Source organism: Micromonospora parva (assembly GCF_000718515.1).
Taxonomy (GTDB): Bacteria; Actinomycetota; Actinomycetes; order Mycobacteriales; family Micromonosporaceae; genus Micromonospora; species Micromonospora parva.
Genome location: NZ_JNZS01000020.1, coordinates 115,344 through 169,575, shown reverse-complemented (window position 1 = coordinate 169,575; position 54,232 = coordinate 115,344). Strand labels below are relative to the sequence as shown.

General features: G+C 70.8%; 43 protein-coding genes (1 of these 43 running past the window's edge). 24 read left to right on the top strand and 19 right to left on the bottom strand.

What is annotated here, in order from left to right; translation table 11 throughout:
- From IF22_RS0124970 to mmsB (IF22_RS0124945), 6 genes are all read left to right on the top strand, one after another.
- Window positions 1-1,637, top strand: a 1,637-nt coding sequence (locus IF22_RS0124970) for a family 43 glycosylhydrolase (RefSeq protein ID WP_030336031.1), incomplete at its 5' end; no start/stop codon positions are given.
- A gap of 412 nt (window positions 1,638-2,049) precedes the next feature.
- On the top strand, window positions 2,050-3,033 hold the full coding sequence (locus tag IF22_RS0124965) for a LacI family DNA-binding transcriptional regulator (RefSeq protein WP_209444598.1): 984 nt from the start codon (window positions 2,050-2,052) through the stop codon (window positions 3,031-3,033).
- A gap of 319 nt (window positions 3,034-3,352) precedes the next feature.
- Window positions 3,353-4,999: a glycoside hydrolase family 27 protein gene (locus IF22_RS0124960; protein ID WP_030336028.1), complete on the top strand. Its 1,647-nt coding sequence runs from the start codon at window positions 3,353-3,355 to the stop codon at window positions 4,997-4,999.
- Window positions 5,000-5,311: 312 nt separating this feature from the next.
- Window positions 5,312-6,454 carry a multiple monosaccharide ABC transporter substrate-binding protein gene (gene chvE / locus IF22_RS0124955; RefSeq protein WP_030336027.1) on the top strand — a complete coding sequence of 381 codons (1,143 nt, stop codon included), beginning with the start codon at window positions 5,312-5,314 and terminating at the stop codon, window positions 6,452-6,454.
- 83 nt (window positions 6,455-6,537) lie between these two features.
- Entirely contained in the window at window positions 6,538-8,076 is a 1,539-nt protein-coding gene (mmsA, locus tag IF22_RS0124950) for a multiple monosaccharide ABC transporter ATP-binding protein (protein ID WP_030336025.1), read from the top strand.
- Entirely contained in the window at window positions 8,073-9,323 is a 1,251-nt protein-coding gene (mmsB, locus tag IF22_RS0124945; RefSeq protein ID WP_030336023.1) for a multiple monosaccharide ABC transporter permease, read from the top strand. The genes mmsA (IF22_RS0124950) and mmsB (IF22_RS0124945) overlap by 4 nt, the downstream gene beginning before the upstream one ends.
- A gap of 281 nt (window positions 9,324-9,604) precedes the next feature.
- Here the strand turns inward: mmsB (IF22_RS0124945) and IF22_RS0124940 are convergent, their stop codons facing one another.
- Window positions 9,605-10,984, bottom strand: a complete 1,380-nt coding sequence (locus IF22_RS0124940; protein ID WP_030336020.1) for a CBM96 family carbohydrate-binding protein — start codon at window positions 10,982-10,984, stop codon at window positions 9,605-9,607.
- A 214-nt stretch (window positions 10,985-11,198) separates the two neighbouring features.
- Between IF22_RS0124940 and IF22_RS0124935 the strand changes: the two genes are divergently transcribed.
- Window positions 11,199-12,515 carry an MFS transporter gene (locus tag IF22_RS0124935; protein WP_081883996.1) on the top strand — a complete coding sequence of 439 codons (1,317 nt, stop codon included), beginning with the start codon at window positions 11,199-11,201 and terminating at the stop codon, window positions 12,513-12,515.
- Window positions 12,512-13,495 carry a TolB family protein gene (locus tag IF22_RS0124930; protein ID WP_030336016.1) on the top strand — a complete coding sequence of 328 codons (984 nt, stop codon included), beginning with the start codon at window positions 12,512-12,514 and terminating at the stop codon, window positions 13,493-13,495. Before IF22_RS0124935 ends, IF22_RS0124930 begins: the two co-directional genes overlap by 4 nt.
- Before the next feature lie 57 nt (window positions 13,496-13,552).
- On the opposite strand, the gene IF22_RS0124925 is transcribed toward IF22_RS0124930, so the two are convergent.
- From IF22_RS0124925 to IF22_RS0124915, 3 genes are all read right to left on the bottom strand, one after another.
- Window positions 13,553-14,479: an ABC transporter ATP-binding protein gene (locus IF22_RS0124925; protein WP_051708770.1), complete on the bottom strand. Its 927-nt coding sequence runs from the start codon at window positions 14,477-14,479 to the stop codon at window positions 13,553-13,555.
- Window positions 14,476-17,508: an FtsX-like permease family protein gene (locus IF22_RS0124920; RefSeq protein WP_030336012.1), complete on the bottom strand. Its 3,033-nt coding sequence runs from the start codon at window positions 17,506-17,508 to the stop codon at window positions 14,476-14,478. The genes IF22_RS0124925 and IF22_RS0124920 overlap by 4 nt, the downstream gene beginning before the upstream one ends.
- A gap of 80 nt (window positions 17,509-17,588) precedes the next feature.
- Window positions 17,589-18,236 (bottom strand): ABC transporter ATP-binding protein, encoded by a 648-nt coding sequence (locus IF22_RS0124915; RefSeq protein WP_030336010.1) that lies wholly within the window; start codon window positions 18,234-18,236, stop codon window positions 17,589-17,591.
- 279 nt (window positions 18,237-18,515) lie between these two features.
- Between IF22_RS0124915 and IF22_RS0124910 the strand changes: the two genes are divergently transcribed.
- Window positions 18,516-19,682: a peptidoglycan DD-metalloendopeptidase family protein gene (locus IF22_RS0124910; RefSeq protein ID WP_030336008.1), complete on the top strand. Its 1,167-nt coding sequence runs from the start codon at window positions 18,516-18,518 to the stop codon at window positions 19,680-19,682.
- Window positions 19,683-19,744: 62 nt separating this feature from the next.
- Window positions 19,745-21,109, top strand: a complete 1,365-nt coding sequence (locus tag IF22_RS33385; protein ID WP_051708769.1) for an N-acetylmuramoyl-L-alanine amidase — start codon at window positions 19,745-19,747, stop codon at window positions 21,107-21,109.
- 23 nt (window positions 21,110-21,132) lie between these two features.
- Here the strand turns inward: IF22_RS33385 and IF22_RS0124900 are convergent, their stop codons facing one another.
- The 3 genes from IF22_RS0124900 to IF22_RS0124890 are packed head-to-tail and all read right to left on the bottom strand — an operon-like array spanning window position 21,133 to window position 24,866.
- Window positions 21,133-21,714: a TetR family transcriptional regulator gene (locus tag IF22_RS0124900; protein ID WP_030336004.1), complete on the bottom strand. Its 582-nt coding sequence runs from the start codon at window positions 21,712-21,714 to the stop codon at window positions 21,133-21,135.
- A gap of 52 nt (window positions 21,715-21,766) precedes the next feature.
- Entirely contained in the window at window positions 21,767-22,432 is a 666-nt protein-coding gene (locus IF22_RS0124895) for a hypothetical protein (RefSeq protein ID WP_051708768.1), read from the bottom strand.
- A 28-nt stretch (window positions 22,433-22,460) separates the two neighbouring features.
- Window positions 22,461-24,866, bottom strand: coding sequence for a PEP/pyruvate-binding domain-containing protein (locus IF22_RS0124890; RefSeq protein ID WP_030336000.1), 2,406 nt, complete (start codon window positions 24,864-24,866; stop codon window positions 22,461-22,463).
- Window positions 24,867-25,016: 150 nt separating this feature from the next.
- Between IF22_RS0124890 and IF22_RS0124885 the strand changes: the two genes are divergently transcribed.
- The 3 genes from IF22_RS0124885 (at window position 25,017) to IF22_RS33380 (ending at window position 29,150) form a co-directional block, all read left to right on the top strand.
- Window positions 25,017-25,664 (top strand): M23 family metallopeptidase, encoded by a 648-nt coding sequence (locus IF22_RS0124885; RefSeq protein ID WP_387223150.1) that lies wholly within the window; start codon window positions 25,017-25,019, stop codon window positions 25,662-25,664.
- Window positions 25,665-25,736: 72 nt separating this feature from the next.
- Window positions 25,737-25,967, top strand: coding sequence for a DUF2188 domain-containing protein (locus tag IF22_RS0124880; protein WP_030335996.1), 231 nt, complete (start codon window positions 25,737-25,739; stop codon window positions 25,965-25,967).
- Window positions 25,968-26,141: 174 nt separating this feature from the next.
- Window positions 26,142-29,150: a fibronectin type III domain-containing protein gene (locus IF22_RS33380; RefSeq protein ID WP_030335994.1), complete on the top strand. Its 3,009-nt coding sequence runs from the start codon at window positions 26,142-26,144 to the stop codon at window positions 29,148-29,150.
- Window positions 29,151-29,227: 77 nt separating this feature from the next.
- Here IF22_RS33380 and IF22_RS0124870 read toward each other — a convergent pair whose 3' ends face one another.
- The 4 genes from IF22_RS0124870 to IF22_RS0124855 all read right to left on the bottom strand — a co-directional run bounded on the left by IF22_RS0124870 (window position 29,228) and on the right by IF22_RS0124855 (window position 33,380).
- Window positions 29,228-30,211, bottom strand: a complete 984-nt coding sequence (locus IF22_RS0124870) for a COG1361 family protein (RefSeq protein WP_030335992.1) — start codon at window positions 30,209-30,211, stop codon at window positions 29,228-29,230.
- Window positions 30,212-30,227: 16 nt separating this feature from the next.
- Complete coding sequence (locus tag IF22_RS0124865) at window positions 30,228-30,773, bottom strand: hypothetical protein (protein WP_030335990.1); 546 nt, start codon at window positions 30,771-30,773, stop codon at window positions 30,228-30,230.
- 168 nt (window positions 30,774-30,941) lie between these two features.
- On the bottom strand, window positions 30,942-31,964 hold the full coding sequence (locus tag IF22_RS0124860) for a DUF4331 family protein (protein ID WP_030335988.1): 1,023 nt from the start codon (window positions 31,962-31,964) through the stop codon (window positions 30,942-30,944).
- A 159-nt stretch (window positions 31,965-32,123) separates the two neighbouring features.
- The gene (locus IF22_RS0124855) at window positions 32,124-33,380 is read right to left on the bottom strand and encodes a glycoside hydrolase family 16 protein (protein ID WP_030335985.1); all 1,257 of its coding nucleotides are present in this window, start codon (window positions 33,378-33,380) and stop codon (window positions 32,124-32,126) included.
- A gap of 380 nt (window positions 33,381-33,760) precedes the next feature.
- Between IF22_RS0124855 and IF22_RS0124850 the strand changes: the two genes are divergently transcribed.
- Window positions 33,761-34,159: a hypothetical protein gene (locus IF22_RS0124850; protein ID WP_030335983.1), complete on the top strand. Its 399-nt coding sequence runs from the start codon at window positions 33,761-33,763 to the stop codon at window positions 34,157-34,159.
- A gap of 13 nt (window positions 34,160-34,172) precedes the next feature.
- On the opposite strand, the gene IF22_RS0124845 is transcribed toward IF22_RS0124850, so the two are convergent.
- The 4 genes from IF22_RS0124845 to IF22_RS0124830 all read right to left on the bottom strand — a co-directional run bounded on the left by IF22_RS0124845 (window position 34,173) and on the right by IF22_RS0124830 (window position 38,971).
- The gene (locus IF22_RS0124845) at window positions 34,173-35,630 is read right to left on the bottom strand and encodes an aminotransferase class V-fold PLP-dependent enzyme (protein WP_081883995.1); all 1,458 of its coding nucleotides are present in this window, start codon (window positions 35,628-35,630) and stop codon (window positions 34,173-34,175) included.
- Window positions 35,623-37,377 carry an ABC transporter ATP-binding protein/permease gene (locus tag IF22_RS0124840; RefSeq protein WP_030335980.1) on the bottom strand — a complete coding sequence of 585 codons (1,755 nt, stop codon included), beginning with the start codon at window positions 37,375-37,377 and terminating at the stop codon, window positions 35,623-35,625. Before IF22_RS0124840 ends, IF22_RS0124845 begins: the two co-directional genes overlap by 8 nt.
- Window positions 37,378-37,556: 179 nt before the next feature.
- A complete protein-coding gene (locus IF22_RS0124835; protein ID WP_030335978.1) occupies window positions 37,557-38,390 on the bottom strand; it encodes an alpha/beta fold hydrolase in 834 nt (277 codons plus the stop codon).
- Window positions 38,387-38,971 (bottom strand): TetR/AcrR family transcriptional regulator, encoded by a 585-nt coding sequence (locus IF22_RS0124830; RefSeq protein ID WP_030335976.1) that lies wholly within the window; start codon window positions 38,969-38,971, stop codon window positions 38,387-38,389. The genes IF22_RS0124835 and IF22_RS0124830 overlap by 4 nt, the downstream gene beginning before the upstream one ends.
- Window positions 38,972-39,108: 137 nt before the next feature.
- Between IF22_RS0124830 and IF22_RS0124825 the strand changes: the two genes are divergently transcribed.
- From IF22_RS0124825 to IF22_RS0124790, 8 genes are all read left to right on the top strand, one after another.
- Window positions 39,109-40,287 (top strand): alcohol dehydrogenase catalytic domain-containing protein, encoded by a 1,179-nt coding sequence (locus IF22_RS0124825; RefSeq protein WP_030335975.1) that lies wholly within the window; start codon window positions 39,109-39,111, stop codon window positions 40,285-40,287.
- Between the two features lie 546 nt (window positions 40,288-40,833).
- Complete coding sequence (gene mmsA / locus IF22_RS0124820) at window positions 40,834-42,381, top strand: multiple monosaccharide ABC transporter ATP-binding protein (protein ID WP_030335974.1); 1,548 nt, start codon at window positions 40,834-40,836, stop codon at window positions 42,379-42,381.
- On the top strand, window positions 42,378-43,676 hold the full coding sequence (gene mmsB / locus IF22_RS0124815; RefSeq protein ID WP_030335973.1) for a multiple monosaccharide ABC transporter permease: 1,299 nt from the start codon (window positions 42,378-42,380) through the stop codon (window positions 43,674-43,676). Before mmsA (IF22_RS0124820) ends, mmsB (IF22_RS0124815) begins: the two co-directional genes overlap by 4 nt.
- Before the next feature lie 52 nt (window positions 43,677-43,728).
- On the top strand, window positions 43,729-44,832 hold the full coding sequence (locus IF22_RS0124810) for a substrate-binding domain-containing protein (protein ID WP_030335971.1): 1,104 nt from the start codon (window positions 43,729-43,731) through the stop codon (window positions 44,830-44,832).
- 112 nt (window positions 44,833-44,944) lie between these two features.
- On the top strand, window positions 44,945-46,207 hold the full coding sequence (locus IF22_RS0124805; RefSeq protein WP_081883993.1) for an ROK family transcriptional regulator: 1,263 nt from the start codon (window positions 44,945-44,947) through the stop codon (window positions 46,205-46,207).
- Between the two features lie 141 nt (window positions 46,208-46,348).
- Window positions 46,349-47,317: a daunorubicin resistance protein DrrA family ABC transporter ATP-binding protein gene (locus IF22_RS0124800; protein WP_030335965.1), complete on the top strand. Its 969-nt coding sequence runs from the start codon at window positions 46,349-46,351 to the stop codon at window positions 47,315-47,317.
- Window positions 47,314-48,144, top strand: a complete 831-nt coding sequence (locus IF22_RS0124795) for an ABC transporter permease (RefSeq protein WP_030335964.1) — start codon at window positions 47,314-47,316, stop codon at window positions 48,142-48,144. The genes IF22_RS0124800 and IF22_RS0124795 overlap by 4 nt, the downstream gene beginning before the upstream one ends.
- Before the next feature lie 70 nt (window positions 48,145-48,214).
- The gene (locus IF22_RS0124790; protein WP_030335963.1) at window positions 48,215-49,303 is read left to right on the top strand and encodes a DNA glycosylase AlkZ-like family protein; all 1,089 of its coding nucleotides are present in this window, start codon (window positions 48,215-48,217) and stop codon (window positions 49,301-49,303) included.
- A gap of 49 nt (window positions 49,304-49,352) precedes the next feature.
- On the opposite strand, the gene IF22_RS0124785 is transcribed toward IF22_RS0124790, so the two are convergent.
- From IF22_RS0124785 to IF22_RS0124775, 3 genes are read right to left on the bottom strand one after another with little or no spacing between them, the layout of a single operon-like run.
- Window positions 49,353-50,342, bottom strand: coding sequence for an ABC transporter permease (locus IF22_RS0124785; protein ID WP_030335961.1), 990 nt, complete (start codon window positions 50,340-50,342; stop codon window positions 49,353-49,355).
- Window positions 50,339-51,229, bottom strand: a complete 891-nt coding sequence (locus tag IF22_RS0124780; RefSeq protein WP_030335959.1) for an ABC transporter ATP-binding protein — start codon at window positions 51,227-51,229, stop codon at window positions 50,339-50,341. Before IF22_RS0124780 ends, IF22_RS0124785 begins: the two co-directional genes overlap by 4 nt.
- Window positions 51,230-51,249: 20 nt before the next feature.
- Complete coding sequence (locus tag IF22_RS0124775) at window positions 51,250-51,657, bottom strand: GntR family transcriptional regulator (protein WP_030335957.1); 408 nt, start codon at window positions 51,655-51,657, stop codon at window positions 51,250-51,252.
- A 225-nt stretch (window positions 51,658-51,882) separates the two neighbouring features.
- Between IF22_RS0124775 and IF22_RS0124770 the strand changes: the two genes are divergently transcribed.
- The gene (locus IF22_RS0124770; RefSeq protein ID WP_030335955.1) at window positions 51,883-53,151 is read left to right on the top strand and encodes an Nramp family divalent metal transporter; all 1,269 of its coding nucleotides are present in this window, start codon (window positions 51,883-51,885) and stop codon (window positions 53,149-53,151) included.
- A 152-nt stretch (window positions 53,152-53,303) separates the two neighbouring features.
- Here the strand turns inward: IF22_RS0124770 and IF22_RS0124765 are convergent, their stop codons facing one another.
- Complete coding sequence (locus IF22_RS0124765) at window positions 53,304-53,576, bottom strand: hypothetical protein (protein WP_051708766.1); 273 nt, start codon at window positions 53,574-53,576, stop codon at window positions 53,304-53,306.
- A gap of 300 nt (window positions 53,577-53,876) precedes the next feature.
- On the opposite strand from IF22_RS0124765, the gene IF22_RS0124760 reads away from it, so the two are divergent.
- Window positions 53,877-54,232 carry the start of a ricin-type beta-trefoil lectin domain protein gene (locus tag IF22_RS0124760; RefSeq protein ID WP_030335950.1) on the top strand. Its footprint extends 754 nt past the window's final position, so 356 of the gene's 1,110 nt are visible here — the first part of the coding sequence; its start codon is at window positions 53,877-53,879; the stop codon falls past the right edge of the window.

Below are 54,232 nucleotides of genomic sequence, written 5' to 3'. Positions count from 1 at the left end.
TGATGGAGGTGCAGGGCGCCTCGACCGCCGACGGCGGAAACATCGTGCAGTACGACGACTGGAACGGCACCAACCAGCAGTGGCAGTTCGTCCGCGTCGACGGCGGGACCGACCCCACCACGCCACCCCCGTCGAACGGCACCTTCTCGAACCCGGCGATCTGGCAGGACTTCGCCGACGTCGACATCATCCGGGTCGACAACGCGTACTACCTCACGTCGTCCACCATGCACTACTCGCCGGGCGCGCCGGTGCTGCGCTCCTACGACCTGGTGAACTGGGAGTTCGCCGGGCACGCCGTGCCCCGGCTCGACTTCGGCTCGAAGTACGACATGAGCGGTGGCAACGCGTACGTCGACGGGATCTGGGCGTCGACGCTGAACTACCGGCCGAGCAACCGGACGTACTACTGGGCCGGGTGCATCGACTTCGCGCAGACCCACATCTACACCGCGTCCGCCGTCGACGGCGCGTGGAGCAAGCACGCCACCATCCCCAACTGCTACTACGACGCCGGGTTGCTGGTCGACGACAACGACACCATGTACGTGGCGTACGGCAACAGCACCATCAGCGTGGCCCAGCTCTCCGCCGACGGAAAGTCCCAGGTCCGCGCCCAGCAGGTCTACCAGACGCCGTCGAGCATCGGGACGCTGGAGGGCGCCCGCTTCTACAAGCGCAACGGCGCCTACTACATCTGGCTCACCCGCCCGGCGAACGGCCAGTACGTGCTGAAGTCGACGAACGGTCCGTTCGGCCCGTACGAGCAACGTCAGGTCCTGCTCAACCTGCCCGGTCCGATCTCCGGCGGCGGTGTGCCGCACCAGGGCGGTCTGGTGCAGACCCAGAACGGCGACTGGTACTACATGTCCTTCGTCGACGCGTACCCCGGTGGTCGGATGCCGGCCCTGGCGCCGATCACCTGGACCGGCGACGGTTGGCCGGTGTTGCAGACGGTCAACGGCGCGTGGGGCAGCTCGTACCCGAAGCCGAACCTGCCGGCGCCGCCCCGGGCGGTCAAGCCGCTCACCGGCACCGACACCTTCGCCGGCACCACGCTGGGCCCGCAGTGGGAGTGGAACCACAACCCGGACAACAGCAAGTGGTCGGTCAACAACGGCCTGAACCTGCAGACCGCCACCGTCACCGGCGACCTGTACAAGGCGCGCAACACGCTGACCCACCGCATCCAGGGCCCCACCTCGACCGCGACCATCGAGTTGGACTACTCCACCATGCGCGACGGTGACCGCACCGGCCTGGCGGTGCTGCGCAACTCGTCGGCCTGGATCGGCATCCGACGGGACAACGGGTCCACCCGGCTGGTCATGCAGAACGGCCTGACGATGGACGGCAGCTGGAACACCACCAGCACCGGCAGCGAGGTGGCGAGCACCGCCGTCTCCGGTGGCCGGATCTGGTTGCGCGCCAACGCCGACATCAGACCCGGCTCCGGCCGGCAGGCCCGTTTCTCGTACAGCACCGACGGGGTCAACTTCACCTCGTTCGGCAACGCCCTGACGCTGGCGAACAACTGGCAGTTCTTCATGGGCTACCGGTTCGCCATCTTCAACCACGCAACACAGGCGCTCGGTGGCGCGGTCACCGTGCGGCGATTCGACCTGACGACGCCGTGACACCAGTCACACGACGTCCGGTCTGACCGGTGGCGCCGGCCGCGCACGCCGTACGGCATGTCGAGTCGGCGCCACCGTGTCGGGCCCGCGCCGGCCTGCTCCACGCTCTGTCCAGGAGCGCGGGCGGGCCGGCGTACCACGTCGGGGGCCGCGCGCCGCACCGGCTGGCGCGCACCTCCGGCGGGGACCGGGTGGTACGGCGTGGGCGGGTTGCGCAGACCCGACAGAGCCATGCCGTGTTCAGGACGGTTGCTGGCGTAGACTGTCGGCGATCCAGCGCTGGTCACCTGGGATTCAGCACCGGCGTGGTGACTGAGCGAGGGGGATCGGGCCGGGCCGCTCCAGTCGACGTCGACGGGCCGCGGGCCGGAGATGTAGCGGGGGGAGTGAAATGGCCGTCCACGGTCCCGCGATGACGGACGTTGCTCGTCTCGCCGGTGTCTCCCATCAGACGGTGTCGCGGGTGCTCAACGGGCACCCCAACGTCCGTGAGCAGACCCGGCTTCGGGTGCGCGCGGCGATCGCCGAACTCGGCTACCGCCCCAACGGCGCGGCGCGCGCCCTGGTGACCGGTCGATCACAGGTCATCGGCGTGGTCGCGCAGAACACGACGCTCTACGGTCCGGCGTCGCTGCTGGCCGCGTTGGAGCAGACCGCCGCGGAAGAGGGCTTCGCGGTCAGTGTCGGCAGCGTGCGCAACCTCGACCACCGGTCCATCTCGGCGGCCGTCGAGCGGCACCTGTCGCACCGGGTCGCCGGCATCGTGGTCATCGCCCCGGTCGAGTCGGCCGGTGAGGCCTTGGAGCGCCTGCCCAAGGACGTCCCGCTGGTCACCGTCGACGGCGACCCGAGCCGGCCGGTGCCGCTGGTGACCGTCGACCAGGTGGCGGGCGCCCGGGCGGCCACGCAACATCTCCTCGACGCCGGGCACCGCACCGTCTGGCACGTCTCCGGGCCGACCGACTGGTTCGACAGCGTCGGCCGGATCGACGGCTGGCGGCAGGCGCTGCTGGCCGCCGGGTTGGATCCGCCGCCGCCGATGCCGGGGGACTGGTCGGCCGCGTCGGGCTACCGGTGCGGGCAGATGTTGGCGCGGATGCCGGAGGTCACCGCCGTCTTCACCGCCAACGACCATCTCGCGTTGGGCGTGCTGCGGGCGCTGCACGAGTTCGGCCGGCGGGTGCCGGACGAGATCAGTGTGGTCGGCTTCGACGACGTGCCGGAGGCGGCGTACTTCATTCCGCCGCTGACCACCGTCCGACCCGACTTCGACGCGGTGGCGCGGGCGAGCCTGCAGATGTTGCTGTCGCAGATCGAGTCGGGCACCGGCGGGGCGCTGCGGCAGACCGTCGCCCCGGCCCTGGTCGCCCGCCAGAGTGTCGCCCCACCGCGCTGACCATCAGAGGTGCCCCCGCGGCGGGCATCGGTCCCGCCGCGGCTGCCCGCTGAGCGGGTGCGGGTGCGGCCGGGGGTGCGGGCCGACGTCGGCGTGCGGCAATTTCCGGCTTCGTCACCGATAAGACGTGACTCGATGCGTTGCGCAGTGTAGTCAATCGACCTCGGGCGATACGACCTCGTGAAGGTATTGAACCTCGTGAAATGTCGCCGTAACATGATGGGCGTCTCTGTTAACGCTAACAAAAATAGGCGCACAACTATCGGCGCACCAACCGGAGATCGTAGTCACGGCCGGGCGCCACCGACAAGGAGGCTCGATGAACCGCACTACCCGAGGTCGTCGCTGGGGGAGCGTACTGGCCGCCGGAATACTGCTCGCCGGCACACTGGTCGGCCTTCGCGCTCCGACGGCGCAGGCACTGGACAACGGCGTGGCGCGCACTCCCCCCATGGGGTGGAATTCGTGGAACTCGTTCGGCTGCAACATCAACGAGGCGCTGATCCGGCAGACGGCGGACGCGATCGTCAGCAGCGGTATGCGGGACCTGGGCTACAACTACGTCGTCGTCGACGACTGTTGGTTCAATCCCAACCGGGACTCCTCCGGCAACATCCAGGGCGACCCCGGCCGGTTCCCCAGCGGCATGAAGGCGCTCGGCGACTACCTGCACGCCCGGAACCTGAAGTTCGGCCTCTACCAGGTACCGGTCGACAAGACCTGCGCGCAGTACTTCGGCTCCTACCCGGGCGCGACCGGCAGCCGTGGTCACGAGGTGCAGGACGCGCGCCAGTTCGCCGCCTGGGGCGTCGACTTCCTCAAGTACGACTGGTGCTCGCCGGAGGGCAGCATCAACGACCAGGTGGCCACCTTCGCCAAGATGCGTGACGCGCTGGCCGCCACCGGCCGGCCGATCGTCTACAGCATCAACCCCAACAGCATCCACGCCAAGACCGGCCCGCAGCGCAACTGGGGCGACGTGGCCAACATGTGGCGAACCACCGAGGACATCACCAACGCGTGGGACACCGGCCAGACCAACGGCTACCCGATGGGCATCCAGAACATCATCAACGTGACAGTTCCGCTGGCGTCGTACGCGAGGCCGGGTGGGTTCAACGACCCGGACATGATGGAGGTCGGCCGCGGTGGCATGAACGACACGGAGATGCGCAGCCACTTCGCGATGTGGGCGATCATGGCGTCTCCGCTGATCGCCGGCAACGACGTGCGGAACATGAACGCCGCGACGCAGACCATCCTCAAGAACGCCAACCTGATCGCCATCAACCAGGACTCGCTCGGGTTGCAGGGGACGCAGGTGTCGTTCGACGGTACGCGTCGGGTGCTGGCCAAGCGGCTCGCCAACGGTGACGTCGCCGTCGCCCTGTTCAACCAGGGTGGCTCGACGACGACGATCTCGACCACCGCCGCGGCCATCGGCAAGTCCGGCTCGTCGTTCACGCTGGTGGACGCGTGGACCGGCGGCACCAGCTCCAGCAGCGGGACCATCAGCGCCAGCGTCCCGGCGCACGGCACCGTGGTGTACCGGGTCAGCGGTGGCGGCACGACGACGCCGCCGCCGACCACGTCGAGCGCGTATGCCAGCGCCGCCTCCGGGCGCTGCCTCGACGTGCCGAACAGCAACACGACCAACGGCACCCAGCCGGTCATCTGGGACTGCAACGGCGCCGCCAACCAGCGCTGGACCCGCAGCGGTCAGACCCTGCAGGCCCTCGGCAAGTGCCTGGACGCGCCCCTCAACGCCACGGCCGGCGTCAAGGTGCAGATCTGGGACTGCAACGGCGGGACCAACCAGCAGTGGGCGGTCAACGCCAACGGCACGATCAGCGCCGTGCAGTCGGGGCTCTGCCTGGACGTCAACAACAACGGCACCGCCAACGGCACCACGGTGATCCTCTGGACCTGCACCGGTGCGGCGAACCAGCGGTGGTCGCAGCGGTAGCCGATCGGGTTCGCCGGCCGACGAGGCCCCGGCGACCCATCTGACCCGACGGTAGTGCTGGTGCCCGCGGACGACAGACGTCGTCCGCGGGCACCGGTCTGTCGGTGCCGTGGACGACCACGCTGAGTTGTCGCGTCCTGCCCTTCCGGCTGATCGGTCGTATCGCTACGCTCGCCTGGATGCTCCGTTACGAGACCGTGACACCGGTATTTCGGATCAGGTGTTGACGCAATGTTTGTGAGCGCTAACACTACCCGAAAGATGACAGTTGGCCCCGGGCAGTCGGCGGGGGAGTCCTGAGAGGAGAAGCCGGTGGGCAGGAAATTCCTGGTTGCTCTCGGCGGCGCGGCACTCGCGCTGAGCTTGGCGGCATGCAGCGGCGGGGGTGCGGGCAGCGGTGACAAGACCGGTGACGAGAAGCCCAGCGATCTGACCATCGGTGTGTCGATGCCGACCCAGACCTCGGAGCGGTGGATCGCCGACGGCAACGCGGTGAAGTCGAAGCTCGAGGCCAAGGGCTACAAGGTCGACCTCCAGTACGCCGGCGACGACATCCCCACGCAGTCGCAGCAGGTCGACCAGATGATCACCCAGGGCGCGGATGTCCTCATCCTCGCGGCGATCGACGGCACGGCGCTCAGCAGCCAGCTGCAGGCCGCCGCGGCCGCGAAGATCCCGGTCATCTCCTACGACCGGCTGATCCGCGGCAGCAAGGACGTCGACTTCTACGTCAGCTTCGACAACTACAAGGTCGGCGTCGCCCAGGGCACCGCGCTGCTGGTCGGTCTCGGCCTGCTGAACAAGGACGGCACGAAGGGCACGGCCAAGGGGCCGCTGAACGTCGAGCTCTTCGCCGGGTCGCTGGATGACAACAACACCCAGTACTTCTTCGGCGGCGCGATGGACACCCTGAAGCCGTTCATCGAGGACGGCACGCTGGTCGTCAAGTCCAAGCAGACCACCCCCGAGCAGGTCGCCATCCTGCGGTGGCAGCAGGAGACCGCGCAGAAGCGGATGGAGAACCTGCTCACCTCCAGCTACAACGACGGCTCGAAGGTCGACGGGGTGCTGTCGCCGTACGACGGCATCTCCCGGGGCATCATCACCGCCCTGCAGAACGCCGGCTACGGCAAGGGCGCGAAGAAGCTCCCGGTCGTGACCGGCCAGGACGCGGAGATCGCCTCGATCAAGCTGATCAACGACGGCGTGCAGAGCTCCACGGTCTTCAAGGACACCCGACTGCTGGCCGAGCAGGCCGTGAACGCGGCCGAGGCGTTCCTGCAGAAGAAGCAGCCGCAGGCCAACGACACCGAGACGTACAACAACGGCGTCAAGGTCGTCCCGGCGTACCTGCTGCCGATCGCGACCGTCTACAAGGACGACATCAAGGCGACGCTGATCGACTCCGGCTACTGGACGGCGGAAGAGGTCGCCGCCGGTCAGGCCAAGAAGTAAGCCACTCGTCGGGCCCGGCGGTCATCCGCCGGGCCCGACGCCTGGGCGTGTACCGCGTCCAGACCTGACGGAGGACAGTGACCATGGACGACACCATCCTCGAGATGCGTCGCATCACCAAGACCTTCCCCGGCGTGACCGCGCTGGAGGACGTCACCCTCGCAGTGCGCCGCGGCGAGATCCACGCCATCTGCGGTGAGAACGGCGCCGGCAAGTCCACCCTGATGAAGGTGCTGTCCGGCGTCTACCCGTCCGGCTCGTACGACGGCGAGATTCTCTTCGACGGCAAGCCGATGCAGTTCCGCGGCATCCGCGACAGCGAGGCCAACGGCATCGTCATCATCCACCAGGAGCTCGCCCTGGTGCCGTACCTGTCGATCGCGGAGAACATCTTCCTCGGCAACGAGCGGCGTGGCCGCAGCGGGCTCATCGACTGGAACTTCGCCAACGCCGAAGCGGCGAAGCTGCTGGCATCCGTCGGGCTGCACGAGAACCCGGTCACCCCGGTCATCCAGCTCGGCGTCGGCAAGCAGCAGCTGGTGGAGATCGCCAAGGCGCTGTCGAAGAAGGTGCGCCTGCTCATCCTGGACGAGCCGACGGCCGCGCTCAACGACATCGACTCGGCGCACCTGCTCGACCTGCTGCGGGCCCTCAAGGAGCAGGGCATCACCTGCATCATGATCTCGCACAAGCTCAACGAGATCACCGCCATCGCCGACTCCACCACGGTGATCCGCGACGGGCGCGCGGTGGAGACCCTCGACATGACGGCCGACGACGTGAACCAGCAGCGGATCATCCGGGGCATGGTCGGGCGCGACCTGGACAGCTTCTACCCCGACCGCGAGTCGTCCCCCGGTGACGAGGTCCTGCGCATCGAGGACTGGACGGTGCGGCACCCGGTCCAGGACCGGATGGTCGTCGAGGGCGTCGGCCTGTCCGTACGCGCCGGTGAGGTCGTCGGCATCGCGGGCCTCATGGGAGCCGGTCGCACCGAGCTGGCGATGAGCGTGTTCGGTCGGTCCTACGGGCGCGACATCCGGGGCCGGCTCTTCGTCCACGGGCGGGAGGTACAGGCCCGCACGGTCGCCGAGGCGATCGACAACGGCATCGCCTACGTCACCGAGGACCGCAAGCGCTACGGGCTCAACCTCATCGACGACGTGCGGCGCAACGTGTCCGCCGCCGCGTTGGACCGGCTGTCCCGCCTGGGCTGGGTGAACGGCAACGAGGAGATCAAGGTTGCCGAGACGAGCCGCAAGGAGATGAACATCCGTACGCCGAGCGTCATGGCGGTGGTCGGCAAGCTCTCCGGCGGCAACCAGCAGAAGGTGGTGCTGTCGAAGTGGCTGTTCACCGACCCGGACGTGTTGATCCTCGACGAACCGACCCGCGGTATCGACGTCGGCGCCAAGTACGAGATCTACACGATCATCAACCGGCTGGTGGCGGCCGGTAAGGCGGTGATCGTCATCTCCTCCGAGCTTCCGGAGCTGCTCGGAATGTGCGACCGCATCTACACCCTCGCCGCCGGCCGGATCACCGGCGAGATGCCGGTGGCCGAGGCGACTCAGGAGAGCCTCATGGAGCTGATGACCAAGGACAAGGAGCTCGTCGGATGACCAGCATCAAGACCCCTTCGACGGAGCGCCCCACGCCGCCGGACAGCACACCCACCGCCGCCCTGCACAGCGGGACGAACGACCTGCGCGCGCTGGTGTTGAACAACCTGCGGCAGAGCGGCATCTACGTCGCCCTGGTCGTCATCGTCGCGCTCTTCGCGGTCCTGACCGACGGGGTGTTGCTGAGCCCCGGCAACATCACCAACATCGTTCTCCAGTACTCGTACATCCTGGTCCTCGCGATCGGCATGGTCATCCTGATCATCGGCGGGCACATCGACCTGTCGGTCGGATCGGTCGTCGCGCTCACCGGAGCGGTCTCCGCCGTCCTGGTGATCCAGCAGGGCCATCCCTGGTGGATCGGCGTCGTCGCGGCGCTTGTCGTCGGCGTCGCGGTAGGCGCCTGGCACGGGTTCTGGGTGGCGTACGCCGGCATTCCGGCCTTCATCGTGACCCTGGCCGGCATGCTGCTGTTCCGGGGTCTCACCCTGCGGGTGCTCGACAACATCTCGCTGTCGCCGTTCCCCTCCGAGTACCAGCAGGTCGCGGCGGGCTTCCTCAACGGCCTGCTCGGCGGCGAGGGCTTCGACGCCTTCACGTTGCTGATCGGCGCCATCGCCGTGGCCGGCTACGCGGTCAGCGGCTTCCGCACCCGCGTGGCGCGGATCCGCTACCAGCAGCCGGTCGAGTCGTTCCCGCTGTTCGTCGCCCGGGTCGTGCTGGTCGGCGCGGTCCTCATGTACTTCGCCTGGCAGTTGGCGCACGCCCGAGGGCTGCCGATCGTGCTGATCATCCTGGCGGTCCTGGTGCTGGTTTACGGCCTGCTCACCCGGCGTACCGTCTTCGGCCGCCAGGTCTACGCGATCGGCGGCAACCTGTCGGCGGCGGCGCTGTCCGGGGTGAAGGTCCGCACCGTCAACTTCTGGATGTTCGTCAACATGGGCTTCCTGGCGGCGGTGGCCGGCGTCATCTACTCGTCGCGGTCCAACGGCGCCCAGCCCGCCGCTGGCAACATGTTCGAGCTGGACGCGATCGCCGCGGCCTTCATCGGCGGCGCGGCGGTCACCGGCGGCGTGGGCACCGTGGTGGGTGCGATGGTCGGTGGTCTGATCATGGCGGTGATGAGCAACGGCATGCAGCTCATGGGCATCGACCAGTCGACCCAGTCCGTGGTGAAGGGCCTCGTCCTGCTCGTCGCGGTCGCCTTCGACGTCTACAACAAGCGTCGCGCCGGCACGTCCCGCTGACGCCCTGACGTACGCCCGTGTGCCCCTGCCCGCGTTCCGGGCGGGGGCACACGTCGTTCGGTCGCGTGCCGTCGGGACTTGACCGGGTCGGCCCTGGCAGCCGATCGCGGCGCCGGACCTGGCGATTTTCGTAGATCTTGGACAGTTTCCGTTCCGGGTGAACGGAAACTGTCCAAGATCTCGCCGTGGAACCGCGCGGGTCGCCGCGATCGAGCGGGCTCCGTCGGCCAGGGGGAGCGAGGGTCCCGCTGCGCCGCTGACGGCGCAGCGGGACCGCGCGGTCAGTGGCAGGAGGTGGTGCCGGTGTCCGTGTAGGTCTGGCCGGCCACCGGGACGAACTGCCAGTCGTAGCTGTTGGAGTGCAGGGTGAACTTCAGCAGGCCCCACGCCGAGCTGTTACGTGCCTCGCTGTTGGGCTGGATGGTGCCGAAGCCGTAGTGGCCGGCGCCGCCCATCCCGGCGACGAAGCTACGCAGCCCCCGACTCGAGTCGGCGGCACCGGCCGGGTTCATCGGGGCGAACCGCTCGTACACGTGGTTGTGCCCCCACACCACGACGTCGGCGTTGTAGTCGTAGAGGGCCTGGTACAGCGGACGCGTCGACGTCGACGGCGCGTGGTTGGAGCTGGACGTGAACAGTGGGTGGTGCCAGTACGCGAGCGTGCACGGCTTGCCGCTGGCGGCCAGGTCCGCACGCAACCACTGCTCCTGCGCCGAGCCGGCCGACATGCTGATGTTCGAGTTCAGCGACACGATGTGCCAGTTGCCGAGGTCGTACGAGTAGTAGCCGCGACCGCTCGGGCCGGCGGACGTACCGAAGTAGTTGTAGTAGCCGGTCGCGCCCGACGTGTTGTAGTCGTGGTTGCCCGGCGACGGGCGGGTACGGGACTTGTGCCGACCCCAGGTGGGCTCGTAGTAGCTGTTGAACTGCGACGCCGTCCCACTGTCGTAGACGTTGTCGCCGGTGGTGAAGACAGTTCCCGGGATGGTGTCGAGCAGCGCCGCCGTGGCACTGTCGCCGGAGCCCGAGTCGGCGATGTCGCCGGCGCCGACGAAGACCGGGTCGCCCGACGGGGGCGGCGTGGTGGTCCCGGTGCTGACCACCAGCTGCGGGGCGTCAGCGCCGCTCTCCCGGGTGTCGTAGTAGGCGCCGTCGCCGCTGGCCGAGGTGGCGCCGAAGCTGTACGTGCCGTTGCCGGTGACCGCGGCCGTGACATCGACCTCGTACCAGGTGTTGCCGCTGACCGCGCCGATCGTGCCGAGCGTGGCCCCGTCGATGGCCGGCTGGTTGTTCCAGGTGGTGCCGGTCTCCGACCAGGTGGTGTTGGACATCCGGCGGAACGTGCCGCCGGCGTCGCTGCCGCTGTTACCGCTGATCGTGCGCAGTCGCAGCTTGGCGGCGGTCACCGTGCCGCTGACACCGCTCACGGTGAAGCGCAGGAACGAGCGCCGCACCGGTGAGTTGTCCACCACGACCTGCCCGGACGTGCCGTAGTTGGTGGTGGCCGTGTCGCTCTGGACGTAGGTGTCGGCGACCGGCGTGAAGGTCACGCTCGCCGCCGACGCCGCGCCAGCGCCGGTCACGACGACGGCGGCGGTCGCGGCGACGATCACCGTGACCAGCCCCAGCGTCACCGACGGACGGGGGAATCGAATGTCCATCCAGGACTCCTTACCTCGTGGGAAGAGCGCAAGGAATGTAGGAAGGTCGATGAGCCGGCGGGCGACGGGCGGATGAACACTGCGTCCCGGCAGACGAACACCTCGTTGTTGGAAAGCCGTTCACCCGGCCCTCGCCCGGATGCCACCGACGGTCCGTTGTGTCCACCGCGGCGAGTACGGACGATGGCTGCCCGTCAGCCGTCGATCCGAGGAGATGCGCGTGTACCTGTCGACCGTCTCCCGACCCGTCGCCGACCCGCCCGGACCGGGGCCCCGACGTGGCCGGTTCGCGATGGTCAGCGGCAACGTCATCGCGCTCGGCACGGTCAGCCTGATCACCGACGTGTCGGCCGAGATGGTGGCCGCGGTCCTGCCTCTCTACCTGGTGCTGGGCCTGAACCTCAGCCCGGTGGCCTTCGGCGTGCTGGACGGCGTCCACACCGGCGCCACCGCGCTGTTGCGGGTCGTCGGCGGTTTCGCCGCCGACCGGTTCCGGCGGCGCAAACTGATCGCCGGCCTCGGGTACGCGCTCTCGGCGGTGGCGAAACTCGGACTGCTGCTCGCCGGCCGGTCGATCCCGGCGATCGGTGCCGTCATCGCCGTCGACCGGCTCGGCAAGGGGGTGCGCAGCGCGCCACGCGATGCTCTGATCACCCTCTCCACCCCGCCCGAGGCGCTGGGTCGGGCATTCGGGGTGCACCGGGCGATGGACAGCTTCGGCGCGTTCCTCGGGCCGCTCGCCGCGTTCGCGGTCCTGCTGGTCGTCGGGCAGTCGTACGACGCGGTCTTCGTCACCAGCTTCTGCATCGCGGCACTGGCCGTCGTGGTGCTGGTGCTCTTCGTCCGGGAACGGCCCACCGGCCCGGCAGCCGACGGCCCGGCAGCCGACGGCCCGGCGGCGGACGGGCCGGACGACCCGAAGGTGTCCGTCCGCGAGGCGGTCGGCCTGCTGCGCGGCGGGCCTGCCCGCCGGCTGGTGCTGGCCGCCGCGATGCTCGGCCTGGCCACCATCGGCGACGGCTTCGTCTACCTGCTGCTGCAACGCCGGATGGACCTCGGCCTGCGCTGGTTCCCGCTGCTCGCGGTGGGAACCAGCCTGGCCTACCTGCTGCTCGCCGCCCCGCTCGGCGCGCTCGCCGACCGGATCGGTCGCCTGCCCGTGGTGATCGGCGGCTACACCGCCCTCGGTGCGACGTACCTGCTGCTGGCCGGCCCGGTCGACGGCTGGCCACTGATCGCTCTGGCGCTGACGCTGTACGGCGCCTTCTACGCGGCCACCGACGGTGTGCTCATCGCGCTCGCCGGGCCCGTGCTGCCGGCGCGACTGCGGACCACCGGAATCGCGCTGGTGCAGACCGGGCAGGCCCTGGCGTACCTCGTCTCCTCAGTGCTGTTCGGTCTGGCCTGGCAGGCGTGGGGACCGGAGCACGCGGTCCGCGCGGCGGCGGTGGCCGTCGCCGGCGTCCTGGTCGGCACGCTGCTCCTGCTGACCTCCCCGTCCCGACCCACCACCCGGAAGGTGCTCCGATGACCGCGATGTCGACCCGAGCGAAACTCGGCGTGGTGGTCGCCTCGGCCGTGCTGCTGGGCACGGTGGCGGCCGGCTACGCCGCCACGGCCGCGCAGGCTCCCCGGACACCGCCGCCCGTCGGCGGCGAGCAGGCGGTCAGCCTGGCACCCGGGCCGCGTCTGCTGGCGATCACCGACCGGCACGTCTCCACCGTCGCCGCGACCGACCCCGCCGGGCCGCGCACGGTCGGCGGTCTGGAATGCCTGCGGGTGTACGCCGCGGCCGGCACCGGGGTCTGCCTGAAGCCGGAGACCGCGTGGTCGTACCAGGTTGTCGTGCTCGACGCGGAGCTGCGCCAGACCCGGGCGGTCGGTGTACCCGGTCTGCCGAACCGGGCCCGGGTCTCGGCCTCCGGCCGGATGGTCTCCTGGACCACGTTCGTCGGCGGTGACTCGTACACCTCCAGTGGCTTCTCCACCCGCACCGGGATCCTCGACACCGTCACCGGTGCCACTGTGGCGTCGCTCGAAGACTTCGCGATCACGATGGACGGCCGCCGCCACCGCAACCCGGACGTCAACTACTGGGGCGTCACCTTCACCGCCGACGACAACCGCTTCTACGCGACCATGTCCACCGGGGGTCGGCGGTACCTCGTCCGGGGTGACGTCGCCGCCCGCACCGTCGAGACGCTCAAGGAGAACGTCGAGTGCCCGTCGCTGTCACCGGACGGCACCCGGCTCGCGTTCAAGGAGGCGATCCACGCCGACCCGGCGAAGGGCTGGCGGTTGTCGGTCCTCGACCTGTCGACCATGCGGGTCACCGCGACCGCGGAGACCCGCAGCGTCGATGACCAGGCGGCCTGGCTGGACAGCGGACAGCTTGCCTACACGCTGCGTCGGGACGACGGCCAACCCGACGTGTGGAGCGTCCCGGCGGACGGGTCGGGTACACCGGCGCTGACGATCCCCGGCGCCGAGTCGCCGTCACCGCTCACCTGACCGCGACCGCGGACAACACGGCCCACCGAGCCGAGCGGGGCCGTTCAGACGGCCTGGTCAGGGCGGGTCGCCGACGCTGGTCACCCCGTCGTCTCCGGGGCGGGACGACGGGGTGGTCACGGCGCGCAGGGTGATCGACTGATCGGTGTGCTCGACCTCGAACAACGTCCCGGCGGGGAAGGCCGCCGACGTCTCGGGCGGCAACTGGATCGTGCCGTCACCGGCCACCACGGCGAAGTCCCGGCCGTCACGCCCCTCGGCGCCGACCCGGCCGTCGCGGATGGTGACCGCCCGGCCCAGTCGGGCGCCCACCTCGCCGTCGTGGGTCACCACCACCACTGTGGTGCCCCGCTGGGCGTTGACGGTGGTCAGCGCGGCGAGCACCTCGTCACGACCGGCCACGTCGAGCTGACTGGTCGGCTCGTCGACCAGGAGCAGGCCGGGCCCGGCGGCGAGCCCCTGCGCCAGCGCTGCCCGCTGGCGCTGACCCGGGGTCAGGTCGGCGACCCGCCGCGCGCCGGCACCGCCGAGACCGACCAGTTCGAGGATCGCCTCCGGTGGGTCGAGCCGGCGTCGGGCCGTGCGCGCCACGGCTCGCTGCGCCAACCAGATGTTGCGCGACAGCGACAGGTACGGCAGCAGGTTGCGTTCGGCGCCCTGGAGCACGGTGCCGACAGTGGTGCCGCGCAGGGCGGCCAGGCCCTTGGCGGGGAGCCGGGACAGCTCGTGGTCGCCCACGTGGACCCGCCCGGCGGAGGGCTGCATGAGCCCACCGAGGATCGCCACCAACGTGGACTTGCCGGAGCCGGACGGACCCACCAGCGCCAGCATCTCACCGGCCGCGATGCTCAGGTCCACGCCGGAGAGAGCGGCGACGTCCCCGGTGGCGGTGGGGTAGATGTGGATCAGTCGATGGCAGCTGACGGCCACCCCCTCAGCCGGCCGTGCGGTGGTCACCGGCGCGTCCTGCCGGGCCGCGGTCATCGACCGCTCCGGCGGCGCACCGAGCCGGCGATGATCCGACCGAGCACGACAGCGGTGAGGGCGAACAGGACGACGGCCGGCACCGCGAACAACAGCAGCCGGTCGACGGTCGGCCAGTCGGGTGTCGGGACCGGTGAGCGGCCGTCGCTGAACAGGCGCTGCCCGCCCCGGGTGAGGAGCCAGATCACCAGGGTGACGAGAGCACCCGACCCCACCGCGAACGCGACCGGCCATCCGTAGCCGCCCCGCACGGCGCGTGGCGGCAACCCCTGCCGACGCAGCGCCACCAGCGTGGCCACCCGGGCGCGTTGCTCGGCGGAGGCCGTCGCCACCATGCCGGCCGCCCCGATCAGCACCCCGGCCAGCGCGGCGAAGACGTTGAAGCGCAGCGCCAGGGCCGCTCCCTGTCGATCGAAGTCCGCTCGGACCTGGGTGATCGTCCGGTCGCCCCGTACGACCAGGCCCTGTTCGCGAAGCCGGTCGAGGACATCGGTGGGAGCCGACCGCGCCAACCAGACCTCCTCGCTGCCGTTCTGACTGGCGACGGCGAGTCGGTCCGCGTACTCCAGGTCGGCGATGAGACCGGACGCGCCGAGCCGCGGCAGGCGGTCGACCAGACCTCGAACCGACCCGTTGGTCGGTGTCCCGTCGACACCGTCGTACGGATGAGACCCGCCGAGGCTCGTCCCCTTCGACCGGGTCAGGTAGATGGGCAGCGGGAACGGCGAATCGAGCACACCGACACCGGCCGGCCTCGCGCGCGGGCCTTCCGCGACTTTGAGGACCAACGCGGCTTTCGTTCCGCTCGCTGTGCTGATGGACGTGTCATCCGTATCGAGCAGCCGCCACCGTTGCAGATCGGCGAGCTGTGCGCCGGTCAGCACGACCGACTCGCCCTCGCCGTCGGCGGTGCTCAGCTCCTCGAACTGGACCGTGAGTGGCCGGGACACCACGGGAGCATCGATCTCGATCTTGACGAGTCGGCATTCCTGCGCGCACTCGGGCACCTGGAGGTCGTAATCCTTCCGGCCGGGCGTGATGTCCTCGCGGGCAAGGGCAACCCGGGTGCCGTTCCGTCCGGAGATCGTGATCGCGAGGCGGACCCGATGCCCGCCGAAGATCTCGGCGTCGAAGTCGGCGGAGAGCGCCATGATGAGCTGCTGACCCCGCAGCCGCACCGGTTGCCCGGGTGCGGGCGGGTGGATGTCTCGGGCGATGTCCGCCAGCGAGGCGCCGTAGGACGGATGCGGCGCGGCCACCGTCGCCAGCCTCTCGGAGTCCACTGCCAGCAGCGGTGTGCCGGCCGCGGCGGGCGTACCCGACACCACGGCGGCCATCGCGAATCTGCCCTCGGGGTCGACCGCCCGCACGGCTGTCAACAGATGTGCACGCGACGTCGCGTCGACCTCGACGACGCGGGGCGCGCCGACCTCGACGACCGACCGGTCGAGGTAGGCGGCCGAGGCGACCTCACTCGTCGCGACGGTGAAGGCGAGCATGGCGACGGCCACGGTGAGCAGGGCGATCAGCGGCCGGAACCGGGGTTGGCGAGCCACCTGCACCAGGGCGAGGCCGACCGCTGTGCGGCCACGCGCGAGCAGCGCCGCGCCCACAGCGGCGCCGGCGAGCATCGCGACCCGCGCCAGCAGCACGCCTGCGGCGAGCGCTCCGGCGATCGGTGCCACCAGCGCCAGACCACTGGGCGATCCGCCGGAGCGCAACTGCACCACGGCGCCCACGGCGATGGACACCGCGACGACGTCGCCGATGGTGGCCCGCCACCCTCGTACCCGGGCCGGCACCCTACGCAGCAGGTCGACGACCGGCGCGGACATCATCCGGGCCTGGGCCAACAGCACCGCGGCGAGCGCGCCGAGGGCGGCGACAGCGGCGAAGACGATCGTCGTCGCGTCCACGGCGACGTCGGCGTGGGCCGGGAGGGTGCGCGCGGCGAGCAGGTCGGCGGCGGCCAGACCCGCCAGGCAGCCGAGGGGGATCGCGACCAGGACGGGCACGGCGTGCTCACCGATCGCCAGCACCCACAGCCGTCGACGCTGCACGCCACGGAGCAGGAGCAGGCCCTGCTCCGGTCGGCGTTGGTCGGCCGCCGAACCGACAGCGACGAAGAGGACCAGCCAGCAGAGCAGGACGAGCAGCCCCGCGCCCAGCACCACGCCGTCGGCCAGCTGCCCGCGTTGCAGTGTGACGCGGTCCAACAGACTCGGGAAGCTGCTGCCGGCCCCGTAACCCTCACGCCCCCCGTCGCGCTCCAGCACCGCGATCGTCTGCCGCAGGTCCGGCACGGATCGGCCGTCCAGCAACCGTTCGGTGGCGTAGAGATCGGCTGTCGAGCGGGACAGGATCACGTCGTCGTCGGCGAGGGGTGACGACTCGGCGCTGAAGATGGCGTCCTCGGCGCTACCCGGGATCGACGTGGTGGCCGTGTCCGCGGCGGGCGGCCGGATGAGCTCCTCGCCGAGCCAGTACGGATCCCGCACGTCCAACGGTTGGTAGACGCCGGACACCCGCACCGGCACGGCGCCGAAGGTGAACTGATCCCCGACGCCGACACCGAGCCGCGCCGCGGTGTGCGTACTGACCATGACCTCGGGGACCTGACCTCTCGCTGTGGCCCGGGGGCAGGCGCCGGTCACGGTGACCCGCTCACAGACCCCCGCCCGATAGGTCAGGTTCGAGGTCACCCTGCCGGCGCGACCGGCGGCGACACCGCCGCTCTGGGCGCCCAGGACGACGTCGAACCCGGCCGGCGTCAACTGCCGGACCCTGTCGGCGAACACCGTCCTGGTCGGATCGCCGGGCATCCCCGGATACTCGACGGGCTCGGCGAGTCGCACCCGCCGCTCGTTCGGCTGCGCGGTGGACAGTTCGTAGCGCCACAGGGCCTGCCCGGCCGCGGCGGTGTAACTCGGTGCGGCCGCGGCGGCGGCACTGGCGAGCAACGCGAGCAGGAGCACGGCGGCGGCCTGCGCCCGACGGGCCGCGAGCGCTGCCCAGATGATGGTCAGCATTGACGGCGATGCTATCGGCGGTGCCTTTCGCCCGCCGTCCCGTGCGGATGGACTGAGATCTGCCGGTTATCGCAGGCCCGTCAATCGCGGACGATCTCCGCCCGACCCTCGACGAGATGCAGCTCCGCCTCGCAGGCGGCGGCCACCTCCGGGTCGTGGGTGGCGAACACGACCGCCGCGCCCCGGCGTGCCTCGTCGTGCAGCAGATCCAGCACGCGCTGCCGATTGCCCGCGTCCAGCTCGCTGGTCACCTCGTCGGCCAGCAGCACGCCGCCGCGCAGCGCCAGACCGCGAGCGATGGCCGTCCGCTGCTGCTGGCCGCCGGACAGCTCCTCGACCAACTGGTCGGCCTGGCCGGCGAGACCCAGCCGATCCAGCATCGTTGCGGTCTGCTGGCGTGCCTGCGCCGCTGCCACACCGCCGGCGACCAGCGCCACCTGCAGGTTCTCGGTGGCGGTCAGGATCGGGGCCAGACCGTTGTCCTGCGGGACGAGGACGATCCGGTGCTCGACCGCGTGGTCGCGGTCGCGAAGCGCCTGCCCGTCGACTGTCACCGCGCCGTCTCGCGGGCGCAGCAGCCCGGCCATCGCGTGCAGCAGGGTGGTCTTGCCGGCACCCGACGAACCGGTCAACGCCAGCACCCGACCCGGACGGACCGTCACCGACACGTCCCGGAGCACGGTCGGCGCATGGCCGTAGCCGATCGACACCCGTTGAAGAGTCAACATCCGCGCTCGCCCCCTCCGGTAGCGGCGTTCCGCACAGTGCCGCGCCCTACCGCATGGCGCAATTCTCGTTCAGGGGTGGTGCGGCGCGCAGCCCGGCCGAGGCCGGCTCGGGCGCGAATCCAGGGATGTAGAAAACCTTCGATGGGTTCGTTGACTTTTGACGATTTGCTACACAACAATCGGCGTCAATATCGACGGTTGTCTCTCGGTTGTGATCCGGCGGGAGGCATCCGTGGCGGAACTCGACGGTCCGAGAACCCATCCGAAAGTGAGGCCACGATGAGACACGGTCGACGACTGGTCGGCGGCACAGCCGCCGCCCTGTTGATGGTCACGAGCCTGATCGGGGCGGCGCCCAGCGCCGCCGCCGCGGCCGTCACCCCCGCGCTCACCGCCGCGGTGACCGCCAAGCTGCTCGGTTCTGCCGAACTGTCAGTGGCCGGAGCGCGACCGGAGACCCGGGTCACCGTCAGCCGTACCAGCGGCCGGTGGGCGTTCGGCACCGCCGTCGCCCTCGCGCCCCGGCAGGAGGACGCCCACCCCACCGGGTCGATCTTCATCGCCCGGTCCGAGCCTGCCGGGTGGCGGATCGCCTTCGACGGCGAGGCCGCCTTCGGCGCCCTGGCCGCCGAGTCGCCGCTGACGACCGCGCAGGAGAGGGACGTGCTCACCACCACCCCGAGCCCGATGTACGCGGGCGGCGACTACCGGACCGGGATGGCCCTGCCATTCGGCGTGGGTCAGACGTGGACGCTCACCAGCGGCCCGCACGGCTGGGGTGGAACCGAGTCGCCGTACAGCTCGGTCGACCTGGCCGGCGGCGACCAGGTGGTCCGTGCCGCCCGGGCGGGCGCGGCGTACACGATGTGCCAGGGGTGGATCCGGGTGATCCACGACCGGGGCTACTCGACCGACTACTACCACCTGTGGAACAGCATCTCCGTCAACGGCGCCAGCGTCGGTCAGGGCGCCGTCCTGGGTAACACCGGCACCGACGTCACCTGCGGCGGTGCCGCCTACGGCCGGCACGTCCACTTCGGGCTCCGGCAGAACAGCGCGTACGTGCCGATCGCCGGGCACGACATCGGCAAGTGGGTGCTGGCCAACGGGGCCGCCGCGTACCAGGGCGGTGCACGGCACGGGTCGGCCTGGGCCGGTGCCGGTGGCGGTCTCTACAACTACGGCGCGCTCGGCTTCAACCAGGGGGTGGTCGACGCGAACGGTGGCGGGGCGCTCACCCGACGTGCCGGGCCGGGGACCGGCTACGGCTCACTCGGCTCGGTGGCCGACGGCGCCACTGTCACCATCTCCTGCTCCGCCAACGGCACCTCGCACACCGGCCGGTACGGCACCACGGCGCTCTGGAACCGGTTGAGCGACGGCAGTTGGGTGTCCGACGCCTACCTGTCGACAGGTGTGAACGGTCCGGTCAACGGCTGGTGCTGACGAGCCCGACCCCGAGGTGGGCGGCCCCGCGCCGCCCACCTCCGTCACCGCGAGGAGTGCTGATGTCCGCTCGAACCTCCCACCGAAGCCGCTTCCTGCTCGCCCTGACCACCGCCCTGACCGGGGTCGTCGTGGGTGCCACCCCCGCCGCCGCCGACCCCGGCGGGACACCAGCGACGGCCACCCCGCTGGCCGTCGCGTTCGACACCGCCGCCGCGCGCTACGACGTTCCGCGCGACCTGCTGGTGGCGCTCGGGTACGCCGAGTCGCGGCTGGACATGCACGGCGGCGCGCCGAGCGCGGCCGGCGGGTACGGGCTGATGCACCTGACGAGCAACCCCGAGGTGCGCACACTGGACGAAGCCGCCACGCTCACCCGGCTCAGTCCGGCCGCGCTGCGGACCGACGCGACGGCGAACGTCCTCGGGGCGGCAGCAGTGCTGCGCGCGTACGCCGATCAGGCCGGCCGCACCGCCGCGGACCGCGACGACGTGAACGCCTGGCATGCGGCGCTGGCCCGCTACGGCGGCGCGCACGACCCGTCGGTGGCGCGGCGCTACGCGGACAGCGTCTACGACCTGCTGCGCGCCGGGTTCAGCGAGCGCGGCGAGACGGTGCCGGGTCGACCGGTCGCGCCGCGCCGGGGCGGGCTGGAGCGCGCCGGCGGGGTCGGCACGCTCAGCACCGACTACGGGCCGGCCGTCTGGGCGCCGGCCAGCACCAGCAACTACACGGTGGCCAGTCGACCGGGCAGCCACCCGGTCACCCGCATCGTCATCCACACCGCGCAGGGCTCGTACTCCGGCACCGTCGGCTGGTTCCAGAACCCGGCCGCGCAGGCCAGCGCGCACTACACCTTCCGCTCCTCCGACGGGGCCGTCACCCAGTCGGTGCGGGAGAAGGACATCGCCTGGCACGCCGGCAACTGGACCTACAACACCCAGTCGATCGGCATCGAGCACGAGGGGTACGTCGACAATCCCGCCTGGCTCACCGACGCGATGTACCGCGCGTCCGCCGCACTCACCCGCAGCCTCGCCACCAGGTACGGCATCCCGAAGGACCGGGCGCACATCATCGGGCACAACGAGGTGCCCGGCGCGACGCACACCGACCCGGGCCCGAACTGGAACTGGACCTACTACCTGCAGTTGGTCAACGGCATCACCGGCGTCGGCTCCGGCACGGTGAGCACCAGCGCGAGCACCCTGAACGTCCGCTCCGGCCCCGGTGCCAGTTATCCGGTCGTCGGCTCGGTCGCCGACGGCGCCACCGTCGCCGTCTACTGTCAGGCCGTCGGCAGCACTGTCACCGGCCCGTACGGCACGACGTCCGTCTGGAACCGGATCGGCACCAACCGCTACGTCTCCGACGCCTACCTGCTGACCGGCTACGACGGGTACATCCCGAACGTGCCGCGCTGCTGACGGCCCGGTACGACCACTACCGCTCAGGCGGTCGACGACGCGCCGAAGAGCAGGTCCAGCTGGGCGTCCAGCGCGCCCAGCGCCTGCTCGGCGGTGTACTGCCCGCCGAGCAGGTAGACACCCAGCCCTTCCATCAGCGCCAGCAGACCGGCCGCGGCGGCGGCGTCGTGCCGCTCGGGCAGGAGGCCGGCGATGAACTCGGTGAGCTGCCGGGTGCCCTCCCGCAGGCCGGTCGCGGCGGCCGGACGTACCGCCGTGTAGGCGAGGAACGCCAGCGCCACCCGACCGTCGTCGCGGGTGTGCGCGTCGACCGGCAGCAACGCGGCGAGCAGGGTCCGCAGCAGCAGCCGGGGCGGTGGGTCAGCACCCAGCCGGGCCACCGCCTCGGTGACCCGGATCTGGCTGCGCTCGCGGACCACGCTCAACGCGAACGCCATCATCTCGTCCTTGGTCCGGAAGTAGTGCTGGACCATGCCGGCCGACACGCCGGCTGCGGCGGCCACGTGTCGGAGGCTGACCGCTTCCAGCCCCTGAGCCGCGGCGACCCGCATCAACGCGTCCGCGATGAGGGTGCGTCGCTCCTGGTGGTCGACCTTCTTCGGCATGGCCTCGATCGTTTCACAGTGGTTGGCCCGGGCACCCCGCCAGCGGCGGTGGTTACCGGCTGACGGTGCCGCCCGTGGGGGTGCCCCGGGCGCTGCGCAGCAGGCCGTCGGGGTCGTCGGCGTACAGTCGCAGCTCGTTCGTCGGCGCGGACCCGCCCCTCGGCAGGTCGAAGGTCAGCGGCCGGCGCAGCAGGACGTCGACGCTCGTCTGGCTGCCGACGGCGATGGACACCACCCGGCGGTCGCCCTCCTGCTCGACCTGGACCGACCTGCTCGACGGCAGCGAACGGTACCGCTTGCGCAGTGCCTCGACGTCGGCCCACGGGATGAAGATGTCGATGCCCGCGTTGAGCCGCACCCGCAGGCCACTGTCACCCACGACGTGGGGATGGATGGTCATGCCGGCGTACAGCCCGATCATCCAGAGCAGACCCCAGACGCCGAGGCCGAGCACGATCCAGCGGGCGGGCCGCCAGGGCACCACGTGGGTGACGACGACATCGAAGATCGGGATCTCCAGCGCCGACAGCCCGATGAAGATGCCCAGGATCGGCTTGACCACGCCGAGGTAGCCGAACGGCTCGTCGCCGGGCCGCAGTGGCAGTGCACGCCGCCGCGCCCACACGTAGAGGTTGCGCCACGTCGCGGCCTCGGCCTCGGCCGCGCGACGCAGCAGCGGGCCCACCCGCGCCCTGGTCGTCGCCGTGGTGTCGCTCATCGTCGTCCTTCTCCGTAGGGGTGGACGGTCAGTGGACCGTGACGGTGCCGGCGCCGCCGTCGACAGTGACGAGTTGCCCCGTGGTGATCGTCCGGGTGGCGTCCGGCACGCAGATGACGGCGGGAATGCCGTACTCGCGGGCCACCGTCGGGCCGTGCGCCATGATCGCGCCGGTCTCGGTGACCAGCGCCGCGGCGGTGAGGAACAGCGGGGTCCACCCGGGGTCCGTGGTCGCGGCCACCAGGACGTCGCCGGGCTCGACGTGGGCGGTGCCCGGGTCGTGGACGACCCGGGCGGGGCCGGTCACCCGACCCGCCGACGCGCCCACGCCGGCGAGCGTCCCGTCGCCGGCCGCCGTCGGGGGCAGGACCGCCTCGACGTCGGTGCCGTCGGAGAGCAGCGCCACCGGCACCGTCGCGCGGCGTAGCTCCCGGCGGTGCACGGCCCGCCGGGAGGTGACTGTCGCTCGCGGGTCGACACCCTGGTGTACGGCGGCGTGCACCTCGTCGAGGGTCAGGAACATGATGTCGTCGGGTTGGTCCAGCAACCCGGTGCCGTGCAGGTCGGCGCCGATGAGCAGCAGTTGCCGGCGGGTCTCGCGCAGTGGGTACAACCCGGCGAACTTGCCGGCCTCGCGCAGACCGGCCAACGACCGCGCCCGGCGCAGCAGGAAACCGGCGATGGTGCCGCGCACCGGCCGCCGACGGCGGGCTCGCCCGATCAGCTCCGCCAGCGCTCGCTCGGCGGCGACGGCGGCCTGTCGGAAACGTTCGTCGGGGCCCTGGCGTGGATCGGTGACCCGCAGGTAGTTGGCGACAGCGGCGAAGACCGGCGCGGGGTCCTCCTCCCAGCGCGGCACGCCGAGGTCGACTTCGGCGACGCCCCGGTGGCCGTAGGCCTCCAGGAAGGCGACCATGCCGATGTCGGGCAGGGTTCCGCGCAGGTAGCGCGTGGCCAGCTCGGCCGGCGGGGTGTCGAGCAGGAGTCGGCGGTGCTCGCCCGCGCCCTGGGCCAGCCGCCACAGCGCCAGGTCCATCTCGATGGTGACGTTGTGCGGCATGCCGCCCAGCACGGTGTGGATCTCGTCCGGCCCGGTGAGGCCCTTGAGCAGCGCGACCGGCAGCGCGGCGGCCAGCATTCCCGCGACGATCGGCCACATGATCGCGTCGGCGCTGTCGTCGGCCTCCTGCGCCGTCTGCACGAAGCGCAGCCGGTCGGCGGCGGTGCGCAGGTCGGCGGGGGCCGCAGACCGGGTCCTCAGCCGCTCGACCGCCTCGAACATCCGAATCCGTGCGGTGTCGGGACGGGCCAGCGCCCGCAGGATCCCGACCACCGCACGCCGGGCCGTCCGCAGCGAGGCGGCCCCCGGGGCCCGGCCGCGGCGGGGGCCGCCGTTGGTCGGGGCGAAGCGGGGGTCGTCCAGCAGGTGCTCCATCACCGCCTGGGCGCGCGGCCCGAAGTCGACAGCCATGAGCTTGACCAGCCGTTTGCGCGACGACCGGTCCCGGGCCAGGTCGGTCAGGTCGCCGTAGAGCCGCCCACCGATGTCCACGATCTCCACCCGCACCCCGAGCGCGGCCAGCATGGCGGTGATCTGCGTCCGCAGTGTCGCCATGCCCATCGGGGTGACCGGTCGCAGCATGCCCTGGACGTGACCGAACTCCAGGTAGACCCGGGGGAGGGGCTTGTCGGTGGCCGGCGGCTGCGGAAACATCGTGGTGATCGGCCGGGCCTGCAGCAGCCACTGGACGTCGTGCGCGTCGATCGCCCACTCGATGTCCTGCGGGCAACCGAAGTGGGCCTGCAACCGTTCGCCGGTGGCGCGCAGATCGGCCAGGTGTGCGGAGGTCAGGCAGCCGGTGTCGGCTCGGCTGACGCCGTCGAGGACGTAGTGGTCCACAGTCGCCGCGCCGTCCACCACGGCCGTGCCGAGACCGGGGGCCGCGTCGACGGTCATCTCGTCGCGCCGCCCGCTCAGCGGGTTCGCGGTGAACAGCACCCCGGCCACCGTGGGCGTGATCATGCATTGCACCACGACGGCCATCCGCACCTGCCGGTTGTCGATCTGTCGGGCGTCGCGGTAGGCGGTCGCCCGGTCGCTGTGCAGCGAGGCCCAGCACTTCTCGACGGCGGCGATCAGCTCGGCGTCGCCGACGACGTCGAGCACGGTGTCGTGTTGCCCGGCGAAGCTCGCGTCGGGCAGGTCCTCCGCCGTGGCGCTGGAGCGCACCGCGACCCGGCCCGCGCCGAGCCGTTGGTACGCGGCGACGACCTCGGCGGCCGGTACCACGCCGAGTCGGTGTGCCTCGGTGGTGACGCAGAAGCCCTCGGGGACCCGTTCGCCGCGCCGGATCAGCTCGCCCAACCCGGCGGCCTTGCCGCCGACCAGGTCGAGCAGGTCGGTGGTCGCCTCGGACAACGGGATCACGTGCATGGGGGCCCACTCTCTTTGCAATACAACTGCATTGAATGCGACGGTACCTCGTTGACGATGCGACTGCAATGTCACCGCTCGCGGTGCGACAGGGCTTTGAGGCGCTGACCCGGCGCCGTGGCGTTGCCGGGATCTGCCATGCTCGGGCCGGTGACGACCGGCCGCCCCGCCAGAGCCCGTGCCCACCGCCGCCCCCGACGCCGTGCCATCCGCGTCCTCCTCGCGCTCGTCGCGGTGGCGGCCGTCCTGGGCATCGCGGTGGTGGCGGTGCCGATGCTGCGACCGGCCGGGCCGCGTCCGCTCTTCCAGATGCCGGTGGCCTGTGGGGAGACGTGGCAGCTCAGCACCTATCCCGGCCACGACGACTACGACGTCGACTTCTTTCCCGTCGAGGGCGAGACGTGGGGGCGGCCGGTGCTCGCGTCCTATGCCGGAACTGTCACCGTGGCGGGCGTCAACGGGTCGCTCGGTGGTCGTACCCCGGAGAACCCGGAGGGTCCGCGCGGGCGCGGCGGCGGTTACTGGGTGAAGATCGATCACGGCGGCAAGTGGGAGACGCAGTACCTGCACCTGCTCGAACCACCACTGGTCGAGGTGGGTCAGAAGGTCGCCCAGGGCGAGCAGATCGGGAAACTGGGCAGCACCGGCAACTCCGGCGCGCCGCACCTGCACTACGAGCAGCGCCGAGGCTGGGAGAAGGTCGAGACGCACTTCGACGGCGAGCCGTCGGGCATCACCACCGACGAACGCGAACAGATCCTGCGGCGGGTGAGCAACAACTGCCCGGCCGTCTCCTGAGGACGGCGGTTTGCCCGGTGCTTCTCGGGGCACTGATTCGGGGAACAGTTCGGACCCAGGGAGGAGCCGGCCATGGTCAAGGGTGACGTCGACACGTACCACGAGGACGGTCAGTGGAAGAACAAGCCGGAGGGCAACGAGCGGGCCAGCAGCACGCATGACGTGAAGGCCGACGCGCAGGCCCAGGGCCGCGAGATGGCGGCCGACCGCGGCGTCGAACACGTGGTCAAGAAGCAGGACGGCACGATCGGGGAGAAGAACACCTACCCCCGCAGCCGTGACCCCCGCGACATCGAGGGCTGAGCGCCCTCGTCCCGAATCTCGCACGGACCGACCCCCTCGGCAGGAGTGCCGGCGGGGGTCGGTCCGTTTCCGCTGGCGGTCGTCGGCCTGCCGCGGTTATCCGAGTACCGAAATTATGGGTGTTTTTGGGGGTTATAGTCCGAATCGGTACTGGAGTGAAAGCTGGGAGTGGGCATGTCGTTGTGGAACCGGCGTGGTCCGTCGAGCGCCGGGGCGCTGATCATCGTCGTGCTCGCCGGGATGCTCGTGGTCGAACCGCTCCCGGCGTCGGCGGCCGGCTCCGTCCTGTTCGACCAGCCCTTTCACCAGAACACCGCGAACGGCATCGGCGCGGTGTCGCTGCCAGCAGTGCCCGGCACCGGGACTACCAACGCCGCCTGCCTGAGCGCGGCCGGCAACTCCACCACCGGCCCACTGCTGAGTTGCACCACAGCCACCGACCCGCAGGGCGCGGGCAAACTGCGCCTCACCCCCGCGACCGTCAACCGGCAGGGCGGGGTGTTCGGCGCGGTGAGCGTCCCCACCTCGCAGGGCCTGCACCTGACCTTCAACACCTACCAGTACGGCGGCGGCAACCCGGGCGCGGACGGCCTCGCCTTCGCGCTGGCCGCCGTCGACCCGGCCAACCCGAGGTCGCCGTCCACCCTCGGCCCGTCGGGCGGCTCGCTGGGCTACTCGGCGGCCTTCAACGGCGTGTCGGCGGGACTCTCCAACGGCTACCTGGGCATCGGCCTGGACGTCTTCGGCAACTTCAGCAACAGCACGTACCAGGGCACCGGCTGCACGAACCCGCCGTACATCTCGACCACCAACGCGCGGGTCCCCGGCCAGGTGGTGGTCCGGGGACCGGGCCGCAACGGGGTCGGCTACTGCGCGCTGAACAGCACCGCCGCAAGCACCTCGGCTCCTGCGCTGCCGCTGCGGGCCAGCACCCGAGCGGCGTCGGTGGTGCCGGTCGAGGTCGTCGTCAACACCACCTCGTCGTCGTACACCACCGACACCGGCATCACCGCTCCCGCCGGCCAGTACCGGGTCAGATTCACCCCGGTCGGCGGGCAGGCCCGAACCCTGGAAGGCGCGCTCCCGGTGGTGTCGCCCAGCCTGTACCCGTCGCCGACCTGGCTCAACGCCAACGGCTACCCTCGGCAACTCGCCTTCGGCTGGGTGGGCTCGACCGGCTCGGTCACCGACTTCCACGAGGTCGACGACGCCCGGGCGGTCAGCTTCAACCCGGTACCCGACCTGAACGTGGCGCAGACCAGCGCGGTCGGTGCCACCCCACAGCCCGGTGACCCGGTGACCTACTCGATCACCGCGGGAGTCGACGCCGGCACCGCCGAGACGGCACCGATCTCGGTCACCCAGACCCTCCCCGCCGGTGTCGTCCCGCGCGGCGCGTTCGGCTCCGGTTGGGTCTGCGGCGCACCCTCCGGTCAGAGCGTCACCTGCACCAACAGCAACGGCCCGTTCGCCGGCGGAACCTTCCTGCCGCCCATCACGGTCACCGCGACCGTCACCGGCACCGGCGTGACGCCGGCACAGATCCAGACCGCGACGGTGGCGACCTCGTCGTCGATCGACGCGAACCCGGGTCTCGCCACCGGCACCACCCCGGTCGCGCCGGCCACCGCACCGAGCGGCGTCACCGTCACCCCGGCGCAGAGCACGGTCTCCGGAGGCATCCCGGTCACCGTCGGCGGCAGCAACCTCACCGCAGCGACAGCGATCACCATCGGTACGGCCGCCGAGCAGCAGGCCGGCACGTCGGTGCTGCTGGTGCCGTGCACCTCCGGCCCGGCCGCCGGCTGCTTCACCGTGAACCCCGACGGCACCCTCGGCATCTCCGCCATGCCCGCCCGGTCCAGCCCGGCGACAGTCACGGTCAGCGTCGTCACCCGAGGCTCCGCCGGATCGGCGAGCTACGTCTACGCGTCCGCCCCCGGCACGCCGAGCACGCCCACCGCTGTCGCTGGTGGCGCCAGCGCCACCGTGAGCTGGACCGCGCCGGCGAACAACGGCAGCCCGATCACCAGTTACCTGATCACCCCGATCCGGGACGGCGTCACCCAACCGACAGTCACCTTCGACGCCTCCACCACCAGTCGCACCCTGACCGGGCTGACCGTCGGCGCGTCGTACACCTTCCGGGTGGCAGCGGTGAACGCCTACGGCACCGGTGCGGCCAGCCCACCCTCGGCGGCGGTGGTCCCGTACACGCTGCCCGCGGCCCCGACGAACACCTCGGCCACCGCGGGCACCAACGCCGCCACGGTGAGCTGGACGGCCCCGGCCAACGGGGGGTCGCCGATCACCGGTTACACGGTGACGCCCTACCTCGGTGCCGTGGCGCAGACCCCCCGGGTCTTCACCGGCACCGCCACGACCCAGATCGTCACCGGGCTGACCGCCGGTGCCTCGTACACCTTCCAGGTGGCCGCGACGAATGCCGCCGGGACCGGTCCACAGTCGCCCGCCTCCGCGTCGGTGACCGTCAACGCGCCACCGACGCTGACCTTCCCACCGCCCCCACCCGGCAAGGCGTACGACCCGTACCAGTACCAGCTGACTGTCACCGGCGGCACGGGCCCGTTCACCTGGGCGGTCAGCGCGGGGAGCCTGCCGGCCGGGCTGACCCTCGACCCGCTCACCGGGCTGCTCTCCGGCACGCCCACCGAGGCCGGGACGTTCCCGTTCACCGTCCGGGTGACCGACTCGTTCGACCAGTCCGCGACCCGACCGGTCGACCTGGTCATCACCCCGCTCGGCGGGCTCTCCATCAGCGTCCCGGCGGTCTCCGCACTCGGCACCGTCACCTCGGGCACGACCGGCGTCTCAGGCCAACTCGGTCCGGTGACCGTCACGGACGACCGGGGGCCGTTCTCCGGAAACTGGGTCAGCGTCGTCTCCAGCACGAGCTTCACCACGGGTTCCGGCTCGGGCGGCGAGACCATCCCCACCAGCAACATCACGTACGCCTCCGGGCCCGCCCTGGCCAGCACCGGGATCGGCACCTTCGTGCCGCAGCCCGGGGCGTCGCTGTCCACCCCGCGTACCGCCGCCGGGTGGTCCGGCCAGGCGGGGGGCCCGAACGCCGCGACCTGGAACCCCACCCTGTGGGTGGCCATCCCGTCCGGAGTGGTGGTCGGCGACTACGTGGCGGTCGTGACCCACTCCGTCATCTAGGGTCGCTTCGCTGGCGGGACGCCGCTGCCCGGCCGTTGGAAGGCAACGGCCGGGCAGTCTCTGCGGTGGTGCGGGCGTCAGGCCAACCGGGTCCGGTGCCTGCGGACGAGATGCCAGCCACCAAGGGTGCCCAGCACCAGCAGGGCGATCCCGCCGACCAGGTAGACCAGCCAACTCGGCCCGCTGGAGGCCGAGACCGTCATCGGCGCCGCGACGGGAAGGACGATCTTCCCGGTTGCGGTGCGCTGCACAGTGCCGCTGGCGAGCGTCGCGTGCACGTCCCAGGTACCCGCGGGCAGCGTCTGGTTGATTTCGATCCGAACCTGACCGCTCTGGCCGGGCAGGATCGTCACCCCGTTGGTCACCTTGAACGGTCCGGCCTGGACCGCGGTCTTGGTCAGCGACAGGGTGCCGGTCATGTCCAGCGCGCGTTCACCGGTGTTGGTGACCTTCGCGGTGACGACGGGGAACTCGCCGGTGCCGGGCTCCGCGGCCAACCCCTCGATCCGGAAGTCCGTTGGCGGCTCACCACCCGGACCGACGTCGAGGTAGACCCGGATGCCCACCCGGTGGATCTGGGTGACGTTGCCGGCGCCTTCCGTCGCGCTGGTGACCTGTGCCCAGATCGCGGCGTACCGCTCGCCCTTCGAGGCCTTCTCCGGCACGGCGACCTCGACCTCGACCGGTCGTCGCTCGCCCGGGTCCAGCCGCATCGCGGCGGTCCTCAGCCGGATCCACCCGCTGAGCTCATTGCCGGTGCGCCCCTCGGGCACGGTGAAGGCGTTGTTCTCGACCGACGCGGCGCCGGCATAGAACTCGATCTTCTGCGTCTCGGCGGAGGTGTTCTGCACCTCGACCCGGCGGTTGATCGTCGCCCCGGGCTCCAGGTGGTCCACGATGTAGACCCGGGCGCGGGGATCCTGCACCCGACTCGCCGGGATGTCCAGCATCCGGATGCTGATCGCGGCCTCCTCGGCCGGATCGTGTCGCTGCTCCCGCACGGCAACGGCTGGTGCCGCCGAAACCCCGAGCGCCACGAGGGCGACCGAGGCCAGCAGCACCAGCCGGCCGAGCGGCTCAGAACACCGAATGTGTCACCGTCCCGGTGTAGACACCCTGGACGGTGCCGACGGGCACGTTCACCACCAGGGTGGGGTTCCAGGCGGCGAAGTTGTTGCCGGTGCCGCCGGTGTGGGTCATCGCCGTCCGGGGCACGTTGATGACCACCGCGTCGGCGGAGGTCGGCTGGCCCGGTGTGAAGGTGCCGCCGCCGGCGGTCGCCGTCGCGGGGCCGGACCAGTACAGGACGTTGATGTTCGGGATCGTCTCGCCGGAGCTGCCGCCGCCGGTGGTGAAGTCGGTGGAGATGACGTTGGCGGTCCAGTTGGGGGTGAGCGACCCGCGTTGGTCCAGCACGGTGACCGGGCCGAGTTGACCGGAGACGGTCGTGCCCTCCACGCCGTTGCCGATGTTCGCCGTCGACGGCACAGTGATCGACAGACCACCGGCGGCGTCGACGGTGAGGGTGACGACAGTGTTGCCCGTGGTGTCCGCGGCGGCGGGTCCGGCGAGCGCGGCGACGGCGGCAACGCCGGCCAGGCCCGCGAGAATCTTTCTGCGCATCGAGTCTCCTTCGTCCTAGAAAACCTGGGAAGCGCTTCCGAGACTAACTACGCAAAACGCCCATAATGGGCTGAACGACGCGAACGTCACCCGGTCGTCGGCCGGTGGTCGTGTTCGGTCTCGGCGAGGGCCCGGCGCCCTGCTGGCCGCCGAGCCCCGCGAGCAGCCTCAGGCCGGAACCACGTACGGGAATGTGGCGGAACGGGCCGCCTTGGTGACCTCCGAGGTGAGACCGGAGGTGGTCGCGGTGTTGAGAACCAGGGAGAACATCACCTCGGGCGCGTTGTCGGCCAGGCCCCGTCCGTTGCGGCCCGCGAAGCCGAAGTTCGCTGCCGTGCCGACCGTGTACGACAGCAGGTCGGGGTAGAGCTGCCGGGCGACGCTCCAGCCGTACGCCTGTGGATCCGGCGCGGTGCCGTTCGCCTTGACGACCCCGGCGACCGCGTTCGCGATCTCCTCGCCGCCTTCGGCGAGGTCGCTGCCGGGGTGCCGGAAGTTGGCGGGGTCGGAGAAGTCGGTGTCGTGGGGCCAGAAGATCGGCCACATCATGGGGTGGCCGGCGCGGTTGATCTGGCGCCAGCCGCCGGCGTCGGTGGCCAGCAGGGTGCGACACCACACGCCGATCTCGGTGCCCTCGCGCAGCAGTGGCTCGTCATGGGAGACCTCGAGAACGATCGACTCGACGGTGGTGCCGGCGAAGCTGTTCCTGGCCTGGTCGGCCCGCCACGCGGAACGGTCCACCACTGAGCCGTTCTTGACCGCGCCGTTGATGGTGGCGAGTTCGTCGAGGTCGATGAAGAAGGGGTCGGTGATCCGGCCGGCCCAGACCCGCACGTTGCCGCCGGCCGTGACCTCGCCGGTCCGCCCCTCGACGATGGGGGTGCCCATCGCGGCGTCGTCGCGGGCGTCGGCCCCGGTGAGCTCGTACAACTGGAGGGCCTGCCGGGCGTCGCCGTCCGGTTCGCCGAAGGCGAACCGGTAGGTCAGGTCCTCCGCCTCGGCGCCATTGATGTGAATCTTGATCTCGTAGCGCGCCTCGGCGTGGAAGCCGCGCTTGATGTCCGCCTTGGTCACCGAACTGTTCACGTCCATGACGAAGACAGTGGCGCGGTCGCCGTTGAAGACGAAGAGGTCGTCGATGTACAGCTGGCCGCCCTGGGCGGCGAGGGGCGTATCGAGGTGGTGCGACATGAGCTCACTCCCGGAACTGCCAGATTGTGGATTAATCCGAACATAGAGGGCGCAAGCCTGGCCGCTGCCTTCATCGAGCCAATCGGTCTGCCGGGAACGCGGACACACACCGGTGGGCCGCCCGAGCTGCGCTCGGACGGCCCACCGGTGAACGGGTGGTCAGATGCGAGACCACTTCTGGTTGGCCGCGCCGAGGCAGTCCCAGAGGTGCAGCTTGCCGCCGTTGTTGGGGTTGGCCTCCCGTACGTCCACGCACTTGTTGGCGTTCAGGTTGACCAGGTCGCCGGCGGCGTTGAGGGTGAAGCGCTGGGCGCTGTTGCCGTTGCAGCTGACCAGGTTGACCTCGGTGCCGTTGGCGGTGCCGGCCCAGGCCGGGTCCATGCACTTGCCCATCGCGCGGATGGTCCCGTCGGAGGCGAAGGTCCAGCTCTGGGCCGCCGTGGTGTTGCAGTCCCAGATCTGGAGTTTGGCGCCCTCCACCGGGTTGGCGCCGGGGATGTCGATGCAACGACCGCTCTGCGCACCCCGGATCCGGCTGGTGCCGGCCCCCGGGTCGCCCCCGCCCGAGGTGTAGCTGGACACCCGGACGTAGTCGACGAGCATCTGCTGCGGGAACTGGGTCGAGCCGTCCGGGTAGCCGGGCCAGTTACCGCCGACCGCCACGTTGAGGATCATGAAGAAGGGGTGGTCGAACACCCAGCGGTTGCCGCCGAGCCGAGCGGGATCGACCCGGTGGTACTGCACGCCGTCGACGTACCACGTGATCACGTTCGGTTCCCAGTCCACCCGGTAGGTGTGGAAGGTGTCAGCGAGCGGCGCGCCGAGGGTGCGGCTGCCCGTGATGCCGCCGCCGCCGGAGTAGCCGGGCCCGTGCACGGTGCCGTAGACGGTGTTCGGCTCCCGGCCGATGTTCTCCATGACGTCGATCTCGCCAGCGTCGGGCCACCCGCCGCCGGTGCCGAGCATCCAGAAGGCCGGCCAGATGCCCTGGCCGCGCGGGATCTTGATCCGGGCCTCGAAGCGCCCGTACGTCTGGGTGAAGGTGGCCGCCGTCAGCAACCGCGCGGAGGTGTACTCGCAGCGCCCGTAGTGGCACTGGTAGTTGGCGGGGTTGTCCCGACGGGCGGTGATGACCAGGTTGCCCTGGCCGTCGTGGACGGCGTTGCTGGTGCTGTTCGTGTAGTACTGCCGCTCGTTGTTGCCCCAGCCGCCGCCGCCGATGTCGAACCGCCACTTGTTCTGGTCGACGGGGGTGCCGGCGGGGGAGTTGAACTCGTCCTGCCAGGTGATGGGGCCGATGGCGGCCTCGGCCCGGTCGGGGTGCGCCGGGAGGACGAGCGCCGTCGTGGTCGCGACGAGGGCGACCGCCAGGAGTACGAGAGGGCGGAAGCGGAGGCTGGGCCGGGCTGTGAACACGGGAGGCTCCTCAGCGTGGGGGTGGTGGAGGCGCTTGACCAGGATAGAGAGCGCTCTCTGGAGCGAAGTATGTCGATATCGTGGCTTTCTGTCAAGAGTGTTTCCAATACCACGACCGTCCGTTACCGCCCGATGCTGACCAGTGAGCGGCAAGCGCCGGACCGCTGTCGTTGACCTGCTGTCGATCGATGCCTCCGAGATGGACGGCGCTGACCCGTCGACGGAGTTCGGCGGCGGCACGACTGTTACTCGATAGCGGTCGAATCGACCCTTCCTATTGCCGTGGGGCGTCCACCCGCGACAGGATGGCGAGGCGTGCCGGAAACGTTTCCGTAACCTGCGCGCTGCTGGTCTCTGTCACAAGGAAGTGGGAGTCAGTCATGAGCGAGGCGTCGACGGCGCTGGGTGTGCGCCTTTACCCGGACCTGGTCGAGCGGGGTGGCCTGGCCCCCGCGCTCATCGACACCGCTGCCCGGCACGGGCTCGATGTCGGCCGGGTGACCGCGCCGGAGCAGGGGCGGGCCCGGTTCACCTGCGCCGAGCTGCACTCCGACGAGGGCGTGGTCTGCGTGGGACTGGGATCGCAGGCTCGATACTTCATGATCGACCTTCGGGTCTCGGGCGAGGTTCTCGCGCGCGGTGACGTCATGGACCTCACGCAGGTCGCCCACGTGGCCGCGGCCTGGCGGGCCGGCCTGACGATCGCCGAGCTGACCGCCCGGTTCCCGTTCATGGAGGAGATCAAGCACCGCCCGGCACCGGTGGCCCAGGTCGGCTGACCGGCCGGCCCGGTCAACAGCGCAGCCGAGGTGGCAGTGGTGACTCCGCGCCGGCCTCACGGTTGAGGTAGGTCGACTGGACGAAGGCGACGAAGCGTTCCGCGTCGGTCGCCGTGGACGCCAGTCCGAACGAGACGCGGACCGCGCCGCCCGTCGGCAGCCGCAGCGCCGCGAGGTACTTGTCGATCGTGTCGACCCCCGCCAACAGCCGCTGCCGCGTCGCGGCCCGACTGATCCCGAACGCGCCCTCGCCCGCGCCGGGATTGCAGAAACAACCGGTACGCAGGGAGATGCCGGCAGCTGCCGCCTCCCGCGCCACGAGCCGTTCGTCGACCACAGTGCCGTCCGGGTGGCGGAGGTTGAACGTCACAGTGCCGCCGCGCCCCGCACCCGTCGTCGGCCCGTACACCTCGACCAGCGGCCCGCCGGTGTCGTGCCGCAGGGTGGCCAGCCGCTCCAGCAGCCAGGCGGTGAGCAGGCCGACCCGGGAGTGGACGAGGTCCACGCCGATCGAGTCGAGCCAACGCAGGCCGAACTCCACGTCCGGGATGCTCAGGAAGTTGAGCGTGCCGTCCTCGAACGCCGACTCGTCGTCCATCGGCCGGTGCCAGTCACCCTGCACACTCACCGCCCGGATCGTGCCGCCGGCGAACCACGGCCGGCGCAACCGGGCCAGCGCCGAACGGCGAGCCAGCAACGCGCCGACGCCGGTCGGGTAGCCGAAGAGCTTGTACCAGCTCAGGCACACGAAGTCCGGCCGTACGACGCTGAGGTCCAGCCGGTTCGTCGGCGCGAAGGCGGCAGCGTCGAGCAGCACGTCGTAGCCCCGTTGGTGGGCCAGCTCCACCCAGCCCAGCGGGTGCTGCACGCCGGAGAAGTTGCTCTGCGCCGGATAGGCGAACAGCCCGCGCCGACGCGACCGACGGGCCAGGCGGCCCCGGCCGGCGTCGAGCGCCGCGACCAGGTCCGACTCGGCGACCCGCAGCTCCGGCCCGTCCAACGGCACATAGCGCACGGACCCGCGGGCGGACCGGGCGTACTCGCGGATGCCGTTGACCGAGTTGTGGTTGTCCCAGGTCAGCACCAGTGACGCGGTCCTGCCGAAGTCGTACGCCTCGCCGACCAGCCGGCAGGCGCCGCTGGCGTTCGGGGTGAAGACGACCGCGTACTCGGCCGGGTCGGCGCGGAAGAAGTCGAGCACCGCGCGTCGCGCCGACTCCACCAGCGAACCGGCCGCCGCGCTGGTCGGGTTCTCCGAGTGCGGGTTGCTGTACAGGCCGGCGAGCAACCGATCGTGGTGGGCGCGCACCTGGGCCTGGGCCGTCACCCCGGCCCCGGCGTAGTCGAGGTACACCCGCCCGTCGGCGTCCAGGTGTCGGTACTCGGTGGCGCGCAGCTCGTCGATCCGGCCGGTGGCGGCGTATCCCGGCAGCGCGGTGGGGGAGGTGTGCGGGGCCGGCTCACTACGCACGACGGAAGTCCCTCCGGACCAGCACCGCCCAGGCCGCGCCCAGGAAGAGCAGCACGAAGCCGCCGAGCACCAGCCAGTCGACCCACACCGGTCGGGAGAAGCTGTCGCCGTACGTGGCCAGTAGCGGCGGGCCGAGCGGGGAGCCGCCGTCGCGCCAGAGCCGCTCCACCCCGGCGGTGTGCCCCAGGCCCTCGAACGCCCACCGGTTCGACATCGCGTAACTGAGCCACTGACCGCCGACAGCCATGGCCGGCACCGGCAGGATCGCGCCGACGAACAGCACCTGCGGGAAGCAGAGCATCGGCAGCATGAGCGTCGCCTGCGCCGCGTCGGACACGGCCGCCGAGCAGAGCAGGCCGAGGGCGAGCGCCGCCGCCGAGGAGAGCAGCAGGGTCGCGTACAGGGCGGCGAAGTCGGCGCCGCCGACCGGCGGGAGCCGGTCCATGCCGCGCAGCACCCCGAGCAGCGCCAGGTCCACCAGGGCGAGCAGTGGCAGCAGCACCGCGACCTTCGCCAACAGGTACGGGGCCAGCCGGACACCGGCCAGCCGCTCCCGGCGCAGGATCGGCAGCTCGGTGCAGATCTGGAGGAGCCCGTAGGTCAGCCCGAAGAAGAAGCCGCCGAACGCGATCCAGAAGAGGATCATCACGGTCACCGTCGGGCTTGGTCGGCTCGGCTCGAACGCCCCCGGCCGGAACAGCAGCGCGAACATGCCGAGCACCATCAGCGGGGAGCCGAGCAGGATCGCCAGCGTCAGCCGGTTGCGGGCGACGATCTCCGCGTTGCGCGCGGTGAGGACCGCCCACTGGCGCAGCCGGCCGGCGCGCCGGGGTGGCGGCACGGCGCCGCCGTCATCGGCGGTGCTCCGGGCCGGCTGCTCGGCGGTGCTCCGGGCCGGCTGCACGGCGGTGCTTCCGGCCGGCTGGTCGGTGGTGCTTCCGGCCGGCTGGTCGGCGTCGCGCTGTTCGGCGAAGCGGTCGGGCCACTCGGCGGGCCGGGTGGTGTCGTCGAGTCGGAGGTGCAGCTCGACGAGGGACCGCAGGCCGAAGAACTCCCGGGCGGCGGCCGGGGTGCCGCTGAAGGCCAGCCGGCCCTGACGGGTCAGCACGACGACCCGGTCGCAGTGGTCCATGTCGGTGACCTGGTGAGTGGTCAGCACGACAGTGGCTCCCGTGTCGGCGAGCGCGCGGAGCACCCGGAGCAGCTCCACGGCGATCGCCGGGTCGAGTCCGGAGGTGGGTTCGTCCAGGAAGAACACGCCGGGTCGGGTGAGCAACTCGACGGCGATGCTGGCGCGCTTGCGTTCACCGCCGCTGAGCAGGCCGACCGGCGTGCCGGCCCGGTCGGTGAGTCGCAGCTCGGCGAGCACCTGTGCGACCCGGTCACTGATCTCCTCCGGCTCGGTGGCGGAGGGGAGGCGTAGTCGGGCGGCGTACCGCAGGGTGCGGGCCACTGGCAGCTCGCGGTGGATGATGTCGTCCTGCGGCACCACCCCGATGGCGCCGGTCGCGGCGGTGCCGTCGTACGTCACGGTGCCCGCTGTCGGGTGCTGCACCCCGGCGAGGACCTCCAGCAGGGTGGTCTTACCGGCGCCGCTGGCGCCGACGATCGCGACCAGCTCGCCCGGCGCGATGCTCAGGGAGATGTCGGCCAGGATCTGGCGGCCGCCTCGCACGCTCTGGCCCAGCCCCTGAGCGGCGATGCCGACACCGGCTCGCGGGGGAGACGTGGTCTGCTCGGTGGTCATGGCGAGTGCTCGATCCGGTCGGGGAGTGGTCCGCCTGAAAATCGTGACTCGTCGATGCTACTGAGTGGCCGCGCAGTGTTGCCCGGAGTGGACGGTCAGTGACCGTTGTCCGGTCAGCCGATGGTGGTCCGTGGCGGCGGCCGGTGCACCACCGGCCGCCGCCGTGCGGGCGGGTGGGGTCAGAGCGGCGGGGCCTCGGCGAAGAACTGCCGCAGCGCGTCGGCGACCAGGGTGGGCGCCGTCATCGTCACGAAGTGCGACTGACCTGGCCAGACGAGGTAACGGGCCGCCGGGATCGTCGCCGCGAGGGTGGCCATCGTGGTGGGCATCGGCTCCCAGGTGTCCGCGCCGGCCATGAGGAGAGTCGGTACGCCGATCGAGGACCACCGGCTGATGTCCGTGCTGTCCTGCGCGAGAGCCTCCAGGTCGTGCAGCCAGCCGACCGCCGAGCGGCGCGCCTCGACCGGGTCGGGCACCCGGTCGCCCGCGCTGGCGGCGATCGCGGCGACGACCTCGGCCGGAACCCGGGTGACGTCGTTCAGGGCCGCGGCCATCGCGGCGGCGTCGTCGCGCTCGAAGGCGGCGCGGTACCGGTCGAGCGGCGGCGCGATCTCCGCCCCGGCCGCGAAGAGCGGCGGCTCGAAGACGGCCAGCGAGCGGACGGGGCGCGGATCGGCCAGGACGGTGTGCAGCGCCGCTGTCGCTCCATAGGACGCGCCGACGAGATGGACCGGTCGGCCTGAGGATCGGCGGGCCGACTCGATGACGGCCATCAGGTCGGCGGTCTCGTCCCGGAAGGACTTGGTGCCGGCCGGGACGTCACTGGGACCGTAGCCGCGCCGGGCCGGCAGCCACACCTCGTGCTCGTGGGCGAGGTGCTCCGCGACGGCGGCCCAGGAGTGCAGCCCGCCACCCGAGCCGTGCACCAGGACGACGGGGTCCCCGACGCCCAGGCGTCGTACCACCAGGCGGGTCCCGTCGGTCGACTCGATCGACTGGTCGTGGCTGTTCACTGCTGCTCCCGGGTCTCGGTCGGCCAGTTGCTCAACGTGGTGTGCACCGCGTCGAGGATCGACTGCCACGACGCGTCGACGCTGCGAGGATGCCCGAAACCGTCGACCGTTTCGAGGCTGGTGAAGCCGTGGAAGGTGCTGCGGACGAACCGCACCGCGTCGGTGAGTGCCGGTTCGTCGAGCCCGTACCCGCGCAGCATCGCGTAGCTCAGCTCGATCAGGCGCAGGTGCCCCGCCGACCGGGTGCCGACCTCGGGCGGCAGCTGAAGCTGGGTCGCCGCGTACTGCCCGGGGTGCGTCACGGCGAAGGCGCGCCAGGCGTCGGCGAACCCGATGAGGGCCTGGTGGCCGGCCCGCCCCGCCACCGCGAGCGCGAGCGCGTCGGCGAACGTGGCCGCCGCCCGCACCGCGACGTGTTCGATCAGCGCGTCGCGGCTGCGGACGTGGACGTACAGGGCGGCGTCGGAGACCCCGAAGTGTCGGGCGACGGCCGCGACGGTCAACCGGGACAGGCCGACCGCGTCCGCCAGCTCGGCTGCGGCGGCCGAGACGCGCGCGCTGGTCAGACCCTGCCGTGGCATACCGAACCTTTGTCTCGTTAAGCGGAAACCTAGGGGTCCTAAGATAGCACCGGCGGCCCGCCCCGTGGGGCCGGCCCGGCATGAACGGCGCAGCCGGGGGAAGACCGCCGGGCCCAGCGCCGAACAGGAGATCCGTGATGAGAGCCGTCGTGTACGCCGACGTCCGGACGGTCGAGGTGCGCGAGGTGCCCGACGCGACACTGGAGGCGCAGACCGACGCGCTGGTGCGGATCACCTCCACCGCCCTGTGCGGCACCGACCTGCACATGTACGACGGACGAACCAGCGCCGAGCCGGGTCTGGTGCTCGGGCACGAACCGTTGGGTGTCGTGCAGGAGGTGGGCGCGGCGGTGCAGACCGTGCGGCCGGGCACCCGGGTGGTGATCCCCACGCACCTGTTCTGCGGAACGTGTGTGATGTGCGCCCGAGGGCTGTCGGCGGCCTGCCTGCGGGCCCGGGCCGAGGGGCCGGGCGCGGCGTACGGGTACGCGGGGATGGGTCCGTACCGGGGTGCGCAGGCCGACCTGCTGCGCGTGCCGTGGGCCGACGCCAACTGTGTGCCGCTGCCCGGCGAGCCGGGGGACGCGTACGAGGACGACTTCGTGCTGCTCGCCGACGCGTTCGTCACCGGCTGGCACGCCGCCGCCACCCTCGCCGAGGTCGAGCCCGGCGACACCGTGGCGGTCTTCGGCGCCGGCACCATCGGTCTGCTCGGCGCCTACTCGGCACTGCTGCGCGGCGCCCGGGTGGTGTACTCCGTCGACGGCGTCGACGCCCGCCTCGACAAGGCCGGCGAGGTCGGCGCGGTGCCTGTCGACTTCCGCCGGGGCGACCCGGTCGAGCAGATCCGCGCCGATCGGGCCCGGGCCGGGTTGCCGCTCGGCGAGGAGAAGCTGGGTGGGGTCGACAAGGTCATCGACGCGGTCGGGTTCCAGGCACGTGACCGGGAGCACCCGGACCGGGAGCGTCCGAACCAGGTCATCACCGACGCCGCCCGGCTGGTCAACGCCGCCGGCGCGATCGCGGTAGCCGGTGTCTACCCGGACCGGGACCCGCACCCCGCCCCCGGTGCTGACGGCCAGGAGGACCTGGTCGCGCCTTGGGGGGCGCTGTTCGCCAAGGGGGTCGCGGTCCGGTTCGGTCGCACCCACGACCGCCGGTACACCACACTGCTGCGCGACCTGGTCGTCGCCGGTCGAGCGCGGCCCAGCATGATCGTCACCCATTGCGGCACCCTCGCCGACGCCCCGGAGTTGTACCGGCGCTTCGACCGCCGGGAAGACGGGGTGATCAAGGCCGTGCTGCGCCCGTCCTGACCGGCAGGCACCGCGCGGGCGCGGCGCTGGCGAACCGCCCCGATTCGCCCGTAAGGGACGTTGGAGAGCAGTCCACTTCCTGGTCCGGGGCCTGACGAGACGATCATCGTCGATTCGGCCCGTGCGCAGAGGCGTGGGTCACACCGGCGGCCGACGGCTGTCGTGCCGTCCTGGGGGCGTCGACCGCCCTGCGGCTCGATCAAGATCATTCAATGCTGGCCGATCGCGTCGCCCGCTGCCCGCTTCGGGCGCCTGGCGGGATCGTGCCTGGTGGCGGGCCTGGGGAGGGTGGCAGGAGTCGATAGCGGCGTCGCGCTCCATTTGACAACGTTGCCACCGACAGGCGAAGGTGCCCGGAGGGGCTGCTGAGGTGGCTGTGACGGGCGAATACTCTGCTACGTCTATATTGCCGGATTGTTACTTTTTCAACAGTCTCTCGCCTTGCGGATAGCCCTCCGGCCGCAATACGTTGCCGTCAACAACAAAACCAAGTGAAGGTTCAACCTTCCGGAGGCAACCGATGACGTTGGCGAGGTGGTACGAGCTATGAGCGACGTGCCGATCCTCCTTGAGATGCGCTCCATCACCAAGGAGTTCCCCGGAGTCAAGGCCCTCTCCGACGTCAACCTGGTGGTTCGCGCCGGCGAGATCCATGCCATCTGCGGCGAGAACGGTGCGGGCAAGTCCACCCTGATGAAGGTGCTCAGCGGGGTCTACCCACACGGCAGCTACGACGGCAAGATCATCTATCAGGGGTCGGAGAGCAAGTTCTCCGACATCCGGGCCAGCGAGAACGCTGGCATCGTGATCATCCACCAGGAGCTCGCGCTCATTCCCGGGATGTCGATCGCCGAGAACATCTTCCTCGGCAACGAACCGCGCAAGCGGGGCGCGATCGACTGGAAGGCCGCGAACCGGATGGCGCTGGACCTGATGGCCCGGGTCGGTCTGGAAGAAGACCCGGACACCCTGATCAAGGACATCGGGGTCGGCAAGCAGCAGCTCGTCGAGATCGCCAAGGCGTTCGCCAAGGACGTGAAGCTGCTCATCCTGGACGAGCCCACGGCGGCCCTGAACGAGGCCGACTCCCGTCACCTGCTGGACCTGCTGCGCGGTTTCCGGTCCCGCGGCATCACCTCGATCATGATTTCGCACAAGCTGAACGAGATCGAGGCGATCGCGGACCAGATCACCATCCTGCGCGACGGCCGGACCGTGGAGACCCTCGACGTCAAGGCGGACGGGGTCGACGAGGACCGGATCGTGCGGGGCATGGTCGGCCGCGAGCTGAGCAGCCGTTTCCCGGACCACACCCCGAAGATCGGTGACGTCTTCTTCGAGGTCCGCAACTGGAACGTCCGGCACCCGATCTCCGCCGACCGGCAGGTCTGCAAGAACGAGAGCTTCGTGGTGCGCCGCGGCGAGATCGTCGGCTTCGCCGGTCTGATGGGCGCGGGCCGCACGGAACTCGCGATGAGTGTCTTCGGCCGCTCCTACGGCGTGTACGAGTCGGGCACCATCATCAAGGACGGCAAGGAGATCGTCCTCAAGTCGGTCGCGGACGCGATCGACAACGGGCTCGCGTACGTCAGCGAGGACCGCAAGGCGATCGGCCTCAACCTGCTCGACGACATCAAGTCGTCGACGGTGGCGGCCAAGCTGTCCAAGATCTCGCACCATGGCGTGCTGAGCGAGGTCGAGGAATACCAGGCGGCCGAGGCGTACCGCAAGGAGTTGCGGACCAAGGCCCCGACGGTCGACGAGAGCGTCTCCAAGCTCTCCGGCGGCAACCAGCAGAAAGTCGTCCTGGCGAAGTGGATGTTCACCGACCCGGACCTGCTGATCCTCGACGAGCCGACGCGCGGCATCGACGTGGGCGCCAAGTACGAGATCTACGGCATCATCCAGCGGCTCGCCGACCAGGGGAAGGGCGTCGTCGTCATCTCCTCGGAGCTGCCTGAGCTGATCGGGCTCTGCGACCGCATCTACACCGTGTTCGAGGGCGCCATCACGGGCGAGATCGCTCGGGCGGACGCGACCCCGGAGACCCTCATGAAGCAGATGACCTCGACGAAGAAGTTGGCCACCCGATGAGCCGTATCAAGGACCTTCAGAAGAACCTGTTTGGAGGCACGACCTCCAACGCTCGCCAGTTCGGGATGATCTTCACCCTGGTGGCGATCGTCGTCCTGTTCCAGATCCTGACCGATGGCCTCACCCTGCGGTCGGACAACCTGATCGCGCTGTTCCAGCAGAACTCGTACATTCTGATTCTGGCCATCGGCATGCTCATGGTGATCGTGGCCGGGCACATCGACCTCTCGGTCGGCTCCGTCGCCGCCTTCGCGGGCATCCTGGTCGCCAAGTCGATGGCCGACTGGTCGCTGCCCTGGCCGGTCGCCATCCTGTTCGGCCTCGCCATCGGCGCGATCATCGGCGCCTGGCAGGGCTTCTGGGTGGCGTACATCGGGGTGCCGGCGTTCATCGTCACCCTGGCCGGCATGCTGCTGTTCCGTGGTGGCAACCAGTACATCGGTAACGCCAACACCATTCCGGTGCCGGAGGGCTTCCGGGAGATCGGCTCCGGCTTCCTGCCCGAGTTCGGTCCGAACACCGGCTACAACAACGCCACGCTGCTGCTCGGGCTGGCCGCAGCGGTAGCAGTGGTGTGGCGCGAGATCCAGGCCCGCAAGACCCGGCGGGCGATGGACGCCGACCCGGCGCCCATGTGGATCTCCATCCTGCGGATGGCCATCATGGTCGGCGTGATCGCCTTCGCGGCACTGCGCTTCGCCAGTGGTCGCGTCGGCACCAGCTTCCCGATCTCGGGCATCATCCTGCTGGTCCTGGTGATCGCGTACTCCTTCTACACCCGCAACACGGCCGGTGGCCGGCACATCTACGCGGTGGGCGGCAACTCCCGGGCGGCCGAGCTGTCCGGCGTGAAGCTCAAGCGGGTCAACTTCTTCGTCATGATGAACATGTCCGTCCTGGCCGCGCTGGCCGGCATGATCTTCGTGGCCCGTTCGGCGGCCTCCGGACCGCAGGACGGCAACGGCTGGGAGCTGGACGCCATCGCCGCGGTCTTCATCGGTGGTGCTGCCGTCTCCGGCGGCATCGGCACCATCAGCGGCTCGATCGTCGGCGGTCTCGTGATGGCCGTGCTGAACAACGGCCTGCAGCTGATGGGCGTCGGCACCGACCGGGTGCAGATCATCAAGGGCCTGGTCCTGCTGCTGGCCGTCGCGATCGACGTCTACAACAAGAGCCAGGGGCGCTTCTCCATCATCGGGAGCCTGATGCGGCCCTTCCGCCGCGACGACTCCGCCCCACCCGCCTCACCGCCGGACGCGGAGCGCGAGCCCGCCAAGGCAGCGGTGTCCGGCTGACGGCCACCGACCTCACCACCCTGTTACACCTCAAGAAAGGCAAGTCCTCACCATGCGTAAATTCTTCGGCACGTCGGTGGTCGCGGTCAGCGCCGCCGCCATGCTGGCCCTCGCTGGCTGCGGCTCCGGCCGTGACGGCGACAGCGACTCCGGCGGCGAGGCCGCCAAGGGCTTCGCTGCCAACTCCCTGATCGGCGTGGCCCTTCCGGCCAAGACCTCGGAGAACTGGGTCCTCGCCGGCGACCTGTTCACCAACGGTCTCAAGGAGGCCGGTTTCCAGGCTGACGTGCAGTACGCGGGCGCGTCGACCACTGTCGCCGACCAGCAGGCCCAGATCACCGCCATGACCACCAAGGGCGCCAAGGTCATCGTCATCGGCGCGACCGACGCCGCGCAGCTGTCGACCCAGGTCGCCGCGGCGCACGCCGCCGGTGCCAAGGTGATCGCGTACGACCGGCTCATCACCAACACGCCGGACCTCGACTACTACGTCGCGTTCGACAACTTCAAGGTCGGCCAGCTCCAGGGCCAGGCCCTGCTGGACGGCATGAAGGCCAAGAAGCCGAACGGCCCGTACAACATCGAACTGTTCTCCGGCTCGCCGGACGACAACAACGCCGGTGTCTTCTTCAACGGCGCGATGGACGTGCTCAAGCCGGAGATCGACAAGGGCAACGTCGTTGTCGCCTCGGGTCAGAAGGACGTCAAGCAGACCGCCATCCAGGGCTGGAAGGCCGAGGGTGCGCAGGCCCGCATGGACCAGCTGCTGACCTCGACCTACGGCAACAAGGAGCTGGACGGCGTCCTCTCCCCGAACGACACCCTGGCCCGCGCCATCCTGACCTCGGTCAAGGGTGCCGGCAAGCCGATCCCGGTGGTCACCGGTCAGGACTCCGAGGTCGAGTCGGTCAAGTCGATCGTCGCTGGCGAGCAGTACATGACGATCAACAAGGACACCCGCAACCTGGTGAAGGAGACCATCAACATGGTCAAGGCTCTCCAGGCCGGTGACAAGCCGCAGGTGAACGACACCGAGTCGTACAACAACGGCAGCAAGGTCGTCGACACGTTCCTGCTCCCGCCGGTCGCCGTCACCAAGGCGAACGCGGCTGAGGCGTACGCCAACGACCCGAAGCTCGCGCCGCTCACCAAGTAATCACCGCACGGTAGGTAGCAACGCCGATGGGTCCCGGGTCTCCTCTTCCGGGACCCATCGTCGTCAGTGCACCCCCGCACCAACCGGCATCGACCCGGAAGGAGGTCTGACCGTGGCGGCACCAGTACGGTCCAGGCCAGCCGGCGTCGGCCGCAACGCTGAATCCCCGCTGCCGTCGCTCCCCGGCGCCAGCCAGGAGGAGATCCGGCGGCAGAACCTCGGCGCTGTTCTGCGCTACGTCCACCTGCACGGACCGACGTCCCGCGCCGAGCTGACCAGCCGGCTCGGGCTCAACCGAAGCACCATCGGCGCCCTCGCGGCCGACCTGGTCACCAGCGGCCTGGTCACCGAGGAGGCGCCGGCCACCACCCGCCGCGCCGGCCGCCCCTCACTGGTGGTCAGTCCCCGCTCCGACCGGGTCTACGCCCACGCGTTGAGTATCGACGCCGACCGGCTGCGTGCCGCCCGGGTCGGCCTCGGCGGGCAGATCCTCGATCGGCGGGAGTTCCCGCGACCCAGCGGCATGTCGGCGATCGACGCCGTCGGACCCCTCGCCGACCTGGTCCGGGACATGGAACGCGCCGTGGTGGGCGACGCGCTGCTGGTCGGCGGCGCCGCCGGGGTCACCGACACCACCCGCGACCCGGACGGCAGGATCCGGATCGCCAGCATGGACGAGACTCTCGGCGCCGCGCTGGGGGCGGAGTTCAGCGCCGGCCCCGGTTTCGTGGCCGGCGACCTTGCCGACATCGCCGGCCTGGCCGAGCACGTGCGCGGCGTCGCGGTCGGTGTCGACGACGTCATATACCTGCACGGCGACCTCGGCATCAGCGCCGGCATCATCATCGGTGGCCGACTGGTGGTCGGCCACCGGGGTCACAGTGGCAAGGTCGGCCACATGGTCGTCAATCCCAACGGCCTGCCCTGCGGCTGCGGTTCACGCGGCTGCTGGGAAACCGAGATCTCCGAAGCCGCGCTGTTGCGCCACGCGGGCCGTGACCCGAGCGACCGCGCGGCGGTGGCCGAGGTGCTGCGCGCGGCAGCGGACGGCGACCCGACCGCCCGCGCGGCGGTCGAGCGGGTGGCGGACTGGCTCGGCTTCGGCGTGGCGAATCTGGTCAACGTGGTCAACCCGGACCTCGTGGTGTTCGGCGGCGCGCTGCGCGACATCTTCACCGCCGGGGCGGACGTGGTCCGGGACCGCCTGGACACCATGCCACTGCCGGCCTCCCGTGAGCACCTGCGGTTGCGCGCGGCGGCACTCGGGCGCGACGCGGTCCTGATCGGTGCCGCCGAGTTGGCGTTCGACAAGCTCCTGGCCGATCCGCTGAACGTCGGCGTCGCGGGCCAGGTCGGGACCAACGAACCCGGCTAGCCGTGGAGTGCCCGCCGGCTCCGGCGGGCTCCCCCTTCTCACCTCCCTCGCTGTGCTGTGGGCTTCGACGCGCTCAGCATTCTCGTACGGCCTACCGTATGTTGTACGGTAGGCGTGCTGACAACGTGGTGAGGGAGCGCTGTGACGACAAGAGGCGACGCGATAGCGGCCCAGGGGCTGCGCAAGCGATACCGGGAGCGGTACGCGCTGGACGGCTTCGACCTGCGGGTGCCGCAGGGAACGGTGTGCGGCCTGCTCGGCCCGAACGGTGCCGGCAAGACCACCTCGGTACGGATCCTGTCCACACTGCTACGGCTGGACGAGGGTCGTGCCGAGGTCGCCGGGTTCGACGTGACGAACCAGCCCGACCAGGTGCGCTACCGCATCGGTCTGGTGGGGCAGCATCCCGCGCTCGACGAGGCGCTCAGCGGTCGGCAGAACCTGGTGCTCTTCGGCCGGCTGTTCCACCTCGGTCGCCGGCGGGCCCGGCAGCGGGCGGCCGAGCTGCTGGAACGCTTCGGTCTCGCCGACGCCGCCGAGCAGCCGGTCAGCACGTACTCGGGAGGGATGCGCCGCCGGCTCGACCTGGCGGCCGGCATGATCCTGGCCCCCGCGGTCCTCTTCCTCGACGAGCCCACCACCGGGCTGGACCCGCGCGGGCGCAACGAGGTGTGGGAGTCGGTCCGGGAGTTGGTGCGCACCGGCACCACAGTGCTGCTCACCACCCAGCACCTGGACGAGGCCGACCAACTCGCCGACCGGATCTCGGTGGTCGAGGCCGGCCGGGTGATCGCCGAGGGTACGCCGGACGACCTGAAGACCCGGCTCGGCGGCGACCGGATCGAGGTGGTCGTCGCGGCGCCGACCGACCTCGCCGTCGCCGTCGCCGAGGTCCGCCGGGCGGTCGACGACGAACCGACTGTCGACGTGGACCGGCGGATGGTGAGCGTCCGGGTCGGTCACCGGGCCGGCGCGCTCGTCGACGTGTTGCGGGCGCTCGACGCCGTGAACGTCCCGGTGGCGGACGTCGCGCTGCGCCGACCGACCCTGGACGACGTGTTCCTGCACCTCACCGGAGACCGGGCACCGACCGCCGAGGTGGTGGCATGAGCGCGGTGAGCATGCCGGCCCCGGCGGTGGATCTGACGCCCGGCCGTCCCGCCCTCCTGGCCGACAGCGGCACCCTGATCTGGCGCAACCTGGCCCGGTGGCGACGCGACCCCGGCCCGCTGATCGCCTCGCTCGGCTTCAACATCCTGATCGTGCTGATGTTCGCCTACCTGTTCGGTGGCGCGTTGCAGGTGCCCGGCGGCGGCAGCTACCGGGAGTTCCTGATGCCCGGCATGTTCGTGATGACCATGGTCTTCGGCATCAGCCTCACCACGGTGGCCGTCGCCGAGGACCTGGAGCGCGGCGTGACCGACCGGCTCCGATCGATGCCCGTTTCCCCGCTGGCGCCGCTGGCGGCCCGGGCGGTGGCCGACATGCTGTTCGCGCTGGTCACCCTCGGAGTCCTGCTGCTGACCGGTCTGGCAATCGGGTGGCGGGCGCACGGCGGGGCCGCGGCCACGCTGGCGGCGGTGGGGTTGATCCTGCTGCTGCGCTTCGCCCTGATCTGGGTCGGCATCTTCCTCGGGCTGGTCACCCGTGGACAGACGGCCGTGGTGGCCGTGCAGACCCTGGAGTTTCCGCTCGGCTTCCTCTCCAACGCGTTCGTGGCACCGTCCACCATGCCCGCCTGGCTCGGTGCGGTGGCCGCGTGGAACCCGCTGTCGGCGACCGTCGGCGCCACCCGCGAGCTGTTCGGCAACCCCGGTTGGGGCGGTGACTCCTGGGCTGCGCAGCACTACCCGTGGCTGGCGGTGCTCTGGCCGCTCGTCCTGGTGGCGGTCTTCCTGCCACTCTCGGTCCTCCGGTACCGGCGGCTGGCCGACTGAGCACGAGCCGCTGAGCAATCCGACTCGCTGGGCCCGGTCGATGCCGCTGAGCGCCGCTAGGCTCGCCGGCGTGGACGTGCACCGACTCGATCGGGCCCAGGCGCGACGGATCGCCATCCGGGCCCAACTGCTGGCCGCCCCGCGCCCGAGCGACCTTCTCACAGTGGTCCGTCAGTTGACCCTGGTGCAGCTCGACCCGACGGCCGCCGTCGCGCCCAGCGCCGATCTCGTCTGCTGGAGCCGGCTCGGTTCGTCGTACCAGCCGACGCAGTTGCGCGACGCCCTCGAACGGGACCGGACGCTGTTCGAACACCAGGCGATGGTGCGTCCGATGGACGACCTGGGGCTCTTCCTCGCGGCGATGGCGGCGGCGCCCGGTCACGAGCGCCACCGCGAGTGGCTGCGCGCCAACGACTCGTTCCGGCGCGACGTGCTCGACCTGCTCGGCCGCTCCGGTCCGCTGCTGTCCCGCGACATCCCGGACACGAGCGTCGTGCCGTGGCCGTCGTCAGGCTGGACCAACAACCGCAACGTCACCCAGATGCTGGAGTTCCTGGTCCTGCGCGGCGAGGTCGCGATCGCCGGCCGCCAGGGCCGACAGCGGCTCTGGGACGTGGCGGAGCGGGTCTACCCGGCCGGCGTGCCCGTCGTCGAGCTGGAGCAGGCACGCCGGCTCCGCAACGAGCGACGGCTGCGGGCGCTGGGCATCGCCCGGGAGAAGGCGGTGGTGGTGCCCGGCGAGCCGGCCGAGGTCGGTGACGCGGGCGAGCCAGCGGTGATCGAGGGAGTCGCGGGCCAGTGGCGGGTTGACCCGGCCGCGCTCGGGCAGCCCTTCACCGGTCGTACGGCGTTGTTGTCGCCGTTCGACAGGCTGGTGCACGACCGGGTCCGCCTCGCGGACCTCTTCGCGTACGACTACGTGCTGGAGATGTACAAACCCAGGGCGGGTCGGCGGTGGGGCTACTTCGCGTTGCCGATCCTGCACGGCGACCGGCTCGTCGGAAAGCTGGACGCCACGGCCGATCGTCGGCGCGGCATCCTCACCGTGCACGCCATCCACGAGGACGTGCCCTTCACCCCCGACGTGACCACCGCCGTGCACGACGAGGTGCACGACCTCGCGTCCTGGCTGTCGCTGACCGTGGACCTTCCCCGCTGACGGGTGATCGCCGAGGCCCCCGCCGCCCCGACGAGCACCCGTCAACCGGTTAGGCGATCCGGCGGACCCGGCGGACGGCGAGATAGAGCAGGAGCAGGGCCAGGGCGACGAAGATGCCGGTCTCGATGCCCTGGAACAGCCAGAACCGGTCCGCCGGCTGGTACAGCTGCCAGTTGTACGCGCCCGGTTCGAGGCCCAACTCGGCCCCGCAGACCCGGCCGTCCGGGGCCTTCCCGCCCGGCGGGCACTGGATCCGGGTGTCCTCCGCGATCATCGTCCCGTCCGGGTTGCGCACACCCTGGGTGAGGATCCAGTCCCCCCGGCTGACCTCCGGTGGCCCTTCCCCCTCGATCGGGAAGGTCTGGGTGCGGGCCGGCTGGTAGTGCGGTCGGGCCAGGATCTCCACCGCCGCCCGTACGCCGATGAACCCGGCGAGGGTGATGCCCATGGCGGGCAGCATCCGCTTCCACATCGTGCCGGCGAAGATGCCGAGCGCGACGGCGAAGAGGGTGTAGCCGATCGGCGCGATGCCCTGCAGGTCGAAGACGATCATGCCGAGCCGGCCCTCGTACGCGGCCTGGGTCAGCGGGTCGACCCACCACGACATGCCCAGCCCGTAGACCGCCGCGAGAACCAGGACGGCCGCGCCCACCAGCCCGAACTTCACGAGGGCCCAGCGGGTCCGGCCGACGCCCTGGGTCCAGACGAACCGGTGCGTGCCGTGCTCCACCTCGCGGGCGACCAGTGGTGCACCCCAGAACAGACCGACCAGCACCGGCAGGGAGACCAGCAGTACGGCCACCAGGTTCAGGCTGCTGTACTGGTTGCCGAAGCGGCGGAAACCCGCGTCGCAGGCCTCCCTGGTCGCCGCCGTCACATTGGTGTCCGCGAGCTGACGTGCGCAGTCCGCCAGCCCAAGATCGGAGAAGGTGTGCCGCATCGACAGACCGATCGGCACCAGCATGGCGGCCAGCGCCGCGAGCGCCAGCACTGTGAAGAACGCCTGCTTGCGGTGTTGCCGCCAGGTCAACCAGATCATGCTGCCACTCCCCACTCGCTGTGACTGGTCTGCGTGGTGCCGTCGGCCAGGTAGGCCAACACGACGTCCTCCAGGCTGACCTCGCGGATCGTCCAGGCCGGATCGGTGACCGGCCCGTCGGTGCGGACCAGCAGGGTGGTCTGCCGGTCGGTGTGGCTGGCCCGGATCACGGCGGTGACGCCCCCGATGACGCCGCCGTCGTGACGGGGGCCGACCAGCTGCCGGTGCTCGGCGACCAGGTCGTCGACCGCGCCGGTGAGCTGCACCTGGGAGGCGTTGAGCACGATCAGGTAGTCGCAGACGCGTTCCAGGTCGGCCAGCAGGTGTGAGGAGAGCAGGACGGTGGTGCCTGACTCCGCGACGCTGCCCATCAGCGACTGGAGGAACTCCCGTCGGGCCAGCGGGTCGAGGCTGGCGACCGGTTCGTCGAGCAGCAGCAGCCGTGGCTGCTTGGCCAGTGCCAGGGCGAGCGCGACCTGGGCCCGTTGACCGCCGGAGAGCTTGCCGACCGGCTTGTCCGGCGGTATGCCGAGCTGGGCCAGCCGCTTGCGGGCCAACCCCGCGTCCCACCGTTTGTTCAGCTTGCCGCCGGCGATGACCAACTCGGACGCCGTGAAGTCCCGGTACAGCGGGGTGTCCTGGGCGACGAAGCCGATGTCGGCCAGCCCGTCCGTGTCGCCGTAGGGAGACCGGCCGAACACCCGGACCGTGCCCTCGGTGGGCTTGAGCAGCCCGACGGCCAGGTGCAACAGCGTGCTCTTGCCCGCGCCGTTGGGCCCGACCAGCGCGGCGATCCGCCCGGCCGGCAGATGCAGTGAGCAGTCCCGTAAGGCCCAGGTGCTGCCGTACCGCTTGCCGAGCCGGTCTGCTTCCAAGACCATGTCCATCCCTTGTCCTCTCGTTGCGTTCACGCGGGCTCCTTCTGCGGGGCGTCGTCGGCGAGGGTGGCGCGCAGCGTCGTCTCCACCAGGGCGATGACGTCCTCGGCCGTGAGGCCGGCGGCCTGCGCCCGGTGCAGCCAGGCGACCAGGTCGTCGCGCAACTCGGCCTGATTGGGCAGGGACGCCCCGGCCAGGGTGCGTTGGACGAAGGTGCCCACCCCGGGCCGGCCGCCGACCAGACCCTCGATCTCCAACTCCCGGTACGCCTTCAGCACCGTGTTCGGGTTGATCGCCAGGGATTGCGCGACGTCCCGGACCTTCGGCAACTGGTCTCCCGGCGTCAGCAGGCCGACCCGCAGCGCCTGTTTCACCTGCTGCACGAGCTGCATGTAGGTGTTCACCTTCGACCGGCTGTCCAGTACGAACTCGATCACTCGCGATGATCCTTCCTGTTGTCCTACGACAGTAGGACTAATAGACAGCTTCATCGTTGCCCGGTGAGCTGTCAAGCCCGCCCCGGCCCGTTCACCCCCGCGCGCACTGTCGGCTCGCGGGTGCCGGGCCGGCCCAGGTGGCACCGGCAGGCCAGCGGTTGGCCCCGACGGGCCAGCCCGACGGGAAGGGACCGGCAGCGATCCGCGTGGAGGGGGAGGGGTTCGATGGTCACCAACGAACTGACGACGTCGAGGACGACTCCACTACAGGCCGCTCGCGCCCGGGGCCGGGTACGCGGCCGGCTGATCCTGCTCGGCCCGGCGTTCGTCGCCGCCGTCGCCTACGTCGATCCCGGCAACTTCGCCACCAACTCCGCCGCCGGTGCCCGCTACGGCTATCTGCTGGTCTGGGTCGTGGTGGTGGCCAACCTGATGGCGATGCTGGTGCAGACCCTCACCGCGAAGCTGGGTCTGGCCACCGGGCGCAGCCTGCCCGAGCTGTGCCGGGAACGCCTGCCCCGGCCGGTGAACCGGATGATGTGGGTGCAGGCCGAGCTGGTCGCCATGGCCACCGACCTGGCCGAGGTGATCGGTGGGGCGGTGGCCCTGTACCTGCTCTTCGGCATTCCCCTGCTGCCCGGCGGGATCATCATCGGCACCGCCGCGTTCGCCGTGCTCGCGCTGCGCTCACGCGGCTACCGCGCCTTCGAGGTCGCCATCGCCGTCCTGCTCGGGGTGATCGTGCTGGCCTTCGCCGCCAACCTGCTCGCCTCCGGCTCCGATCCCGGCTCGGCGATGGCCGGTCTGGTGCCGCGCCTGCAGGGCACGGACAGCGTGCTGCTGGCCGCCGGCATCCTCGGCGCGACAGTGATGCCGCACGTCATCTACGTGCACTCCGCGCTCACCCGGGACCGCATTCCCGCCGCCGACGACGCCGAGCGTCGGATCCTGTTCCGCGGTCAGCGCACCGACGTCCTGCTCGCCCTGAGCGTGGCCGGCGCGGTCAACCTCGCCATGCTGCTGATCGCCGCGGCCAGCTTCCGGGGCGGTGGCCCGGGCGGTGCGGACAGTCTGGAGGGGGTGCACGCCGGGCTCGGCCAGAGCATCGGGACCGCCGCCGCGTTCGGCTTCGCCGTCGCCCTGCTGGTCTCGGGGCTCGCCTCCACGAGCGTGGGCACCTACGCCGGAGAAGTGATCATGCAGGGCTTCCTGCGGCGCCGGATCCCGCTGCTGCTGCGTCGGCTGGTCACCCTGCTGCCCGCACTGGGGGTGCTCGCCATCGGCCTCGACCCGACCCGGGCGCTCGTGCTGTCCCAGGTCATCCTCAGCTTCGGCATCCCGTTCGCGCTGATCCCGGTGGTCGCCTTCACCCGCCGCCGCGACCTGATGGGCAACCTCGTCAACCACCCGCTCACCACCGCCGCCGCGTCCCTGGTGGCCGTGCTGGTGGTCGCGCTCAACGCGTTCCTCCTCTGGCAGGTGGCCGCCGGCTGAGCCGGCCGGTCAGCGCCGTCGGCTGAGCCGGCGGGCCGCCTGGGTTCGACTCCCCACGAGCATGATGCCTGTGGGTCATCTTTATGACCCACAGGCATCACCCGTTGAAGACCAGGTCGGCTGGGCCCGTGTGGTGGCGGGGCGGGCGTGGCTCAGGTGCGACGTCCCTCGTCGCGGGCCGGGATCTCCTGACGCTGTTCGAGGGCGTCCGCCGGGTTGGCGTCGGCCGGCAGCGACGTCACCTCCTCGAGCGTGCCCGCCGGGAAGGCGCCCTGCTCGGCCAGGTCGGCCTCGGCCGCCTCCGGGTCCACGTCACCCGACACCCGGTCCGGCGGGCCGACGTCGAACGCGTCCTGTCGTTGCTCAAGGGCGTCCGCCTCCGGAGGAGGGATCGTGCCGCCCTGTTCATCCCGGTACGTGCTCATCGGAGCCTCCCACCCGGCGGGTATGGATATGCCGCCGGGCCGCTGCCTACCCACCACAGCCGCACTCAGACTGCCACGCCAGCCGAGATCTGGCGGTTTCCGGGAGGTGCTGCCTCCACGGCGACGGGCCCGGGACCGCTCGGCGCAGCCAGCTCGGCGTTTGGCTCGCGTCCGCGCCGCAGTCGGTCCAGCCGGACGAATTGATTGTCCATCATCAATGAATGCGTCTGGAGTGGTCGTCGTTTCGGCGGGACAGGCACCGCTGACGGCCCGGACGACCTTCGAGGAGAGGGATCAACAATGCGATGGAACGCACGACGGGCCGCCGCGGGGGCCTTCGGGCTCGTCCTCGGCGCCGTGCTGGCGCTGACCCAGGTCGCACCCGCCCAGGCCGAGTCGAACGGCGGCGTACGCGTGATGCCACTCGGTGACTCGATCACCGATGGCTACAACGTTCCGGGCGGCTACCGGATCAACCTGTGGCAGCGGCTGGTCGGTGGCGGCTACACCGTCGACTTCGTCGGCTCGGGGTTCAACGGGCCGGCCAGTCTCGGTGACCACGACCACGAGGGCCACTCCGGCTGGCGCATCGACCAGCTCGACGCCAACATCGTCACCTGGTTGCGGGCCACCGACCCGCGTACGGTGCTGCTGCA

Coding starts and splice junctions, on each gene's coding strand:
- IF22_RS0124825 (WP_030335975.1), top strand. CDS start 39,109: ATGAGAGCCGTCGTGTACGCCGACGTCCGGACGGTCGAGGTGCGCGAG.
- IF22_RS0124850 (WP_030335983.1), top strand. CDS start 33,761: ATGAGCGAGGCGTCGACGGCGCTGGGTGTGCGCCTTTACCCGGACCTG.
- IF22_RS0124915 (WP_030336010.1), bottom strand. CDS start 18,236: ATGTTGACTCTTCAACGGGTGTCGATCGGCTACGGCCATGCGCCGACC.
- mmsA (WP_030336025.1), top strand. CDS start 6,538: ATGGACGACACCATCCTCGAGATGCGTCGCATCACCAAGACCTTCCCC.
- IF22_RS0124920 (WP_030336012.1), bottom strand. CDS start 17,508: ATGCTGACCATCATCTGGGCAGCGCTCGCGGCCCGTCGGGCGCAGGCC.
- IF22_RS0124860 (WP_030335988.1), bottom strand. CDS start 31,964: ATGTCGCACCACCTCGATACGCCCCTCGCCGCCCAGGGCGGCCAGCTG.
- IF22_RS0124880 (WP_030335996.1), top strand. CDS start 25,737: ATGGTCAAGGGTGACGTCGACACGTACCACGAGGACGGTCAGTGGAAG.
- IF22_RS0124900 (WP_030336004.1), bottom strand. CDS start 21,714: ATGCCGAAGAAGGTCGACCACCAGGAGCGACGCACCCTCATCGCGGAC.
- IF22_RS33380 (WP_030335994.1), top strand. CDS start 26,142: ATGTCGTTGTGGAACCGGCGTGGTCCGTCGAGCGCCGGGGCGCTGATC.
- IF22_RS0124770 (WP_030335955.1), top strand. CDS start 51,883: ATGGTCACCAACGAACTGACGACGTCGAGGACGACTCCACTACAGGCC.
- IF22_RS0124785 (WP_030335961.1), bottom strand. CDS start 50,342: ATGATCTGGTTGACCTGGCGGCAACACCGCAAGCAGGCGTTCTTCACA.
- IF22_RS0124865 (WP_030335990.1), bottom strand. CDS start 30,773: ATGCGCAGAAAGATTCTCGCGGGCCTGGCCGGCGTTGCCGCCGTCGCC.
- IF22_RS0124795 (WP_030335964.1), top strand. CDS start 47,314: ATGAGCGCGGTGAGCATGCCGGCCCCGGCGGTGGATCTGACGCCCGGC.
- IF22_RS0124780 (WP_030335959.1), bottom strand. CDS start 51,229: ATGGACATGGTCTTGGAAGCAGACCGGCTCGGCAAGCGGTACGGCAGC.
- IF22_RS0124910 (WP_030336008.1), top strand. CDS start 18,516: ATGAGACACGGTCGACGACTGGTCGGCGGCACAGCCGCCGCCCTGTTG.
- IF22_RS0124810 (WP_030335971.1), top strand. CDS start 43,729: ATGCGTAAATTCTTCGGCACGTCGGTGGTCGCGGTCAGCGCCGCCGCC.
- IF22_RS0124965 (WP_209444598.1), top strand. CDS start 2,050: ATGACGGACGTTGCTCGTCTCGCCGGTGTCTCCCATCAGACGGTGTCG.
- IF22_RS0124960 (WP_030336028.1), top strand. CDS start 3,353: ATGAACCGCACTACCCGAGGTCGTCGCTGGGGGAGCGTACTGGCCGCC.
- mmsB (WP_030336023.1), top strand. CDS start 8,073: ATGACCAGCATCAAGACCCCTTCGACGGAGCGCCCCACGCCGCCGGAC.
- IF22_RS0124895 (WP_051708768.1), bottom strand. CDS start 22,432: ATGAGCGACACCACGGCGACGACCAGGGCGCGGGTGGGCCCGCTGCTG.
- IF22_RS0124930 (WP_030336016.1), top strand. CDS start 12,512: ATGACCGCGATGTCGACCCGAGCGAAACTCGGCGTGGTGGTCGCCTCG.
- mmsA (WP_030335974.1), top strand. CDS start 40,834: ATGAGCGACGTGCCGATCCTCCTTGAGATGCGCTCCATCACCAAGGAG.
- IF22_RS0124830 (WP_030335976.1), bottom strand. CDS start 38,971: ATGCCACGGCAGGGTCTGACCAGCGCGCGCGTCTCGGCCGCCGCAGCC.
- IF22_RS0124925 (WP_051708770.1), bottom strand. CDS start 14,479: ATGACCGCGGCCCGGCAGGACGCGCCGGTGACCACCGCACGGCCGGCT.
- IF22_RS0124890 (WP_030336000.1), bottom strand. CDS start 24,866: ATGCACGTGATCCCGTTGTCCGAGGCGACCACCGACCTGCTCGACCTG.
- IF22_RS33385 (WP_051708769.1), top strand. CDS start 19,745: ATGTCCGCTCGAACCTCCCACCGAAGCCGCTTCCTGCTCGCCCTGACC.
- mmsB (WP_030335973.1), top strand. CDS start 42,378: ATGAGCCGTATCAAGGACCTTCAGAAGAACCTGTTTGGAGGCACGACC.
- IF22_RS0124765 (WP_051708766.1), bottom strand. CDS start 53,576: ATGAGCACGTACCGGGATGAACAGGGCGGCACGATCCCTCCTCCGGAG.
- IF22_RS0124935 (WP_081883996.1), top strand. CDS start 11,199: ATGCGCGTGTACCTGTCGACCGTCTCCCGACCCGTCGCCGACCCGCCC.
- IF22_RS0124840 (WP_030335980.1), bottom strand. CDS start 37,377: ATGACCACCGAGCAGACCACGTCTCCCCCGCGAGCCGGTGTCGGCATC.
- IF22_RS0124940 (WP_030336020.1), bottom strand. CDS start 10,984: ATGGACATTCGATTCCCCCGTCCGTCGGTGACGCTGGGGCTGGTCACG.